The organism is Phascolarctobacterium succinatutens CAG:287, from assembly GCF_000434895.1.
GTDB lineage: Bacteria > Bacillota > Negativicutes > Acidaminococcales > Acidaminococcaceae > Phascolarctobacterium_A > Phascolarctobacterium_A succinatutens_A.
Window position 1 is genome coordinate 1 of sequence record NZ_FR892812.1, and the last position, 57,624, is coordinate 57,624.

A 57,624-nucleotide genomic window follows, 5' to 3' on the forward strand; every position below is an offset into this window, starting at 1 on the left:
CAATGGCAACCTCGTTTTTTTCAGCACTGCCATTTTTATCATTATCAGCATAACCACCATATACATTGTTCTTGATGGTACTGTCGCTAATCTTTACATCGTTTTCCTTGCTACGTGTGACACCTTTACCACCATATACTATACCGTTTACTTCGCTTTTATCTTTAATGATAACGTAGTTTTTTATAGCGTCTGCAGCACCGGTGCCACCACCACACACAACATTACCCAAAGTATTACCGCTAATCGTTACAGTATTCTCTCTGACATTGCCATACCAAGAATATGCACCACATATGCTACTAGTTGCAGCAGTACCGGTAATAGTAACATTGTTCTTAAAGACTTCCGGCGGAGACACCTTTGTATCATTATAGCCACCGTAAACATAATCATAAGTACCAGAATTAAGTGTAACATTAGCACCGATTGACATATGAGTCTTGCCATCATTACCATAATAATTATCTGCCCAAGCACTCGGCATTACCAATACACCGGTGCACAGCAAACCGCACAAAATACCGCCAAGTTTTCTTTGCATTTGTTTTTCTTTCATCTTTGCCAAAAACTTCATAGTAAAAGCCTCCTTTTAATTAAGATGGAACCTCTTTATTAACGTCAGTATAGCACTTAAAAGAATTTTTCACCCCACCCCAACCCCCAAATTCGGGTAGGCTAGGCAAAAAAATTTGACTGTTTTGATGGAAAAGACGAAAATTCAACTGAAATCCCGGCTACAACACTAATTGACGAGTGCGATGACTTACTTGTATAAGGGCATCGTTTACTTTCGTGCTAATTTCGTATATAACATTAAACATATTTATAGCTAATATTTTATTTCCAAAGTGTTATTTGCGCAAGTTTCAGCTAATATATTACCTATTGTCACTAACCGCTAAATATTTTTACATATAGTAGTACTATATAACGCTTCATTCTTTGACGCTTTTTGTTTTGGAAAAGCCAAATTCCCTGCTTTTTTCAACCAGCCTTATCCAAAGCATTGATATTATGATATAATCTAAGTAATAAATCTGTTGTATGAGAGGAGCGATAATTTTGAACGGATTGAAATTTCCTGTTGGTATCTCCAATTTCGCCAAGATTCGCGATGAAGGATATTACTATATAGATAAAACAAACCTGATCACCGAAATACTTGAGTCCGGTATTGCTGAAGTAACGTTAATTACTCGCCCCAGACGTTTCGGCAAAACCCTCGGCATGAGTATGCTGGCAGATTTTTTCGATGTCCGCAAAGACAGCAGCAAGCATTTCGCCGGATTATCTGTCTCCAAGAACACTCATATTTGTAATCAATGGATGAATAAATACCCCACTATCTTTGTTTCATTAAAAGATGTTGACGGTATCTCCTTTAATGATGCCTACGCTCAGCTCTCTCTGCAGTTTGCTGATTTATACAAGGAATATGCTTTTTTGCTTGACAGCAAGAATATAGATAACGATGACCGTAACATTTTTCAAAGAATTAAGGCTGGCGAAGCAAGCCTGCCTGACCTGAGCCGCGCTCTGAGCACCCTGATGAAAATGTTGAACGCCTATTATGGCAAGCCGGTAATCCTGCTTTTGGATGAATACGATGTCCCCATCGCCAAAGCCAGCAGTCACGGTTATTACACTGAAATGATGAACATTATCAAGCCGTTGCTGAGCACCTCTCTGAAGGATAACCCCAATCTTTGCTTTGCCTTGATTACTGGCTGTCTGCGAATTGCTAAAGAGAGTGTTTTTACCGGTACCAATAATTTTATTTCCGACTCTATTGTACGCTCAAATCTCAAAGAATCCTTTGGTTTTACGCAAAATGAAGTAGATGAGCTGCTGGCAGATGCTAATGCGGAAGCTTATGCAGATACTATCCGCACCTGGTATGATGGCTATCATTTCGACACAGCCGACGTTTACTGCCCTTGGGATGTTATCAGCTACTTGTATGACCTGCAGCGTAATCCGCAAGCAAAGCCTGTAAGCTATTGGCGCAACACCAGCGATAACTCCATTATCCGCTCCTTTATTGACTGCGCAAGCAGTAATATCACGGAAAAGCTGGAAACCCTTTTATCCGGCAGTTTCATCGTACAAAAGGTTGATGACAGCCTGACCTATGATTATCTGCACTCCTCTGAAGATAATCTTTGGAGCATTTTATATCTGACAGGATATCTGACCAAAGTTCGCAATGATGCTCTGCCCGCTGCTATACCGGATGGTTATTCAGCTTTGATTATTCCTAATGAAGAGATTAAGGAAATCTATGAAACGACTGTTATGAAGTGGTTTGCCGATAGTGCGCAAGCTTCTAACCGCAATGCATTATTTACGGCTGTATGGAGCGGAGACAGTAAAGCACTTACTCAGGAAATGACGAAGCTTCTGCGTATGACCATCAGCTACCATGATTATCGCGAGGATTTTTACCATGCTTTCCTGGCAGGCATCTTCACCGGTGCAGGATATGTTGTTGAATCTAACCGTGAGCATGGTGAAGGACGCAGTGATGTAATTGTTAAGGATATCCGCAATGGCCGTATAGCGATTTTTGAAGCTAAATATGCAAAAACGCTGAATAACTTGCCGGACGCTTGCGATTTAGCAATCGACCAGATCAATAAGCGTATCTATGCAGATGATTTCCAAGATGATTACGATGATATTTTATGCTATGGCATTGCATTTTTCAAAAAGCGGTGCTTAGTAAAGATAAAATAAACGTTTCGCTAGAAGTGATTACTTTATTACAATTCGATATTTAGAACCTAAAGACCGCCACTGGCGGGGGTTTTTTTTTTTTTGTTTCGAAATATATAAAAATTTTTGGTCTTTTTACGTTTGATGTCACGAATTATATACATTATTCGTGACATTTTGCGCACTCTGCAAGCTGATTTAGTCGTTATGATAGATAAAAAAATAGCCTGGAAAAATCCAGGCAAATTGGAACGGAATGCATATGAACAAGGTATACATATTTAGGCATGCGCATTGGGGATGACCGCACGCTATGTACAATTTTATTATAGTGCATTTTTCACTACTATCAAGTTTATTTTATAAATTTGTAATATAAACAACCTATATTTTCACTTAATATTTTTAGTTAGTTTTTTCATTTGTAACATAATATGCGTTTTTTCAAGCAATGCTCATAATTATACTACAAACATTACAATCTGCGCATAACAAATCCTTGCGCAGCATCATCCCACAAAAGCTCCAGCTGTAAATCCGTGCAATATTTTCTCTGCATGCCAAAGGTTGCTTCCGGAGGCATATATTCATATTGGCTGAGCATAATAAAACGTCCGCTGCCATCCGTATTAATCTTGGTCACAATTTGCCGCCACTGGTCAATGGCATAGCCGTTTTTCGCTAAATCCTTCAAGGTTACATATGTCACCCATTGTCCGTTTTCCTTACCGATAAGCCAATAACCGCAGTTCTGCTCATGAGCACCGATAGTGGCATTTATTTCAAAAAATATATTTTTGGGATTGGCGGTAAAAACATCCCGCACCCTATAGCCAACCATTCCCTGCTCCGCAGGAACAAAGGTCTTATAAACATCTTGAGTATTCTTGTTCATAAGCTGCAGAGTACCGTCATCAGCAAGGAAAAATTGCACTCCCTCCTCCTCATCACTGATTGCCAGCTCTCTGCTGTTCATATAAAGAAATGTCCCGTCATCAGCAGTCAGAAATTCCGCTGCCCGAACCTTGGGCGCATCTGTAAGCAAGCACACGAGGCAAAGCAAAAACAAAGATAAGCAGGAAAATAATTTCTTAGCAATACGCATATTCATCGACCTCCTAAATTAGTTTCTGTCATTATAATTATAGCAACAAGAAGCTCTTTTTCCCCCACCCCAAAGCATGATTTCGGGTGGGACGGAAGAAATTTTCTTGTGCTAACAAGCAAATTTCCCAAAGCTCAAATTAAAAAGCTGCAGCCTGCTCCCGTACTCAGGAGCATAGCTACAGCTTTTGCTTTTATTCTATTGTTATAACAGAACTGATCTCTTGTGCTTTACACCAGTTCTTCTTTGGACTCATGAATCTTCTTCAAAAGCTCCTTACCGGCAATACCCGGTCTGGTCATTTCCGCAGGAGCAAGGATAACATCCAAATCCTCTTTACTCAGCACCTTGCGTTCAATGAGCAGGTCCTTAATGTTTCTGTTGGTTGCCAGCGCCTCCTTCGCCAAAACGGAGCAGGTTTCGTAACCGATATGCGGCAGCAGTGCGGTAACAATGCCCACGCTCTTATCCAGCCATTCCGCACATTGAGCACGGTTTGCCTTAATGCCGTCTACGCAGCGGGTGCGCAGCGTATTAACGGCATTGGTCAGAAAACGCAAGGAATTGAAAATATTGTAAGCCATAACGGGTTCCATAACATTAAGCTGGAACTGGCCGTTTTCTACGCCGAAGGCCACAGCCAAATCGTTGGCAATTACCTGATAGCAGGTCTGGTCCACTACTTCGGGGATAACGGGGTTAACCTTACCCGGCATGATAGAGGAGCCTGGCTGACGCGGCGGCAGTGTAATTTCGCAGAAGCCTGCCCTCGGACCGGAGGCCATCAGACGCAGGTCATTGGAAATTTTAATCAGCGAAAGTGCCGATGTCTTCAAGCTGGAGGACAAATCGGTAAAGATATCTGTATTACTGGTAGCATCAACAAGATTGTCCGCGGTAGTGAAGCTCTCGCCGGTAACCAGCGTAAGCTGCTCGCAAACCTCTTTGATATATTCGGGATCGGCATTCAGGCCGGTGCCGACTGCTGTTGCGCCCATATTCATGGTGTGCAGCAGCTCACAGCTGCGGCGGATGCAGCTACTGCGTCTGCGCATGGAGGAAGCAAAGGCTTTAAACTCCAGGCCTAAGGTAATAGGCACAGCGTCCTGCAGATGCGTACGGCCGATTTTCAGTACATCCTTGAATTCCTCGCCTTTCTTATCAAAGGAATACGCCAGGTTTTCCAAGGCAATAATAAGCTGTTCGGCGCGCATCAGAGCGCAGACACGGATGGATGTAGGAATAACATCGTTAGTGGACTGCGACATATTGGCATGGTTATTAGGGCTGATATAATTATAATCGCCGCGCGGACGACCGAGAATTTCCAAAGCGCGGTTACAGATTACTTCGTTCGTATTCATATTGAAGGATGTTCCGGCACCGCCCTGAATCGGATCGGTCGGGAACTGGTCGTTCAGCTTGCCGCTGATAATATCATCGCAGGCCTGAACCATAGCATTGCCGATTTTTTCATCCAAAAGACCGATTTTCATATTAGCCAGCGCTGCAGCCTTTTTTACCATACCCAAGGCTTTGATAAAAAGCGGATCGGCAGTATAGCCTGTAATCTGAAAGTTTTCCATGGCACGCATGGTCTGTACACCATAATAAGCATTATCGGGAATTTCTAATTCACCTAAAAAGTCGTGTTCTTTACGCATAATACATTTGCCTCCTTCTCCAAAAGCGTGTAAAAGCTGCTTTTAATCGAAATCTGTATTATGTATACATAATACATTCAAGCCACAATTCTGTCAAGCGCATTATTATGAATTTTGAGAAATTAACTTACAAAAAAGAAGTGCCTCAAGACGCTAAGCTCAAGGCAGCTCAAAATAATCTGCTTTAGATAAAATCTACCAGACCATTCTCCAGATGGTACATAGCACCGACAATGCGCAAGCCCTCCTGATGCTCAACCTTTTGAATCTCCAGGCTTCGATTTCCGCTTCACAGCTTTTGACATTCAGGCAGGCAGCCTTATACGGGTCGCACTCGTCGCCAATCGCTGCTTTGATTTTATCCGTAATAAATTTGATATAGCCCTCCGGATCATGATTGATTGCAGCATGCACCGCACCGCAATGCGTATGCCCCATAACAACAATCAACGGTGCGCCCAGATGACTGGCAGCGTATTCAATACTGCCCAGCTGATGCTCATCAATCACATTACCGGCAATACGGATAACAAACAGCTCGCCGATGCCTGTCATAAAAATATTCTCCGGAATTACGCGAGAATCAGAGCAGGTAATAATAATCGCATAAGGCTTCTGACCGTTAACCAAGGTATCTGTTCTCTTTGCCTGCGAAATATCCTCGCTGTTGACCTTGGCATCAATATATCTGGCGTTGCCTGCTTTTAATTTTTCTAAGGCCTTTGCCGGTGTTGTTGTTATATGCTTAATCATAATAAAATCGCCCCTCTTAGAACATACTTTGCAAAAAAATCATTCGGTAATCGCTATCTTGATAACTCTGTCTAATCTGTTTTCAAAAATGCGATAAATCCCGGCACGGCACGCGGTACCGAACCATGCTTAATATGCAAATCACTGGTGCAGATGCTTCCCAGCGTTACGCGCAGAAACAAGCTGCGGCTTGGCCTTTTCCTGCAGCGCAAACTTACCGTGTTCAATATAAGTTAATGCTTTCATAAATTTGCAGACCTTCTTTCTCTATTTTTTGCTTCACTGAAGCTCATATCGCTTCCCTCATTATATCATAATATTGGCGCTGTGGATAATGACATAAGCAACATGTCACGCAATACTATCTTCGCTGTTAAATTCAATAAGCTTTCTGAATAAAGAAATCACAACTTTTTCGCTGATAAAAACACCGGAATGTGTTAAAATATTAGTTAGATTTTTTAGGAGGCCTTATTCATAATGCATCAATATCTCTTTTTTATCGGCGATTTTCCCATACGCATGTATGGTCTGATGCTCTGTACAGCAATTTTTCTGGCCACCGGCACTGCCTACTTTTTAGCTAAGCAGGACGGCCGCTGGCACGAGCACATTTTAGACATCGGCATCTACGGCGGCTTTGCCGGTCTCATCGGCGGCAGGCTGTGGGATGTTTTCTTCTTCGACTGGGATTACTACAGCCATCATCTGCTGGAAATCCCCTTCGTCTGGCAGGGTGGCATGGCCGTGCAGGGCGGTATGCTGGCAGGCATTGCGGCAGGCATTGTTTACTGCAAGCTGCATGACATCGACTGGGTAGCTCTGGCGGATATCATTTCGCCTTCTCTGCTTATCGGTCAGTCCATCGGACGCATGGCGAACCTGCTCAACGGTGATGCCTTCGGCACACCTACCGGCGGCAGCTTCGGTATTCTGTACCCGGAAGGCACGCTGGCCTACAAAACCTACGGCCCTGTTCCCCTGTGGCCGGCAGAGGTTTGGGAAGGTCAGCTGGACATCGTCATTTTTGCCCTGCTGCTTTTATTCCGTACTACAAAGCATGCACGCGGTCAGGCTTTATGTATGTACGCCATGCTTTATTCCGTAGTCCGCTTCTTTTTGGAAATGCTGCGCGGTGACTACGCCGAGCCCTGGATGTTCGGACTGAAATCCGCTCAGGCAACCAGCTTAGGCTTCTTCCTCATTGCCTTAGGCTTCTTCATTTACTGCGGTTGGCTGGAAAAACATCAGCCTGCTGCCAAAGAAAAAGCTGTCGGCAAAAAATCTAAAAAATAATTGCAAAAAAGTGTTGACAAGAAGCGTACTTTTCGCTATAATATCATTGTTGCTTGAAACAACAGCAACGCTGATGTGACTCTGTAGCTCAGTTGGATAGAGCGTTTGACTACGAATCAAAAGGTCGCAGGTTCGAATCCTGCCAGGGCCACCACTTGAAACTAAACTCTGTAACTTCGGTTACAGAGTTTTTTGTTTTTGCGTACAAAATATATTCTTCCGCTAACCCGCACTCCCCCGCTTGTTAGCGCCATCAATCAGTCTTATAATAATGATATATAATCAAAACCGTGAGGTAACTTTATGAACGTAAAATATTCTAAAATAGCCTGCATCATTCTGGCATCCGGCGTAGCCCGCCGCTTCGGTGCCAACAAGCTGCTGACAGCCATTGACGGAGCGCCCATGCTGCAGCACATCCTTGATATCAGCAAAGGACTTTTCGCCAAGCGTATCGTTGTTACACGCCACAAGGAGATTGCAGAAATCTGCGCACAGCAGCAAATCCCCTGCCTGCTCCACGACAAGCCCTATCTGAGCGATACCGTGCGCTTAGGCACCGCTTATATAAAGCAGCTGCTGCCTCAGGCCGAGGGCCTGCTTTTTGCCGTTGCCGACCAGCCGTTATTGCAGAAGGCTTCGCTCATCCGCCTTGCCGAAAGCTTTTTAGCGCAGCCGCAAAAAATTCATCGCCTGTATTACGAAGAAACTCCCGGCAATCCCATTATCTTCCCTGTAAAATTTGCCAACGTGCTGCGGCAGCTGCCACAGGACAAGGGTGGTTCCGTACTGACAAAAAAATATCCTGAACTGGTAGTAAAAGTACCGGTTCAGGATATCAACGAGCTGCTGGATATAGATACACAGCAGGATAAAACTAAGCTTGAGCGTCTTCGCCCCTATTCAGAATAATATTCAGCAGAATTGCTACAAAGGCTGCCGGAACGATACCGGATTCACCGAACATCATGCGCATAGCCTCCGGGCAGTGTGCCAGGATGCCGGGTGTAGCGCCCATGCCGTAGCCAACGCCTAAAGCAACGGAAATAATCGTCAGGCTGCGCGGATTGAGCTTCTCTTTAGTAACCAGCTGAATACCGCTGACAACAATCGAGGAGAACATCATTACAGCAGCGCCGCCCAGAACGGATTGCGGCATAATGGAAACCAACGCCCCCAGCTTGGGAATCAGGCCGCAGATAATCAAAAATACAGCACCGGTTGCCAAAGCAAAACGGTTAACAATCTTCGTCATAGCAACCAGACCTACATTCTGAGAGAAGGAAGTATTGGGCAGTACGCCGAAAACAGCAGCGATAGCAGAGCCAATACCGTCACAAATAACGCCGCCGGACAATTCCTTGTCCGTAGCTTCACGGTTCAGACCGCTTTCGACAACGGCAGAAATATCACCAACAGTTTCTACTGCGGTAACAACAAACATGATCAATACAGGCATAATAGCACGCATATCAAATACGATATCAACCGGCATAAGCTGAGGCACAGCGAACCAGGAGGCGTTCGCTACCTTGTCCCAATGCAGTACCCAGGATTTGGTGTATTCCACACCGTCAGGAGTAACTGCGGTTGTAGGCAGCACAAAACCCATGAAAATCGCAGCGATATAGCCGGCAATAATACCAAGCAGAATGGAAGAAGAACTTAAAAAACCCTTAGTGCCATGCTTGAAGAAAAGGATAACACAAAGTACAAACAGACCAAGCAGCAGGTTTTCGATAGAACCGAAGTCCTTAGTCTTGAAGCCGCCGCCAAAGGAATTGATACCTACAGAAATCAGCGACAGACCGATGGACAGTACAACAGTGCCGCAGACAACAGGCGGGAAGAAGCGACGGATGTGCTTGAGCACGAGGCCGAGCACTGCTTCAAAAACGCCGCCGATAATCGAAGCACCCATAATAGCACCATAGGCGACAACACCGCTGCCCAAGGTTGCAACGATACCGGCAAATACACCGATAAAGCCGGAGCTTGTACCCATGATAATAGGCACCTTGCCACCGCAGGGACCAACGGAATATAACTGCAGCAGAGTTACCAGGCCTGCAACAATCATCGCATTCTGAATTAAAACAACCTGCAGCTGTTCAAAACCGGCACCGCCGACAATACCGCAGGCACCGCCAATAATCAGAACCGGTGTCAGATTGCCGACAAACATTGCCAAAACATGCTGCAGACCTAAAGGAATAGCCGAGCTCAAAGACAGCTTGCCTTCAAACTTGTAGGCTTCCTCAGACAGTTTAACAAACTTAGACATATAAGCACCCCTTCATTTTTTCATGCATATATTTTATCGCATATCACGTCTTATTGTAAAGAAAATTACAGAGAAAATCCGTATAAATTTTATCAGATAGCCTTTTTCGTTCGCAATTCAAGCGAGAAATTTAAAAATGAACACCGACAGCGTACTTTTGCTACGTTGAAGTGCCCATTTTTATGTAGATAAAGTATGTGGTGCATTACCTTTCACTCATCAGCAGAACACGGAGAAAGTATCAGAGCTATTTACTCTTTAACCAGAACGCGGAGAAGGTATCAGAGGCGAAGAAGGAGCACCGACGGCGTACTACTGCTACGTCGAGGTGCTCCTGATGAAGTATATGATGCCTTATACGCGTTCTTAAGCTACGTCGAGGTGCTCTTGATGAAAGTATATGATGCCTTATACTTTATAATCAGCAGAACGCAGAGAAGGTATCAGAGACGAAGAGAGAGGGCCGACGGCGTACTACTGCTACGTCAAGGCCCTCTCGATGAAGTATATGATGCCTTATATGCGTTCTGCCCTAGTTTGGATTAACTGTGCTGCTATACTCACCGCAATCTCCGCCGGCGTCTCACTGCCTATGTCGATTCCGATGGGCGTAATAACACGCGCAAGCTGCTGCTCACTGTAGCCATCCGCCAGCAAAGCGGCTCTGGCCATGGCTGCTTTATTTTTACTGCCCATAATGCCGATATAACCGACAGGCGTAGTCAACAGATAGCGCTCCACATTGGCGTCATGCACATGACCGCGCGTCATAACTACCGCATAATCCTTTGCCGTCAGGCTGCAAACCTCCTGCAGCTTAGTAAAATCAACCTGCTGTACGCGCTCCGCCTGCGGAAAGGCTGCCGCATCCGCAAACTCCGCCCTGTCATCCAGCACGATGCATTTAAAGCCGAGATGGCTCAAAAGCGGCACCAGCTCACGCGCAACATGACCGGCGCCGAAAACATAAACCGCACCGTCATAATCAAACTGCTCTGCATAATAGGCGCAGCCGTCTATATCAACTACACCTCTGTGACCCGCAAGCTGCAGGTCCTTTTTTATTTGCGGCAGTGCGTTGCCTTCACCCAAAGGCAGTAAAAACCACCAGGGAGCATGCTGCTTCATTGCACTAAGAGCTTCCTCTGCCAAGTCCCCCGTTTCTTCCCCCACAGGCAGGTAGCAGAACTGCACCTGACAGCTGCCGCCGCAGGCCATACCTGCTGCCGGAGAAAGGTCAAACGTTTTGACAAAGCTGCCGCCACCATTCTGCAGACGCTGCTGTGCCAGCTGCTGTGCCGCATATTCCATACCGCCGCCGCCGATGGTTCCGTAAAGCAAACCCTTTTCTCCGACCAGCATATAAGCGCCGCTGGTGCGCGGAGTAGAGCCTTCACTCTCAATCAATACAACAAGATAGCAAGGCTGCGAATCCAAAGCCTGCGCCTGTATTTTTTTCATTAAATCCTTCATTTTTGTTTCTCCTGTGCATAACGGCAGACTAATTCCAGAACGCTGCCGGCAATGCAGCGTGCCTTATCCGAAATCGTAAAGCAGTTGGCCAGTTCTTCTTTACGTGGGTCGATATCGGCAATTTTAAAGCCTTCGCTAACAGCAAAGCCATCGCGAATCATACCGCGAATCAGACCGGACAGTGTTGCCGTTACAGCAACCTGATTACTGCCATCGGTAATAGTTGCAATAGTTTCGCCCTTTTCCACAATGCTGCCTATATCATGAACAACGTGCAGAACGCCTGCGCAGGGTGCGTGCAGCACACGCTCCTTGCTATAGCCTGCGATATTACCGGGCACGCCGCTGTTAGGCGCAGCACTGCCGCTGCGGATAATACGTCCCAGGTTATGACCGCGCTTCGTTTCTACAATTACATCGGCATCAGCGCCCACGCTGAAGCCAGGGCCTAAAGCAATAACAAGCGGTGCCATTGTACTGCTTGTAGCAAGATTGCGCTTGGCGATAATCGCATCAATAACAATATCAGGCGCAAAAGCATGCACACTATCCGCTGCTTCATCAACCAGCACTGGTACTTCATCATGCTCCCAGACAACATCTGCCTCCGCAAGAGAGTTTATCAGCTTTGCAGTGAGTCCTTCTACCTGAGCGCTGCCCTGATACACCGCCTCGCACAGCGCTACCTGCCTACGAATTGCCGCAGGCTTAGCACATTCCAGCACTAAAACCTTAAAGCCAGCACCCCACAAGCGATGGATAACACCTGTTGCCAGGTCACCGCCACCGCGTACAATAATCTTCAGCATTTGTTATTCTCCCCTTTCACGAAGCCATATTCTATGCTCGTCCATGCCTGCACCCACTAACAGCCGCAGCATTTCCTCCTGCTGCGCTGCTTTTATCAGGTCGCATTTATTCAAAACAATATAATAAGCGCGTGCACCGACATTTTTGCGTGCTCCCTGCTCTGAAAGCAGCAGCGAAGCAAGCATTTGCGCATCAATGATTTTTTCTGCGCTGCAGCTTAAAAGCTCTGCCGCCAGCTGCGGACGCTGGCAAGCCTGCTGCAGCGAATTGCCCAAAGCATCCATCCCCGCAACAGCCAGCACTATGTCACTGTCAGGCAAAAGCACAGGCTCATGCGCTGCAGGCACCTTGCAGGGATGATGTCTGGAGCCGTCAGCCTCACACAAAATTACGTCAGCCTGCAACTGCAGCGCTTCATATAAATCTTGCGGCGGCGCTGTCAGCTTACCCGTTGCAGGCTCCGGTGTACCGATAACAGCATAGCGTCCCTGCTGCCACAAATTTTGTACAGCTGTTGCGTCCGCAGCAAAGCTGCCATCTACGGGACGCAGAATATGCGTACTCGTCAGCACCAGTACCCTGCGTCCGCAGGCTGCCCACGCCGCTGCCAGCTCGTACATAACCGTCGTTTTACCGCCGCCGCCGACCAGACATATAGTATGTTTTTTCCCGTCACTGAAAAAATCAAAGGGACAGTGCACCATATGCTCCACCTCGCCAAAAATGTACTTATATTATAACACACTCATAAAAAAAGGCTGTCGCTTGCCTGCGACAGCCTTCAATAACATTAGCCTTTATTTGCCTTGAGCAACAGCAGCGATGACTTCTTCAGTCAGATCCTTGCCGCCGAATACAACAGCACTGGCATCAACTACATTAGCAATGCCATGAGCTTTTGCTACCTGGCCGATAGTTTTGCGGATTTTTTCGCGGATAGGATTCAGCAGGGAAGCTTCCTTCTTATCTACCTGAGCGGATAATTTTTCGCCCAGCTCACGTCTGCCCTTGTCGTCAAGTTTCGGAGCCTTTTCGTTGAATTCATTTTCAGCCTTTTGGCGCTCCAGATTGATAACGCTCATAGTAGTCTGAATATCAGGATAGCTGCGGAAAACACGTTCAACATTTACATATCCCAATTCTTCGGCAGCAAACGCGCTGGTTGTGCAAGCCAAAGCCATAACCAAAGCCATAATCAAAGTCAATAAGCTCTTTTTCATTAAAACAGTAACCTCTCTTCTTAAGATTTTGATACTAATATTATCTTACACTATTTCCTATAGAAAAGCAAGCTGTTTATAATTGGCCGCTCTGCCACGTCCGTTTGCGCAGCGGCGGTGCAGGATAAGCCTTGCGGCTTGTTTTGAGCCCCTGCCGTACAAGGCATTCCGCCAGCGCCACCGGTGCCACCGCCGGGTCAACAACCGGAACACCCAAACGCTCACTGAGCGGGTGCGCCAAACCTAAAAAGGATAAGCAACCCAAAAGCAGTACCTGCACTCTGCCTACCGCCAGCAAATTTTTGCCGGCTTCCGTAAGCAGGTCCAGAACACGCTCACGCTCTGCCCACAAATCGACACCGCGGGCCTCAATACCACCAATTGCAGCAATACGCGCAGGATCAACACCGCATTGAGCAACAAAAAGCTGCTTTTCCGCATAGCGCGCAGTATCTGCCAGCAAAAGCCCGGCCTGCCTGCCTACCAGCGGAGCCAGAAGGCAGCTCGCCTGACCGCCGCCTACCACAGGTATGCTTACAATTTCACGACAGGCATCCACCGCAGGATCACTGAAGCAGTATAGCACGACTGCATCATAGCCTTCGCTTTCCGCACGCACAGCCATTTTGATAATCTCGGGCGCAGCAAGCGCAGCATCCAGAGCAGAATCAATTTCGATATGATTTTCCACAAGGCACTCCATGTGCAGCTCCACATCAGGACCTACATGCGCACTGAGCAGATGACAGCGTACTGCCATCTGCTCAGGAGTAACCCCAAAGTCAGGATTAATTATAAATATTTTCATTCGTATTTCCTTATACCAAAACAGAATTAAGGAATTTCTTCGCGCGTTCCGTTTTCGGATGGTTGAATACTTCATCCGGCGTACCGCTTTCAATCAGATAACCGCCGTCCATGAAATAAACGGTATCTGAAACGTCCTTAGCGAAGCCCATTTCATGGGTAACCAGAACCATGGTAATACCGGTATTGGCAAGCTGCTTGATAACGTCCAGTACCTCCTTGACCATTTCCGGATCAAGTGCGGAGGTAGGCTCGTCCAAAAGCAGCACCTTCGGCTCCATCGCCAAAGCACGCGCAATCGCTACACGTTGCTTCTGGCCGCCGCTCAGACGGCTGGGATATTCATTGGCTTTGTCGGAAAGATTAACCTTTGCCAACAGCTTCATAGCCTTTTCCTTGGCCTCCTGCTTGGACAGACCGTTTACTACACGGGGAGCGTAGGTCATATTCTCCAGAACAGTCATATTAGCAAAAAGATTAAAATGCTGGAACACCATGCAGGCATTCTTGCGGATATCTTCAATTTTAATTTTGGAATTTACGATGTCCTTACCTTCGAACAAAATTGCTCCGCCAGTAGGCTGCTCCAGCAGATTGATACAACGCAGCAGCGTAGATTTTCCTGAACCGGAAGAACCGATAATGGTCACAACCTCACCTTTTTTTATTGTCAGGGAAACATCCTTAAGAACCTCTAAATTGCCAAAGCTTTTAGACAGGTGTTGAATCTCAATCACTGATGCGCACCTTCTTTTCTAACAAACCGCCCAAAAAGTTCAGGGCCATAACCAAAACATAATAAACAGCAGCTGCTACGATAAAGGCTTCAAACGCACGGAAGGTTTTAGCCTGAATCAAATCTGCCCAACGCAACGTGTCTGCAACGCCGATAACGGAAACAAGGCTGGAATCCTTCAGCAGCATAATGCTTTCGTTTACCAGTGAAGGCAATGCATTCTTAATAGCCTGCGGCAGAATAATATCCAGCAGGAAACGATGCTTAGGCACGCCCAAGGACATTGCGCCCTCCCACTGGCCTTTGTCGACAGCAAGAATACCGCCGCGCAGTGCTTCGGAAATATATGCGGCACTGTTCAGGCCGAAGGAAAGCACGCCTGCCTCCAGGGCAGAAATAGTATAGCTTGTCAATTGCGGTGTCGCAAAGTAAATCAGCATCAGCTGTACCAAAAGCGGCGTACCGCGGAAGACAGAAATATAAACCTTCGCCAGGAAGGAAAGCACTCTGTTTTTGGACAATGTTATCAGCGCCAGGATAAAGCCGCCGAAAAAGCCCATAATTGTAGAAAAGAAAGTAAATTTAAGCGTAATCCAGACAGCGGTTGCCAAAAGCGGTATATAAGGTTCCAGAACGGAAAAATCTAACATCTGCTCAATTCACCTCTTACAGCTTTGCAATATCCAGGTTTGCAATTGCAGCTTCGTATTCTTTAGTGCCTTCTTCACCCAGATGAGCTACGAGAATTTTGTGCAGCTCGCCATTGGTGCGCATTTCCTTCAGGATTTCGTTGATTTTTTCAACATCCTTGGAATCCTTCGGCAGCGCAATAGCAAAGGTATCGTCTTTTACTACAGTTCCCTGCAGAACGTGCAGCTCCAGATCAGGATTTTGTTTTACGAAAACAGCAGCTTGGGAAGAATCAAACAGACCTGCAGCCAGACGACCGTTTTTAATATCCTGAACAACCAGCGGAGTGGTATCCATTTCAACAACTTCGATACCGCCGACAGCCTTCAGCTCTTTAGCATAGGTAGTACCCATAGAAGCACCGGCTTTTTTACCCTTCAGTTTATCCATAGCGTCATAGCCTGCACCCTTTTTGCAGAGAATAGCCTTCATCGGGAAATAATACGGCTTGGAGAAGGATACAACCTTTTCACGCTCGGAAGTCGGAGAAATTGCAGAGATAATAACATCAGCACGACCGCTTTGCAGAGTAGGTACCAAAGAAGCGAATTTCATATCGGTGAATTCGATTTTCTTGTTCATCTTCTTGGCGATGTAGTGAGCGATATCAATATCAACACCTTGGTAATCCTTGATGCCTTCCTTTACGGATTCAAACGGCGGGAAGGTGGAGTTGATAGCAACAACCCATTTGTCACCCTTGTCTGCATCAGCTGCAGCATCTTTTTTCTCGCCACCGCAGCCTACCAGCATCATAGCCAGCATTGCTGTTGCCAAGAAAGCAAAAATACTTTTCATTGTAAACTTTTTCATTAGAAAAACCCCTCTCATTTTTTAATATCTGTTTACTCCGTACATTTAATGAGTAAACTTGCTCATATAATGAATTATTATACCATAGAATCAACGACACTGCCAACAGATTTTTTTAATCAGTACTTAACCTCAATGTCATAGCCCTTCTGCTTTAAAACATGTTTAGCGCAGGCTTCGTCAGTAGTAATCCAGGCTCCATTTTCTTTTGCATAATGAATAAATGAACGCAATGCACGAACATATCCCGGACGACCTATAAACTGCGGATGCATAACAAAGTTAATGATGCGGCCCTCGTCTGCCAGGCCGTCAAACTCATCCTGCCAAATCTGCACCATTTCGCGTCCGCTGCGCAGGTAATAATGCTCCGGATGCTGCAGAGTATACATATCATAGGAGGTATCATCAACAATGCCGTCCTTCGGCAGCTCAACGATAGGTATTTCCTTGCCATCTATTTGCAGCAGGAAAGGCCCGTCATTATTACGCCAGTTGGAGGAATAGATGCAACCGCGGTCCAGCCAGAGCTGCTTATGAAAATCATGCAAGATACCATCAGGCATACGCACACCTACGGGACGTTTGCCGGTAAGGCTGCGGAAGATAGCATCAACCTTATCCATCAGCGCATTTTCTTCTTCATAGGTATCCTTTACTTCATGCAGATAACCGTGATAGCCGATTTCATGTCCCTGTGCTGCAATGTATTGAATGATTTCCGGATGAATTTCCGCTGTATAGGCAGTAGTGAAAAAGGTTGCCTTAAGACCTTCCTCCTCCAGCATTTTCAGGATGCGCGGCAAGCCCTGCTTCGTAGCATAAAGACCGCGGGACATGTGCACCAGATGACGTTCATTGATATCGTTGCGTGTAAGCCACAGAGTTTCCGCATCGATATCAAAGGAAAGCAGTAAAGCAATACGCTTATTATCAGGCCAGTTCCAGTTCATCATGCTTCGCCTCCTTCCGCACGTTTAGCATAAAACTCCTTTACGTAACGCGCTACCTCTTCGCAGCTTGCAAGCCATGCGCCGTTCGCCTTCATATAGGCAATAAAGCGTTCCAGCATGCGCACGCGGCTGCTGCGGCCGATAAGCTGCGGATGCAGCTTGAGCACAAAAATTTTGTCGCCCTCATTGGCAAGCTCGTCAAAATTATCCTTCCAGATATCGTAAACATAGTCCACCGGATAACTACAGGTAATTGTAGCTTCATCAGCATAAGAAAAGTAGAACCAGGAGAAATCATCCAGCGTCGGCTCAGTAGGAAGCTCCACAAGCGGGTAGTCCTCATGCACATACGCCCAGTCGCAATCCTTAAGTGTAGAACCGTATAAATATCCACGTTCAGCCATCAGCTGCATTGCACAGTTAGGCAATAAATCCAGTGGACCGCGATAGCCGACAACCTTGTGGCCGCTTATTTTTTCCAGCAGCGCCTCACTCTTGGCCATATTCTCTCTTTCCTCATCAGCAGGCATATCTACAGAGGCTTCGTGCAGATAGCCGTGATAGGCAAGTTCATGTCCTGCATCCGCTATTTGCTGAACTTTATCTGCATAAAGCTCCGCAATGCGGCCTGGAACAAAAAAGGTTGTTTTGAGCTGTTGCCGTTCAAGCATATCCAAACAACGCTTTAAACCCTCATCAGGACCATATTGACCTCTGCTTGTATCGGAAAAGCCGATTGTTCGCTTGCCGATTACAGATTTACGCAGCAGCTCCGCATCAAAATCAAAGGTAACCATCACGGCGATACGCTTGCCGTCAGGCCAAACCATACCGTCACCATTTTTTAAAGTAAACATTCTTGCCTCCTTGGTAATTATTCAAACTTATTCAGTGAAATGAATCTGTATTCTTGATAACTATTTAATTATGTCACTATAAGCAGATAAATGTCAAATAACAGAAAATTAAAAACGCAGGTCTTATGACCTGCGTTCACTTCGTTTTGCTGATGTAAGGTATTGGTGGGCCCAGTAGGGTTCGAACCTACGACCAGCCGGTTATGAGCCGGCGGCTCTACCACTGAGCTATAGGCCCATGCAATCTACCAAACAGTATTATTTTATAATAGTTATAGCTGTTTGTCAACTATTATTCTAAGAAGTCCTTCAGCTTTTTGCTACGGCTGGGGTGACGCAGCTTGCGCAATGCCTTAGCTTCAATCTGACGTATACGCTCACGGGTTACTCCAAAGTGCTGGCCAACCTCTTCCAGAGTACGGCTGCGGCCATCCTCCAAGCCAAAGCGCAGCTCCAGCACACGTTTTTCACGAACGGTAAGCGTTTCAAGTACTTCACCTAATTGCTCACGCAGCAGAGTAAAGGAAGCAGCATCAGCAGGTGCCGGTGCATCATGATCCTCAATGAAATCGCCCAGATGCGAATCCTCTTCTTCGCCGATAGGAGTTTCCAGAGAAACAGGCTCCTGCGCAATTTTCATAATCTCGCGTACTCTGTCTACGGAAGTATCCATCTCCTTGGCAATTTCTTCCGGCAACGGCTCGCGACCGAGCTCCTGCAGCAGCTGACGGGAAACGCGGATAAGCTTGTTAATGGTTTCCACCATATGTACAGGAATACGGATTGTACGTGCCTGATCGGCAATCGCACGGGTAATAGCCTGACGAATCCACCATGTAGCGTAGGTACTGAACTTAAAGCCCTTGTTGTAGTCAAATTTATCTACGGCTTTAATCAGGCCCAGGTTGCCCTCCTGAATCAAATCCAGGAACAGCATGCCACGACCAACATACCGCTTAGCAATGCTTACTACCAGACGCAGGTTAGCTTCAGACAGACACTTTTTAGCATCATTGCCCTGGGTTACAACTGCCTTCAAAAGCTTTTCAAAATCTTCATCTATGTTGCAGTAGGCTTCAACAACCTTGGTATCCTTTTCTCTGCCATCACTCAGGCGTTCCTTGATTTCTTCAAGCATTGCCTTAATATGGTAAAGCTTATGGTCATCCTTATCGCTTGTCTCACGTGCAACAACAAACTGCTCGCAATCAGGAATCATCGTTTTCTGTTCTGCCATCAGACGCTGCAGATGCAGGCGTTCGTCCTTAGTGAATTCAAAAATCAGATTCTCGTAATCAGCGATAGTATAAGGATTACCTGCTTTATGACGCTCCTTAATCATTTGAGCTACGCGGAAAACAGAACGCATTCTGGTAATCTGCCATTCCTCTTTCATGTTTTCACGCAGCTTTTCAATCAAGGTGCTGCCGCTGTCCTCAGCAGTAAACGCAGGCTCCTCCAGTTCAATCATCTTGCCGCGCTGAATACGCTCTGCCTGACGGCCCTTATCCATGCGCTTAGCCAGCTTAACCTCATCCTCGCCTACAAGCAGAGGCACTCTGCCGATTTCCTTCAGATACATACGTACAGGATCATCAATGCTGATGCCTTCCGGCACAGACAGATTAGCCAGCTCAGATTCGCTGACCTCCTGATCGTCACTATCGTCATCATGGCCTACCAGAGGCAGGACATCCTCATCAGCTGAATTGTCATCAACTAAATCTAACCCCTTGCGTGCAATCACCTCATAGAGGTACTCAACATCCTCGGTAGTAATATCTTCAATAGTATTAGTGAGGCTCATTACATCACTATAGGTGAGAACACCCTTATTAGCCTTTCCCTTGCGGATAAGCTCTTCGATTTGTTCCGGAGTTATTTTGCTCGTTGTAGCCATGGTGTCCCCTCCTTCCATAGTTTTTTTAGTTTCCATAGAGTTTTTTGATTTCATTCTTTATCCTTTGACTTTCCATTAATTCCCCAAGAAAACGCTCATCTGCCGACCTTTCATATTCATCTGCCAACAGACGATGTTTTTCATATTCCTTTTCCAAACGCAGCCGTCGCATCTGTCTGAGGCAGTCCTGCAAAAGCTTATCCGTATCGCCTTCCGGCAGCTGATGTGCCAGAATGCGTGCCAATGCTGTCTGCGCTGCATCATCCAGAATATTATTCAGCTTATCCGTCGTATACCCAATGCCAAGCTCGCACAACCGCTCAAAAAGCTGTGCCAGCACAGCATTCTCAAAGCCGATTTCCTGCACATCCATGCTGCATTCATCACACAGCTGCGGCTGCTCCAAAAGCAGCCTTAGGAGCAGCTCCTCGGCCTGCTGGCCAACGCCGGCGCTTTTTTCTTCGGGCATAACCTGCAACTGTCCAGCCTGCTGTCTGCCACCCTTGCGTGCTGCCTTGCGGTATTCCTCCGCTATCAGGCCTTCATCGATAGTCAGCCGCTGCGCCAATCTTCGGATATGCTCCGATGCTTCAATTTCATTTTTACATTCTAGTAGGAATGGTAGTATATTCGACACAGCTTCAACTTTTCCTGCTAAATTTGCTACATTATTTTGCAGGATTGTTTCATCTATTTGAAAATCTATACCATTCTGCGCTGCCGCCAGCACCTTCTCAAAAGCATCCTTACCATGCTGGCGAACATATTCATCAGGATCCTTACCATCAGGCACACCGGCAATGCGCACCTTCAGCCCCGCTTCCCGAGCAATGCTCACTGCTCGCACCGAGGCCTTACGTCCGGCACTATCGCTGTCATAGCAGAAGATTACTTCATCCGCCAGACGCTGCAGCAGCTTAGCCTGCTCCTGCGAAAAGGCCGTACCCATAGACGCTACCACATTATCAAAGCCGGCAGCATGCAGGCTGATGGCGTCCATGTAGCCTTCAACAACTACAGCCTTACCGCTTTTGCGGATAGCCTTCAGCGCAATATCCAAACCGAACAGCAGGCGCCGCTTATTAAACCACTGCGTTTCCGCTGTATTCAGATACTTAGGCGTACTGTTGTCCAGCACGCGCCCGCCAAAGCCTACTATACGACCACGGGCGTCACGGATTGGAATAATCACCCTGTTGCGAAACTTGTCATAATAGCCGCTGCGTCCTTGTGCTGCCAAGCCGGCAGCCTCCAAAACCTGCGGCTGACAGCCACGCTTGCCCAGCGAGGTGACGAGTGCTGTAAAGTTATTCAGCGCATAGCCTATGCCAAAGCTGGCAATAATCTCTCTGCTGATGCCACGCCCGGCAAGATATGCCAGCGCCGGTTCACCATGAGCAGTTTTTGTCAGACAGGCCTGAAAGAATTTTGACGCCAGCTCGTTAGCACTGTAAATGCTTTCTCTTTGTTTCTCGCGTGCAATTTCTGCGGCCGTTTTCTGCTTTTCCGGTATCGGAATACCGTATCTGCCAGCCAGCAGCTTTAATGCTTCCATAAAGCTGCAGTTTTCGATTTTCATAATAAACTTAAAAATATCTCCGCCCTCATGGCAGCCAAAGCAATAAAACATGCTCTTGCCGGGGTTCACCGAAAAGGACGGTGTTTTCTCTCCGTGAAACGGGCAGCAGCCCCAATAGTTCTGGCCTTTCCTTTTCAACGGCACGTAACCGGAGATTATCTCTACCATATCGGCTGTGCTGCGCACCTGCTCTTTAAAGTTTTCAAAATCTCCGTTCATTACCCTCTCCGCCTCCAACTACATTTCACACATAATCTATATTCAATGTATAAAGGGAAAATCCTCTTTTTTTCTAAAAAAATCTTTTTTAACGCTTGCACCGACTCTCTAAAAATACTATAATAAAGAGTACACTAAAAATTTCTCCTGTTTTTCATGCTACAAGAGGTGATTTATTCATGAAGAAATTTCTTTTAATATTAACTATGCTTGTTATGATGCTGCCTTCTATGTGCTTTGCCGATCCGGTAATCACCAGCGACAGCCGCACATTCAATCCGCTCACTGGCGTATATGACCTGCAGGGACACGTCTTTGTACAGTTTCCGGCACATGACACAACCTTAACCATTACCGGCGATGCCACTAAGGTATATCTTTATGCTATGGAGGTTCACGGACAGGGTAACATTCATCTAAGCTTCGGCGATATGAGCTTCGCCTGCGATAAGGTAGATGTATATCATTCTGACAGAACTGCTTATGTAGATGGCAATCTGCAGTTTAACGACAATACTAATAACATCACCGCAGATAGCGGCAGCTACTGCTGGAAGACGAAAATCGCAGCCTTTCATGGCAATGTTAAAGTCAACGGCCAACCGCATGACGGTGATATCGCTTATAACGTTATGGAAAAGAGAATAACAGCACAATAAATTCTGTACAGACAAAAATCAGCCCATGCTTTACGTTAAGTAAGGCATGGGTTTTTCTGTTGAAAAACAGGCTGTCGTTTTCTTCCGACAGCCTGCATAGCTTTAAAAATATTCGTTATTGTACGTGCGACATTTTGGGAAAAGCTCGTCGAGCAGCTGCAGCTTCTGCACATCATTGCACTTGATGCGCCCTGCCTCCCACAGTTCACTGGCACTGAAGGCACCGAAGTAAAGCTGGGTAAAGGTGCCCATATCCATGGTAACCTCTTCCTGCTCCAGCGTGCTGACTGCCTCCAGCTTGCCCGGTGACGTGCGCAGCTGCAGCAGATGATTATTGCGCTCAATTATCTTATCCGTAAGCAACACAACAACACTGCCGCTGCTCATATCTTCTGCTACCGGCAGCTTGGCGAGCGCCGCGCGCGCATCAAGACAGCGCGCCATCATAAACGGCTGCAGCCTGCCTGTAAGCGCTTGGTCCGCAAAGTCCAGATATGTTTTATCCCACGGCTCCGCCAGCCAGCAAAGCTCCTGCGCTTCACTCCTGTGTCCTGCGGCATATTGCAGCAGACGGTTCTTCGCCGCAGCGTTCTGCGTAAGCAGCTCCTGCACGTTGAATTTGCCGTCATTCAGCGAGTAAAGCATATAGCCCACTGCTGCCCCCGCACGATAGACAACAGCGCACAAAACATTTTCCTGCGTAATTACAGACAATAGCTTGCGCCATTGGAACGCAGTGCGCTGCGGTACGCCGTTCCATGCCGCAGTAACGCTTGCGTAAACGTCGGTCAAAGGATTGCAAGACTGCATTTCTGCATCTTCCTCCTTTAAAGATTGCAGCAAGGAAACTAAGTCCAGACGTTCTACCGACAGGTCATCACCTATTGCAGCAGGCTGAAGCTTTGCCAAAGGCATTTTATATTCATGACGATAATAGCAATAAGCAAATTCGTACGGCAGATAAATTCCGGCGCTTATAGGCATCAGCGTCACAAAAGGAAACCCCTGTGAACGCAGCACCTCAAAGGCAGTTTCCAAAAGCGGACGCAAAAGGTGCTGCCCGCGTGCTTCCGGAGCGGTGGCAATTCCTACAAGATACGGCACCAGCATCTCCTGCCCGCGCAAGCGCAGCATATAGGGATTTACATGCAGCATCGTGCGCAGCTTTTCTTCCTCGCCGACTTTATCAAAGCCACCGATAACCATATTATCCTTACCGCAGTACTGCTCAAAATAGTACTGAAAGAAAGGCTCTGTCTTTTTTTCAAAGCAATAGTCCCAAAGCTCCTCTGCCTGGTACATACGCTCCTTGCTCAAAACACGGTAAATCATAAGCTACCTCACCCAATAATTACATTATATTTTTTCACCATAAATTCCGGATGCAGCGCCATTTTTGCCTCACGCAGACCGGGATGTCCCATATCCTCCTCGCGGTTGAGATATTTTACATCCGTCCAGGCATGAGCGGCGAACTCCTTGGTAATAGCAGTATACAGGCCGCGTACATCATGACGCGCCTTTTCTACATGCAGCACCGCTGTATCCTCGTTAATCTTCTTGCCAAAGCTGAAGGCCTGAATTTTACCGTTGAAACGGATTGCACCGCCGCGCAGCTCCAGCTGCTCGAAGCTCAGGAAGGCCTCCTGGATAGCATATTTTTCGCACAGCAGCGAAGGATCCTCTGCCATATGCTCATCACACCAGCGCTCGCCGAAGTTCAGGCATTCCATCATATTATCCATGGTAATCGGCTCATAAACAAAATCCGGATGCGCCTTGACGAAGGCATTATAGTGATTTTTCTGCCCGTGCAGCTTACGGCCGGAAAGTGTTGCCAGCTTTTCCTGCAGATATACATAATCCCAGTTGTCGCGGTCTTCTTCATATGTCAGACCCGGCATCACGCGCTCAAAGCGCTCCTTGGTAAAATCATAGATACCATGCATTTCAAACGGTTTGCCCTGATGCTCCTCCTTCAGCTCCTGCATCAGACGCGGCAAATCCTCATCGCGTCCGCCAAAAGGCTGAATGTAGAAATCAACGTTGTTGCGTTTAACCTTCAGCAAAAGGAAATCGTGCGCTACGCACCAATAAATATGATAGCAGTCACGCCAGATAAAAAGATTGGAAAAGGCACATTCGCTGCCATTTTGATGTGATTTTGATATATAGCTTTCAAACAAAGGCTTTTGTGCCAATGTTACAGGTTTAAATTCTAAAATACTGATAACCCCCTAAAAAACTCATTACTGCTTGTATATTATAGCATATGAAATATAGCTTGCGTCATTGTAATTGCATTTTTAACATTAACTTCACAAAATAGATAACTACTATCCATTACCTATATTATAATATGCTGTTTCAGCTTTTCTGTAAAGTATGCACAAAAAAGTGCTTCAGTTACCAAAAGGTTACTGAACATTCTTAAGCATAAGCACAAAATAACCGCTCAGCTTTTATACTGGCGGTTATCTTAGCTATCGAACAATTCGACACGCATAAACTCGTTATATTATTACAAAGTCTTGCTTAATTAAACTGACACAGGCGCTTTTTGACCTGCTCTGCCAGCAAAATACCGGCAACAGCCGTCAGCAGCTGCGGTACGCTCATCGCAAACATAACAGTCTTGCGCAGCGCAGGATTCGGCAGCGCCAAAAAGCTGACTACCACCCAGGCTGCCAGCAACATAACGATTGCCTTCGCCAACGGCGGTACACATAAAGACAGCTTGCGACTGCCCTTAAACTGACGCACAAGCAGCACAAAGATAAAATTGCCCAGCCAGATTACGGGAATCAGAAACGGCAGCAGCACCTGCCCCTGCACGTAAGCAGTCAGCGGCAGCAGAAACGCCAGCAGCAGCGCTGTCTTCAGGCCGCTCAGCTGCAGCGTCAGCACCAGCATCATATGCACCAAAGTACCGATGATAAACGTAGAAAGCAGCTGCGGCATCGGCAGCACCAGACGCAGCGATTGCAGCGCCAACGCCAAGGCCACCAGCAGCGCGCCCCGCACCAGCTTGCTGTTATTCATGCTTAGCAGGGCATTCCTTAGCTACAAATGCCATGTATGCGTCCTGCAGCTTTTGTGTCAGCTCGCCAACCTTGCCGTCAGCAACGAAGCTGCGGTCAATTTTGGTAACAGGCATAAATTCGCACCGCGGTCCGCAGAGGAAGGCTTCGTCTGCTTTGAGTGCGAAATCCTTGTCAAAGGCTCTTTCGATAATCTGCAGATCCAGGTCTTTGGACAGGCGTTCCATCAGCAGACGGCGGGTAATGTTTTTATGAATAAAGTTGTTTTCGGGATGAGTCCACAGAATGCCGTCTTTATAAATGAAGAAGCTTGCTTCCGTGCTTTCGGTAATTTTGCCGTCGCGAACAAACAGGGAATCAAAAGCATTGCCGATAACAGCCTTCTGTTTAGCCATTACCTCCGGCAGACGGTTCAGAGTATTGATATCGCAGCGCGCCCAACGTACGTCCTCAACAGTGATAACATTTACGCCCTTAGCGCGTTTTTGTGCCAGTGCCTCGCGGTCAACCGGTACAGCATACATAGTCAGATGCGGAATGCTCTGCTCCGGATAGGACAGGGCATAAGCACCGCTGCCACGGGTTACCTGAGTATAGATTTCGCAGTCCTGCAGACCGGTTGCGGCCAGCAGGCTTTCATGGAACTCTACCAGCTCTTCAATCATGTAAACGCCGGGGATTTTTACTGCGATTACGGAATCAAATAAATTGTTCATATGCGGCAGCAAAGCAAAGCAACGGCCGTTATAAACCGGTACAATTTCAAAAACACCATCGCCGAAATTATGGCCACGGTCGTTGACGTCAATAAACGCTTCAGCTTCCGGCATAATCTCGCCATCTACCAAAACTAATTTTTCTTGTTGATTTTCGTTCATCTTTATTCCTCCAAATGCGATTGTCACAATAAATTAACATAATAAAGCATTATTTATGCAATAATTCCAGTCAAAAATATTGTATAATATATATTGAGATTATTTGTTTTGCAGTCTGCAGGGCTTGTAAAAAGCTAATGACTACATTGCAATTATTATACACCATTTAAAGCCACTTTGGCAAAAAATATCGCAAAGGAGATTCCCATGACTCATCTGCCTACTATTATTAATGATTTAGCAATGATTTTGCTTGTAGCCGGCGTCACGACTATTCTTTTCAAAAAAATCAATCAGCCGTTGGTGCTTGGTTACATTGTTGCCGGCTTCATCACCGGTCCGCACTTCAACTTCTTCCCGACGATTACCGATAAAGCCAACGTCCACGCCTGGTCCGAAATCGGCGTTATCTTCCTGCTGTTCGCGCTGGGACTGGAGTTCAGCTTTTACAAGCTGAAAAGCGTAGGCAGTACAGCCTTCATCGCCACTGCGGTAGAAATAGGAGGCATGCTGGCCGTTGGCTACTTCGCCGGTACGCTGCTGGGCTGGAATCATATGGACAGTCTCTTTTTAGGCGGTATGCTTTCTATGTCCTCCACTACAATTATCATCAAGGCCTTTGATGACTTAAAGCTCAGAGCGCAGCGCTTTACGGAAATCGTTTTCGGCGTACTGATTATTGAAGATATCGCCGGTATCGTGATGATGGTGCTGCTTGCAACCATGGCTGTAGCCAGCGCAGATGTTTCCACGATGGAGCTGCTGCTCAGCATCGGACGCTTGATTTTCTTCCTCGTTTTATGGTTTGTTCTGGGTATGTACCTTGTCCCCAGCTTCTTTAAATGGGCTAAACAGCTGATGAACGAAGAAACTCTGGTTGTTGTTTCCATCGGCCTGTGCCTTGGTATGGTAGTGCTGGCAACTCAGCTCGGCTTCTCCTCCGCTTTGGGTGCATTCATCATGGGCTCCTTGATTGCCGAAGCGCCTAACGCAGAAAAAATCGAGCACCTTGTTGCTCCTATCAAGGATTTGTTCGGCGCCGTCTTTTTCGTATCCGTCGGCATGATGGTAGATCCCGCTATCCTGCTGGAGCAGGCACTGCCTATTTTCGTGCTGGTAGTAGCAACAATTATCGGCAAGCTGATTTTCTCCACCGGCGGCGTGCTGGCCTCCGGCCAGAGCCTCAACACCTCTGTACACTGCGGCTTCAGCCTGGCACAGATCGGTGAATTCTCCTTTATTATCGCTTCCCTCGGCATGAGCCTCGGCGTAATCAGCAGCTTTTTATATCCGATTATCGTAGCGGTATCCGTAATCACTACCTTTACCACACCCTTCTGCATCATGGCAGCCGAGCCCTTTTACCAGCTGGTGCTGAAGCTACTGCCGCCTCAGGCTAAAAGCTGGCTTGACCGTTACACCGGCACCAATACTGACGATGACAAGGATCAGGACTGGAAGAATCTGCTGACAGGTTACACCATGCGTATGCTGATTTTCATCACCCTGCTGGCAGCCATTGCCTTGGGTGCGGAATATTATCTGCTGCCTTATTTGAGCAACACCTTAAAACTGCCGTACAGCAGACTGCTGACCGCCGCTGCCACCTTTATCATCATGTCACCGATTTTGCGTGCTGTGCTCGTCAACCGCGCCGGTAATGGTGATTTATTCTCCAAGCTCTGGTTTAAAAAGCGTGCTAACCATCTGCCGCTGATGTTCCTGGTATTCGGCAAGCTGCTTGTAGCATCTGCTTCGCTGTACTTCATCTTCCACACTCTGTTGAATCTGCACGGCTTCCTGGCCTGCGTTTCTGTCCTGCTGGCAGCGTACTTCATCTCCTCCTCCGACTGGCTGATGAGCGAATATCTGCGCATCGAATCACGCTTTTTGGTAAACCTAAACGAAAAGCACATGCGCAAGCATCGTGAAAGTGCTCCCGATGACAGCCGTACCTGGTTCGACGAGGATTTGCAGCTAGTTTATTACGATTTGCAAAACGACTCCTCTATAATCGGCAAAACTCTGCGCAGTCTTGGTTTCCGTGAAAGCTATGGCTGCAACGTTCTGCAGCTTTTGGGCAGCAACCGCACTGTTGATATGCCCGGCGGTGAGCAGGTAGTCGAGCAGGGAGATAAGCTGCTGCTCATCGGCACCGCCAGCCAGCTGCAGGTTTTTGATGCTGCTGTAAGGCAGCGCAGCTTAGGCCTGGAACGCTGCGATTTGCCGCAAAGCCTGCGTGAATTCATGCTGGATAACCACCAAAATAAACCGGAACAGCAATTCCTCTCACTGGCGATTACTATCGACAAGCATTCGCCTATTTTGGGAACCTCACTGAAGGCTGCGGATTTGCGCAACAAGTGGAGCTGTCTTGTTGTCGGTCTGGAGCGTGGCGCCTTTACGATTACCAACCCCCACGTTTCACTTGTTTTCGAAGAAAACGACCTGCTCTGGGTATTGGGCAAGCAAAAGATGATGAACACTTTAATCAGAGAAGAAATTCTGTAATACCGTTTTACAGTATATCTGTATATATTAAGCCGCTGCTTTTCGCAGCGGCTTTTTTATGCGATTATTCCACGCAGCTGCAAGGCCTTCACTGCGTCCTCCATCGTCTGCATGCCGTAGCGCGCGCCGGTCTGCAAATAGGACTGCAGCTGGTGCGTACGCCCCTCACGAATAAGATTGCGCATGGCAGGCGTTGCAACGAGCACCTCAAAGGCTGCTGCTCTGCCTGCTCTGTCGCAACGGGGCAAAAGCCTCTGGCAGCAAATTCCCAGCAGGCAGTCTGCCAGCTGCGTACACACATGCTGTCTGTCCGGCAGCACGTCAAGAATGCGGTTCACCGTACCGGCAGCATCCTGCGTGTGCAGCGTTGCCAAAACAAGATGACCTGTTTCCGCCGCCGTCAGCGCTATACCGATTGTTTCTGCATCTCTGAGCTCACCTACTAAAATAACATCCGGGTCCTGCCTGAGCGCGCTGCGCAGACCGCTGGCAAAGCTCCTTGTGTCGCGCCCTACCTCGCGCTGGTTAATCAGCGCCAGGCCAGCAGGATAAACATATTCTATCGGGTCCTCCAGCGTCATGATATGCACAGCGCGCGTTTGATTTATCTGCTGTACCAGCGAAGCAAGCGTTGTGCTTTTGCCGCTTCCTGTGGCACCTGTAACGAGCAGCAGACCGCTGCTGCTGCCCGCAAGCTGGCTGACAATTTGCGGCAGGCCCAGGCTGCGGCAGTCAGGAATTTCGTGCGGCAGCAGGCGAATTGCCGCTGCATAGCCATTGCCAAGACGATATACATTAAGGCGGCAGCGCTTCTGCGTACTGTCGCTAAAAGCTGTATCCACCTCGCCATTTTGCAATAGCTGTCGCTTTTCCTGCTCCGGCAGTAAGGCAAGTAATGCTACCTCCAGCTTTTCCCGTGAAATCACTGTGTTTGCTAAAGACTGCAGACTTCCGTCCAAGCGCACCATCGGCACACTCGCAGGCGTAAGATGTAAGTCACTGGCTCCCATTCTGCGTGCCTGCACAACAAGCTCATCAAGCATAAGCTGCCTCCCCGGTGATACCGACGCGCCACAATTCTTCAACAGTTGTTGCCCCCTGCAGTACCTTCGCTACTCCGTCTGCATATAGACTGCGCCACCCCTGCCTGCGCGCCTCCTGCAAAAGCTCTGCTTCATCAGCGCCGTTCAGCAAAAGCTGCTGCATGCGTTTATCCACCGTAACCAGCTCATGCAGCGCTAAACGCCCCTGATAGCCTGTACCATGACAATGCTCGCAACCATGGGCCTGCACCACCTCCAGCCTTTCATCCGCCCTGCGCCCCAGGTACTGCAGCTCCGCTGCAGTTGCGAAGCGCCGCTCGCCGCAAAAGCGGCAGGGGCGGCGCAGCAAACGCTGTGCCAGCACTCCGCGCAGTGCAGCCGCCAGCAGATAATCGGCAATCCCCATATCCAGCAGACGATAAACTGCCCCGATAGCATCATTCGTATGCAGCGTACTCAGTACTAAATGTCCGGTCAGCGCCGCATGTACCGCCATCGCCGCCGTTTCCTCATCCCTGATTTCGCCAAGCATAATCACATCCGGGTCCTGACGTACAATAGAACGCAAGCCTGCGGCAAAGGTAAGTCCGCTTCTGCGATTTACGGCCACCTGATTAATCCCCGCCAGCTTATATTCCACCGGATCCTCCAAGGTGATAATATTATTGGCCGCCGCATCAAGCTCCTGCAGCGTCGCATAAAGCGTTGTCGTTTTGCCGCTGCCCGTAGGCCCGGTCAAAAGCACCAAGCCATTTGGCTGATGAAAAAGCTGGCGGTAGCGTTGTAAATTGCTATCGCTGAACTGCAGCTGCTCCAGCGATAGAAGATTATCCTGTCGCTGCAAAAAGCGTATTGCCAGCTTTTCGCCGTTGACGGTCGGCAGGCTGGACAGACGCAAATCAACCTCAGTGTCGATATATTTAAGGAGCATGCGTCCGTCCTGCGGCACTCTTTTTTCAGCAATATCCATGCCGCTCCACACCTTTAGCTGCGTCAGCAGCGTGCTTTGCTGGGCGCGTGGCAGCACGCACAGCTGCTGCAGCAGGCCATCTACACGAATGCGCACGCGCACTCCCTGTTCATCAGGCTCGATATGCATATCACTCGCCCCCTGCGCCAGGGCCAGGTGCAGTAAATCCTCTGCCAGTTTATTATTACGTAAGCCTTCCATTGCATCACCTCATTTTTCTTATGTTGAATTTTATTGTAGCACAAAAAAAGCGAAATGCAATATGACAATTTTAAATTTTCTCTATTTTCACAATTTTCTCTTGAAATTATTTCCTGCCTGCGTTACAATGAAACATGAATTTTATTAAACGCAATCGTTATCTTTTTCTTAACAGATAACACCGAAAGGAGCTCATTATGCTAAAACGCTTTTTCCCGTTAATACTCAGCAGTCTGCTGCTCACTTTAACTATTCCCTGCAACGCCCAAAGCACTCTCATCAATCCCTTTGTGCCCTCTCCCGCCGCCACAATAAGCAAACCACCTGCAGCAAACATTCCCGCAGCACCACCGCCAGTCTGCGAACGACTGGCCTGCTATCCCCTGAGCTATGCCAGAGCCAAGGACGTGCAGGAAGCGTTGACGCCACACTTCGGCACCAAGCTAGGGCTGGATACTATCACCAACAGCCTCATCCTTTTGGGAGATGAGCAAAACCACGCACGCTTAAGGCAGCTGCTGCCCAAGCTGGATATAGCAACAAGACAGGTAACGCTGGAAGCCAAAATCATTGCCGTCAGCCGCGAGGACAGTAAAAACCTGGGCGTGCGCTGGGACTGGGATACTATTCCCCAGCGCGCGCAGGAAACGAACAATGGTGACAGCGACAGCAGCAATTATGACGGCAGCTTCAAATTTTGGCGTGGCTTTTCCTTCCGCTTCAACGCTACGCTAAACGCTCTCATCAATAGCGGTAAGGCGCGCATTTTAGCAACGCCGCGCATCATCACCATCCCCGGCAAGGAGGCCAGCATTTTTATCGGTGACCATATCCCTGTGCAGACCGAAAAGCACGACAGCAGCGGCAGCTACACGGCAACAGAATACCTGGACGCGGGCATCAAGCTGCAATACGCGCCTATCATCAGCGAAGACGGCAAAATGGTGACCGCCAGCGTCCACACCGAGGTGAGCACGCCTGTGCTTATCAGCGAGCTGAAAAATTACCGCATCACCAGTCGTACTGCTGACACCAACGTGCGCATGTACAGCGGCGAAACGCTGGTTATCGGCGGATTGATCAGCGAGGAACAGCAGCGTACTATGCAGAAGGTGCCCTTTTTGAGCAAGATTCCTCTGTTGGGCGAGCTGTTTAAAAACCGTTCACGTTCGCACAGCAAGACGGAGGTTCTGCTGCTTTTAACGCCGCACATTACGGAAGCAGGCGCTTCGCCGGCGATTTATAACGAGGGGCTGAAGAAGGAGGAAGGGAACAACTAACTAATATAGATAAAACTATACTGCTGTATATTTTAAAGGTGATTATGATAAAATTACAACAGAGGAGGGTATTGCAATGACAAAATAAAATTGATATTAGACCGCCGTTGGCGGTCTTTTTTGTATAAGCGTGTTTTAAATGTTGCTTGTTTGACACTTCCTGTGCAAAAAAACTGTAAGCTTAGCCTTATGACGAAAAATAGCCAATGCTGTTGTGTAATCTAATCAACTGCTTTCCTATTAATAATCATTTTTATCTTTTTTTGTTTAAAAAAAAAGTCTTTATATAATGCATAGGTTAATAAACTATGATATTGCCCATTGTAATATCTATGTTTCTTCAGTTCTCCCTCCAAGCTGAAACCTGTATTTTCAACAATATGTCGTGATTTTAAATTAAATCCATATACTTCAGCATATATTTTTCTCAAACTATATCTAGAAAAGAGATAATTTATAAATAATATGCCTGCTTCCGCTATAGCATAAAGTGAATTATTATTCTCGTCACTTGAAATACTCATATAAATATATCCATTTGATGGATTATAATTATATGTATAAAGATAACCTATAACTTCTCCAGTACTACGCTTCTTAACCATAAAAAATATATGGTAATGATTCTTTAACTGCTTATCAAAATAATCAATGTATTTTTCAAAAGAAATCAATTTCATATTTTCGCTAAAATAAGTAAGTCTATTTAAGTCTATTTCTATATTATAAATATCTCTTATATACTGACTTGAAAATGGTAATAGTTCACAAAATTTACCAGTAATTTTATTCATCATTATCCTCTTTGAAAACATCTTTTAAGTTATCATTTAATATATCTTCTACGATTAGCATATATAATTTCTTATTTATCCTGCATCCAATTTCATCTACGCCACTAGTCGTTTTAGCATACCTAATGGCAGATGTACACCCCCCTTTACAATAATACCACCACGGACAATCATCACATTTTATATTATATTTTCTTTGGAAATATTTTTTTTCATGAGTTGATTCAAGTAACATATCAATCAAATCTCTGCCACTATAGATACTTCCTATCTTTTCTTCTTCATAATCAACCATTTCACAAGGATATATATCGCCGTTACTTGAAAACGAGATCATTCTATACCCACCTTGACATCCGCTTGACAAGCAAATATTACTATTATTTCTATATAGCAAATTCTTTATTCTTTGCTGTATATTAGATTCAATAATTTTCTGATTCTTAATTCTGTATTTTTTTATGGTGTTATATAGTCGATAGACAAATTCTTCAATTTCTGCATCACTAAATTGGGCATAGGAATCTTTAAAATCAGAATTATGTACTAAGTTTAATTTTAAATTATTTATTTTAAATACTTCAGCTATGGTTTCAACTGTAGAATCTATACATTCAATCCCTTTTTGAGTTACAACGCTAATAGAAGAAATATCCTTAATATTGTTTTTGTGTAAGATTTGTATATTTTTTAAAATTAAGTTAAAATCACATGTTTTGCTTTGTCTCTGCTTATTATGTAAATATTCATTTCCATCTATACTAATTCCAATTTGCACGTTATTGTTTTTTATAAATTTGATTATTTCTTCATTTAATATACTACCGTTTGTTTCAATTGTCATATTAACATTAATTCCAAATTTGGTAATTCGATTGTAACAATAAATTATTTTTTTATATGCCAGTAATGGTTCTCCTCCCCATGGTTGAACAGTAATTCTACTTATTCTATATTTCTTGCAATAATCTACAATAAAATCGCAAATATCGTCAAGATGGTCTACCGTTATCTCCCTATTATTTTTTAAATCACGAAAGCAATATATACAATTGAAATTGCACATATTAGTAAAATCTATCAAGAAAAATGTAGGTAAACAGTTCAATTTTACCTTTGTCGATTTCTTATCTTTAACAATAAAGTTTCTTTGAATAAATTTTGAAAACAAATTTTCATCTATTCTAGTAAGCCAGTCATTTACAAAATCATCGATTAACGATTTGTCCAATAATATTGTGGTCCCCTGATTTTGGTTTACTAAAAATACCTTATTTTTAGAGATCATCGCAAAACTTTTTGTAAAAACATATCCATCAGACAAAATTTTATTATCAATAACTTTTATTTCCATAATTAAACCTCTATTATTCAATAATTCCTGCCTGATATGCTATTGAAATCCAATCATCTGGATACTTTTCTAACAAAATTTCTCTTACATATTCCCGTAGTTCATTATAAGAATGACCTTGTTTTAGGTATCTAATTATCTTTGGGTTTTTCAACTCTATTCTTACAGCAACGTTTTTTATATAATTATATATTAATATATCAGAATCCCTATAATATATATTTATATATGGTGACAAATAATACTTTTTTATATTGTTTTGATTAAACACTAACATAAACTTTACTTCCCATCTTTAGACCATCCACCATTTATCCAACTGCCACAATTTTTAGACCAACCACCATTAGTCCAAGAACCTCCGTCTTTACCTCCATTTGTCCAACCACCATTAGTCCAAGAACCTCCATCTTTACCTCCCTTCGTCCAACCACCATTAGTCCAAGAACCTCCATCTTTACCTCCATTTGTCCAGCCACCATTTATCCAAGAATAATATTCACCTGAACGACCATCAGCAATAAGCACACTATCAGATACGATACTTATAGTTACTGCTTTATTCATTTTTCTTGAAAATACACGCATTTTTTCCATTTTAAAACCTCCTCATATAATATGCTCATAAGTCAAAATCTCCACGCCAAAACGTAATAAAATATTGATTTCAACTAAGCATTTCATATCGATACAATATCCTTGTCTAATAAAGACGAAGAAAACTACGTCTGTCTACTAAGAACCACCTTTCGCGTACTACTGCTTTTTAAGCTTATAAAACTTTTATTGGTTTAATTAATTTATCACCATACAAATCAAATGCAGATTTATATGTTCCCATGCAATATTTTGACACATCGCAGTTTAGGCATAATTCACTAAAACACCCTATATCAGTTTTACTCTCCGAATAGTTATCATTAACAAACTTCGGTGATACGTAAATATTATATATGTTACTATTTGATAAATGGCAATATTTCCAATTAATAGGATCCAAATTACACAAAGGGATATTTATACAAGAAACTTTTCTTCTATGATTTATGTACTTCATATCGATATATTCTAAAGCGTCATCTAAAAAGGCATACATATTTCCTATTCTTAAAGCCTTGTTCCTTGAAACCTTATCCATTCCTAAAAAATCTATACCACTTATTTGGATATCAAAGGTTTCTGGAAAATTATCGTATACGAATTCAAAAAATCCCTTAATTCTATTATAGTTTTCTGGTGTAATGCAATGTTTTATAGTCACTTTAATTCCATAATCATTCAGGTACCTAATTCCAGAAATAGATCGCTTAAAACTTCCCTTACTATTGTTAACTCTTTCATGACGATATTCCTCATAATCGTGCAGGGTAGTTGTTAGTGATACATTACGAATATTAATTTTAGACAAGAATTGGTCACTAAAATCTATATCAGAAAATCTATCTCCATTGCTTAAAACCTTAACAAAATTATTTTTACTAAGAAAACTTATAATTTCTACAAAATGTGAATATAAAGTAGGCTCTCCACCTGAAATAACAAAGAGACAACTAGTTGTATCACAAAACTTTTTCATTATATCATTATAAGCAAGTTCCTCTTTCAATTTATCATCAGATAAGCAAGGACAACTAGTACACCTATGATTACATTTATACCCTAAAGCTAAATAAATTGTTTTCATATTTTTTCTCACTTATTACCATAATTTTACCAATAAGACTTTACCTTATGCGTTGCACTAACATACCAATAAGGATTACCTTCCATTCTAGCATTTCTTAGCCTAGCATATTTTAGCCAGGTTCCATTTCCATCATATGAAACTTCGATATAATAACGCTTATCAGGCTTTAAATTAATTTTAACTGTTTTACTGCTCATGATACGAGAAAATCTCTGCTTGCCATCTGCACTTTTAATCTTAATATTAAACTTTGGATAAATAGTTTTACTTTTTTCTTTTCCAAAAAGATTTAAATACTTTATTGTAACAGCATTATTTACTAAAGTAATAGATTCTGCGCCAGTTCGTTTCCAATCTGCTTGCGTCTGCACATTAATAGTAGCTGTATTCTTTCCACCGCTTGTAGCAGCTTCTGCAAATCCATTAATCCCTATTGCAAGAATTGTTGCTACCATAATTGACATTAATTTTCTCATCATAGTTTTTCATCTCCTTGATTGTCTACTCTTCAATAACCACTTTCATACCAACTTTAGCAAAAGCTTTAATCTTCTGAACATCATCATTCTTTAATCTTATACAACCTTCAGAAACTTTTTTACCAATCGAATCAGGATCATGAGTTCCGTGGATGCCTATACCTCCCCACTTACCTTTACTCAGCTCATTAGTATCTAAACTAATAAACCAAGGTCCATAAGCTCCTGTAATTTCTCCTTTACCATCCTTAAAATCATGAGTCCAACTAGAGGCATCAATTATTTCATCAATAGGAAAAATGCCTGACGGAGTCTTCATATCTCCTTCTTTTTCCTTTTGTCCACTATTTTTTCCTAAAGCACACGGATAAACTGCTACTACCTTTCCCATATCATCAATAGCATAAACCTCAAATTTGCTTTTAACGATCAAAATGAACCTATTATCCATTTTATACTTCTTTAATAAATTTTCATTAGTTTCATTTTTATCTTTCACTATCTCTGCCTTATTATCAGTATTGCCTCGTTGCGTATCAGCATCTCGCCCATCCCCATGATCAGCTGAACACCCGCCAATAAAAATAATTGAAAACACCAGTATCAATATATAAAGGACATACTTTTTCACGATCAACACTACTCCTAGTAAAATTTCAAATTCAAATCACTCAATCCTTGTTTTAATTTACCCATAAAAGCAGGACCAGGATCAATTTTTTCCGCATAATAATCTGGTACCTTCTCTATAAACAATCCGCTACTTTCTGCTTCATGTTGTTGATAATGTCCCCACACATACTTAATCTTAGAATACTTTGCCTGTAAATAGCGGATAATAGCAATGTTAGCCTTTACCTGTGCCTCTGTCAAATCTTCTTTTCCATCAACGCCGCCAACATTTTCAATACCAATAGCACACCAATTATAACCAATTGCATGCCTATTTAACGCTCTCTCCGGCGTCAACTGATAAATAGTGCCATCTCTATCAACCAAATAATGCGACGCAACATTTAAACGTCCGCCGCCATCATCTGGCATTGTCTCACTATAAAAATACTGATAAACAGATTCAGCATCATTAGATACAGTCCAGTGGGTAATTACAACTTGCGGAACAATACTAGTTATATCCTTTCCATAATGCATTTGCGCATATTCTTTGATAAGCTGCTCTCGTTGTTCCGTCCATTTTATAGGTTTATGTACAACTTCCAACTTAGGTAATTCCCGCATTACTTGCTCTTGAACAGCAGTCTTTGGAGCAACTTCTTTTTCAGTATTTTCTTCTGCTCCCAAACAACCTAAATTAGTCCAGCAAAGCAAAAGTAACAAAGATAATGTTAAATATTTACTCATCTACTAAGCCTCCAGCAATGTTACATATCTCTTTTTAGTTGAATAAAATCCTTATACACCCAACCTTCCGTACCACCTGACAAACGTACCTTATACCAAGTCTCGCCATAAAGCTTTTTCATATTAACTTTATCAACATATATTGTTCCACTGCCATTTTCTAAATTCAGCTGACACTGATAAGTACCGCCATTTTCACCAGTTATTGTCACAGGCTGTCCTTTTGCAAGTCTTATATTCTGACCATTGAAGCCCACAACCACATTATCAGTATTAATCATACCAGCTCGCTCATCATCGCATGTCTGTACAGCAATAGCATCTAGTCCGCTATTACGCTTCAATGTTTTTATTACAGAACTGTTAGTAGACGGCGCACTTCTCAAAAAAACATCATCGCCCTTAACATAGGCCATTTGAGGTTTAAAATCACCTGTTTCAAAGTGCATATACTCGCTGTTTAATCTTTCATATTCATAATAACCTTCGCTACCAATTTTAAATGCGGCTTGATAATCCAATCCATTAACACCTGCTCTAAGACCATCTACCAAACCGCTTATTCTTTTTTGTTCTGCTTGAAGAATTCTGATAAGCATTCTTCCCTTACGCGTATTTGCTTCACTGCTATTACGCAGCTCTGTTAAAGTATCTAATACTTCTTGCTCAACACGCATTGCACTGTTAAGAAGTTCTGTTTCACCTTTTAAATTACCCTTTTTGTTTACAGTATCATTAATCAATTTAGCTATGCTAGCTATGTTGCCATTATGTCTTTCTTTAGCATCTTCCATTTTAGGTATAATTGAAGCAGGTGTACCAATCGGCGGCGGTATTGGAATATTTTTAGGCTTATTTGGTTGTATAAACACAAAATATACAGCAAATCCTAATACTAAAATACCTAAAATCATACCAAAAATTATCATCATATTTTTGTTTATTACAGTCCCACTAGGATTAACTTTAATAGGTGTTACAGGCTTAGGTGTTACAGGCTTAGGTGGTTGCTGTATAGGATCAGAAATTATAATACCACCACTCTCAGTTTTTACAGAATTACTCGTTTTATTAGCATCAGTAATGTTCTCAACAATAGCTTTATAAGCACTTGTCAATTCTCCCAGTTCTTTTACAGCTGCAGCTCGTTCTTCAGAATCCCGAGACAGCATTTTTCCCTGCACTTCTTTTTTCTTAGACATAAAGGCATTTTTTGCTTCATCTTTTGTACAGTTTTCATTTAATCCAAGCAAATCATAATAATCTTGCATGTACACTCCACTCCTCTACCTAGCAAATTAACCGGAAATCTCTTCCTCATAATCCGGTTCTTCATACGAGCTATTGCCCCACGATGGTTCATAATAGCCGCCATCTGCTGGTGCTTCTTTTCTTACAATTTTTTCCTTATACTCTTGTGGTTTCACTTCTTTATCCCATTCAATTATAAATGCCGTAGTATTACTATTTTCTAACAAAGGCGAAAACGAACCAGCTTTCCAAGTAGCATTTTTATATTTGCGATATAACATCGCATACCTTTCATTACTTTCTTCCTTTGTCGGTTGCCCAGAATGCCAATTGGTAAATTTTGGCTTCTGCCCATTAGGCAATACCCAATTGCCATTAAGATCTTCATCAGTCAAACCAAAATACGCACTATCGTATCCTTGTGAAACCATGAAATCATACAACATTCTGCTCTTTTCTTTAGAATCAATTATTGCCAAATGACCACCTACACGATCTGCATATAATTCAGCTTTTTTATACCCAGAACGCAAATCAACAATTTGGTACATGCGATTATTTGCCAATATCGTCGGTTTAGATTCGCTAGGCTTAGTTTTATCTTTCTTTGCTATTTTGGGTTTAGATGAATGCCCTCCATTGGAAATGCCAACAGACCTTAATATTTTATTACCAAAATTTCCCCAATCAAATGCGTCAGCAGGTGTTGCATAAAAACTGCTAGTTGTTAATGTCAAAACTAATAAAATACCACATATCTTTTTCATAATTAGCTCCTTCAATGCGTTCTTAATCTGAAAGTATCGATAGCAACAGGTACCACTTTATCATTTTCTAATTTGAAAACTACACCAAGCTCACCCTCACCATTGCCAACTCTACTCTCTTGAATACCATTTCTATTCTTTCTTGTATAATTAAATTTAAAATTGATTTTATAAATTCTATCTTTGAACGGATTATATAATCTATTATTATACTGTTCATTACTTGTAATTTCAGTAATATCCATAGAGTATATACCGCTTCCATCAGCTCTGTTGAAGAAACGCTTATATTGATCATACATGTTGCTCAACTTTGCTTCCGAAAAACCTAATTGCAGATTCTCAAGGCTTTCATTTTTGAGTGCCCCTTCTACAATTTTTCGCTGAATATCTTCAGATTGCTTCTCCATGTCCTTTAAAACATCTTTTTTCAAATGCGATTTCCAATAATATAAGACTGAAGATTTCGTATTAGGTGTTAAAATCAGCTTTGTTTCATAAGGATCGCAAAATGGTGCTTCTACCTTAATATTATGCTCGCCATAAAAAAGACTTACGTTATAATTATGGGTTCCGCGCTCAGTAGCAGTCGGATTTTTCATCAAAACTCCATCAATATAAAATTTCGCATTAGTTTCAACTTCAATATCTTGCACACTGACTAAATCATTATTGAGGATTTTATATTTATTGAGAATTTTATCCCATGAGCTAATAGGCTCAACTACTTCCAGCTTACCTTTAATTTCACTATTGTCTTTTAGCCTTAAGGTATACTGATATGCAGTCAATCCTTCAATTTTCGATTGGTCTACCATGGGTACAACATTTATATCAATTACTCCTTTAGAAAGTCGTACAACTAGCTTATCCTTGTAGGCACTAGGATTTTTCTTCACAAATTCAGCACTTTTTATGTAATTGTCTTTATTTATAAAATCATCCTCAGTTACAAACAAATATCCATAAGCTGCAGCATAATCCTGTTTGCTGAGAGCAGTCAAATACTTCTCTACTGCTTTTTCCGGCGTATTAACATAATTTTTAAAAACACCAATGCCACACACTAGAATAAGCAATATCGCCAAAACGCTGAAAATATAGTTTTTATATTTGACAATTGCTGTCACTACGCCATTTTCACCACTATTGCCACCACCATATTCAGCATTGTTTCTTAAAGGTTGTCCACAGTTTCCACAAAATTTCAAAGTAGCGTTATTGGCAAACTGACACTTCGGACAAATTAAAACATTATCAGCGATACGAGTTACATCATCTAGCTTAGGCGAAACGATAACTGTTCCACTATTACTATTCGTACCAATATTACTATCTTTATTTTTTTGCCCAACTTTTTCATCCACAGAAGCAACTGCCCCTTTATCACCATGCGTTATCTTGCTTGTATCTTCTATATCCTGCTTATCTTGCTTTGTATTATTGGTATTATCTTTGACCTGTATATCATGCGTTGCGCTACCGTTTTCCTGCTCTTTAACTTCCGCTTTTTTATTGTTGAGAGAAGTTATAATTTCTTTGTAAGCTTGCGTTAATTCCTGCAATTTGCGCATAGCATCCTGTCGCTCGTAGGAATCCTTAGACAATAATTTACTTTGCAAAGAAGCTTTCTTGCTTAAAAATGCTTTTTTCACTTCATCTTTACTGAGAGTCTCATCTATTTCTAATAAATCATAATACTGTTTCATGCTCATCACCATTCCTTGCTTAATAATGTTTTAACATGGCTTCTCGTTCTTCTAACAAGTTGTGTATTCCAATATATTTATCATTAACTTCTGCATAATCATAATTTGCATCAGACAACAATTTTTCTAATTCAACCAGCTTATTACAGATATGATTTTCTAATTCAGTAATATCATAACTGCCATACCCAAACTCTCCACATGCTAAAAAACGCGATTCTAAAATCACCGCTTTTTTATAAATCAACTTGCTATCATCATTACTCTTATTCAATCTATAATACTTTTCTGCTTGATTAACTATTCTAACCAACATTGCTTTTTTTCCATCTTCGCCAATAAGCAAATTACCGCTTTTCTCTTTAGAATTTTGAACAGTATATCCACACCAAAACAAAGAAAATAGAAAACCTATCGTCCATACCCATACTAAGATTTTAGTAAATAAAATCCTATAGAATTGTCCTAATACAATGTCAGCAGAGCGTAAAGTTGCAATTATATTATCTGTCCCACTAAAAAGCCAATCCATCAAAGATATAACCTTATTATAGCGAGCAGGTAATATAACACTGTATAAGAATATACCTATTATAATCATTATTACAGGAGCAAAATATGCCAAATACTTATTTTTGCTTTGCAACTTTATCACCCTTCCTGATTGTTATGCTAACTCTTCTTTTTTACTACGAATTAAAGCCTGAACTGCCGGAACCTGATTGCTCAAAATTTCACTATTCCCGGAAATCGAAGCTGCTATACGATTATTAGAAGCAACATTTAAGCTCAGCCAGTTGATTTTAACCCTAGACCAATTTTGTTTATTCACACTCCATACATGAAGCAGCTCATCACCATATTTAACAGCATCAATGTCTCTGTATGCCACTTCAACTGTATACTCTTCCAATATTTTTCCATAAGCAATGTCATAATAGCACTTATAGGCTACAGCCTGTTGCTCTGTAAAAGCAATATAGGTAAATGTCACTAGAGAGCAAATTATCTTGCCATCTCCACAATCCAAAAATACGTGCTCAGAAATTCTTTCTGGTTTACGCCAAAAACAGATTTTTTTCAAAATCCAAAGCCAAATCACTCTAATGAAAGAAACCTTTTCAATCTTTTCACCTATGTGAATACAACTGGAATCACTTGCATAACCACTGGCAATAATCGGATCAATCAAGCTAAATTCTTCTTCAATCAATCCCATGACATTGATAGCTCTGTCTTTCAAAAACTCAGCATCTTTTTGTACACAAGAATGGTACTGATCATAAACGCCAAAAAAAGCACTAAAATAGTATACCAACTTAGCAACTATCCATGCTAAAAACAAAACAAATTCTAAAGCCATAGCTAATGTATCTGATTTGAACATATAGGACAGTATTCCAATAAATATAAAGCCAAGAAACAACCACCCAACAAATCTTGGTTCTTCACGATAAAACGCTTTTACCAATACTGTTCTTACACTATCCTGTCTCATTTCCAACATAACGACAACTCCTTGCTTTTTTACTTAATAGCTAAATTTTCTTCCAGTTCTAGGATTTCTTCATCGGTAACAGCATTCTCCATAGATAAATTTTGCAATTCTAACGCTTTGTATTTTGTACGGAGATGTTTTTTATCAAAAAAATCCTTTTGAATTAAATACAAAAAGTAATATAGCCTCCCTTCATCTTGTATACTAATAGCAGCTTCAAGCATCGCAACCGCTTTTTTTATTTTTGGCAACGTCTGAAGATATGGTCGCTTGCCATTCATCAAGCTTAACGCTGCATAATAATAGGCATTCACGTTTTCCGGATCAACTTCAATAGCTTTTTCAAATGATTTCATTGACAAATCGTACATGCAGTTTTTATAATGGCATATCCCTAAAGAAATCAATGTACTACTGTCATCAACAAGACCATTAGCTATATTTTTCTTGTACACAGCTATATGCTTAGCTATGCCTCCTTTCGACAAATTATCGCTATCTTTTATTCTTTGTAAATACACTGCCGAGAAGCAATGACCACAAACCTTATCAGCAATCTTAATTGGTGCTCCGCAATTAGGACATTCATAGGTACAAACCTTTACATCACTCATAATAGAATTAACCTCTGCTATTTATTTACTTTACAACCACATTTAGAGCAAAATTGCGCATTGGGAACTAATTCATTACCGCAATTCATGCAATACATTTTTTCTTGAGTATTTTGTTTTGTTCCACAATATGAACAAAACAATGCATCAATAGGTAGCTCTCTACCACAATGTATACAATGTTTATTATTGCCTGTATCGTTTGCTTGTATACGTATATTAGAGGCTATTTGTTCCATAGCTTGATTAGTAACAGAGCCGACCATCATTCCGGCCCCCAATCCCATGCCAATTCCTGCGTAATCACCAATTTGTGAATCAGCCATTTTCTCTAATACATCAAATGACCTGCGTTTAGTATAAAAAGCATCTCCTAAAGCTAATTCTTCTTTGTATTTTTGTAATTTAGCAATTTCTTCTTTTAAGGGAGATATTGATTCTATATAAAAATCTAATAACCTAATCCCATAGTCAGAAAAGTCTTCTTCTATGATTTGGAATAACTCATTTGCTATTTCGGTATAATAGCCTGTAATATCAAGGAAAGAGATTTTCTTTTGGTTTACAAACCTAGCTACAATCTCTTTAATGTGCATATTTACAATTCCAGAAAAGCATTTATTTACGGTTATATGATTAAACCCTGAATCTAAATTAAGACTACCAATCAATTTATTTAAGAAGACTCTGCTGTCATTTATACTTATTACATACGATCCAAAGGCTCTTAGCGACAAAAAAATGTTGTACTTAGGATCTTCAATGATGAAAGGCGTACTAGTTCCCCAAGTCATATTTCTGTTTTCAGTCTTATTAATAAAATAAACCTCCGCGGCAAATGGTGTTTGTGAACCGAACGGAAACTTTATCAATTTACCTAAAAACGGTAAGTTTCCACTGCTAAGCGTATAAGTACCTGGAAGAAAAACGTCTTGCGCCTGACCATTTTTTACAAATATAGCTTCTTGACCAGGGCCAACTATTAACTGAGAGCCTAATATAATATCTTCCTTTTCCCATTTATAAATTAACCACGGCTCGTTATTATGAGTACCGTCAAATTTTATTCTATTCAATATTGGCATTAATATCATCCTCTCTACTAAATTGATATAAGAATTGTATCGTAATACTAATAGTGGTCACGTTTCAAGCTAAAACCATTACCCATACTATTCATATTAATATTTTTAAGATGCATCCCCATCATCACCCAATAGCTTTCTATCCTCTTATTTTCCTAATATAGTACTCACAAAAACACCTTCATCTGCTATGTATTCAGTCTATTCTTTAATAGGTGTCAAATACTTTCCTTCTACAACCATATTGTTAAAATTACTGTTATCAGAAGAAACAATGTAAGAATAAGCTTGTTGCTCAGGAGAAATCTTAAAATAGTCTTGTTTTAACACCATGCCATAGCTTTTACCATCTTTTTTTAACGAGCAAAAATAATCATCAGTTATACCTTCAGTACGCGACAAACTTCTATGATTTACTATAATTTCGTCGCCAACAGCAAACTTTATTTCTACATCCTTACCATCTTGCTCATCTATACCTTTAACAGTCTTTACTAAAGTAGCCTTCGCATTAAAAGGATATTCATTTACTAATTTTATAGTAAATATGGTAGCTAACCTCTCATTGTCACTAGCATTAAAAGTTCTATGAATATTATTTGTAATATTATTAAAAGTAACGTTGTTTGCATTAAGAATACACTTCGTTCCTACTTCCAGCTTTCTATCTGCACCCGTATAATCTGCATATTGCGTTTTTTTCGCTATTACTTCATTTTTAGTTTCTCTATTTAATTTGTTCAACATACCTTGTTCAAAACTAACTTTGCTTTTAGAAACATCTGTCAGATGTAGTTTAGTACCAATATGCTGGTAAATAACATCAACAGGACTTCCCTTAGGAATATTTTTCGTTTTATAATAGTCTTCCTCTACCTTTTCTCCTTCCATATTTATATCAACATAAGCGAATTGATTAACAGAAACAGGATACTGAAAATCAAACAAATAATATCCTTTTTTATCTTTACTATCAACTCTTTTTATTACAACATTAACTATATTTGTGTTATTATCAAGCGCCAATGCGTTTTTATCAAGATAATATTCCGTTTTTCCATCAACTGTGCAAATATATTCCCAATCTGCATTATTATCAATATTATCAAAATTATGCAATTGAGTTAAAAATGCTTTGTTCTCTGCAGCATTAATAACTCTCATAGTATTAAATAAATTTATACAACCTATAATAAAAAAGATAGAAAAAATTATTCCTACAATTGCATGTATCCATTTTTTGTATTTTTCTTCTAATGCTATTAATGTATCAATCCCATTACCATCGCTCGGAAAAAATACGGGTATCTCTACTTTATCCTGTGGTTCCAGCAATCCATTAAAATTAGTTTGTATATGCAAAGCGTCACTAACAACATCAACAGCTATAATTTCAGCAACTGCTCTCCCTATCCCCCAATTACCGTTTCTTGTATTTTTATTTATGTTACTGACTGCCTTATACGTAAGGAAAACAGGTATAATCTTATTAATAATCCAAACATTTAAATTCCATGTCACCTTAAGCCAAAAAATAGGAGCTGCTAAAAACATAATACACATAGGTATCAAAAATAAATTTAATTTATAGCCAGCATAATTTACGATTAAATAAATCCCTATATTTATAGCAAAGAAAACAGTTGCATAAAAGAACGACTTATAAAAAACTATATTGGTTTCATATATGTCATCCCAAATTTTAATTTTTATATCACGGTAATTATCGCAATAAGCCCAAAGTCCAAAAGTTAGTACAATCCATACGATAATATCAAAAAAATTATTCACTAATGCTCCAAATGGACTATGCCAAAAATCAAAACTGGTTAATCCTGAGATAAAGCTAATTCCCATAAAAAGTAAGAGCATGAAACCAACGGAAATTTTTCTATAATAAAAGAGTTCTTTAAGCATGATAATACCTCGCAATCATCACCATGAATATAAGCTTCAATTTATCAAACCTATTAATTTGATTTGCCTAATTACTTTAATTCGTAATCTTATAAAATTTAGGAGAAACAATAATACTTTTCAGAATGAGACTTTCACCTATGAATATTCCGCTTAGTATGCGAAGATGATGCTATGTCATTATAATGTGGGACACACAGCGATTAGCGTTCGAAAAGCCAATATCTATTTGATGAATTGCCAAATTTCATGACTCTTCCCTCCTAATCAACTTAAGCTCAGTACGGTCAATAGTCAAATTGCCTCCCCATTCATTTCGCCATGTTTTATGAAAAGAACCATTAAAGTATATCCTAGCTCTACAATCTGCGTTACATACAAAATCGAAACGCCCTCCGATGTATACCTCCAATACCCATTTTACCCCCCCCACTACACAATAGCGTTTCTACGAAGTACTTGTCTATCAGTTCGCAAAGCATCGTCATATAGGGGTATCTCTTATCAATGCTCTTATATATCATTATAAATTTTCTATTATACTTTTAATTTTAACCAAATTGCCATACATCTGACATATGTGACAACTTTTGTGACAGGCTTTTTACATATTCAAGACTTTATTATTGTCACAAATTCATCTATAATATAAATATTGACGATGAACTTTTTTAGGAAGGGTTTTGCTTATGACATTATTTGCAGATACGCTTAAAAAGTATCTAGAAACTAAAAATACAACAATTTACACTATCTCAAAAATTAGTGGTGTAGACAGAACAATGATACAGCACATGAAGGTTGGTAAGCGTATGCCTGCAAATGTTGCAGACGTAACTGCTATTGCCAAAGCCATGATGCTCAACCCCAGTGAAACAGCAGAATTACTGCGCGCCTATCATATATCACATATGGGAGAAGAAAACTTTTTCCGTCGTGAGCACGTCAGCAAAATAATCTCCAGTTTTTACGATATGAATTCTGCCGACGAGCTTGTGATTCCCACAGGTGTGCAGGATATGCTTGAAATGAATGAAGCTCTGAAAATAATCAACGGTCAGGGCAATATCAATCGCATTTTAAAAGCTGTTTTAGAGATTGAAGCCAATAAAAAATCAGGCCACATCAAATTAATGGTGCAGCCTGAATATCAATATATTTTTGATTGTCTTACTTCCATTGATTTTAACCGCAACAATACGCTTGTGGAAGCAATTATCGTTTTTGATAAAAATGAAGGACATAAAGGCACAACCTACAATCTGAATATCCTGCAAAAGCTTGTGCCGATTTTATTCCAATGTGAAGTTTTCCATCCTTACTATGTTTATGATAATGTTGATACACTGTTCAACAACACCAGCATGCTGCCGTTCAAGATTATCACCAGTGATTTCGTGCTGGCAGTGTCCTATGAACAGGATAAGGCTGTGCTTTGCAATTCACAGGATATGGTAGCACTCACCGGTGACACCTTTCAAAAAAGCCTCAGTGTTGCCAATCCTATCTGCCACACCTTCCATCCTACGCCGGAGGAATATTTGCAGTCCACCTTCCTTAGCGACGAAGAAATAAACGCTGAAGAAGTGCATGAGCTTTTTTACCAGCCTTGCTTCCCCAGCTTCTGCCCGGAAAGTATCCTCATGGATAGATTGAACACTGACATTATCCCGCCAGAAATGCAGGGAGTTATTGCCGATTACTTTGCTAAAATCCGCTCAAAATATAGCTCTCACAGCATTTCCTTTACGCTTGAAGGCTTAAACCTCTTTATGGAAACAGGACGTGTAACAGAAATCCCTGATTTCATGTACACCTACCTGACGCCGCCGCAACGCCTGGCGCTTTTAAAGAATATTATCAACAGCGTAGAGGACGGCAGCTTCACGCCAAGGATTGTGCGCAGCGAAAAGCTCTCCGTGCCTTCGCCTATTTGCATTTGCGCACCGAGCGAGCAAAAGGTTGTTATTTATTACTTCAGTCCCAATAAAGGACAGTATATCTTCCATCTGCAGGAATTAAGCCTGGTACATGCATTCCATGATTTTCTGGTTTACCTGCCGGAAAGCAGTATGGTTTATTCTGAAGAGGAAAGTAAGGAGCTTCTGCATTCTGTCTACGAGAAATACAAAAATCTTTATAATTGATAAGTAACATCAACGAGGTTGAGGCAAACCAACTTCACAAATTAAAGAATCGCTAGAGTTAAGTTTTTTTTAATTTTTGCACTAAAAAACCAGTGGAAATTTACCTGACGGTAAACCTCCACTGGTTTTTCTGTTCAAGGCTGGTTTTATCCCAGCCTCGTTTGTTATATCCTATGCAATTTTACATTTCCGAGAATTGGTCCTTGCCTACGCCGCAAAGAGGGCAAACCCACTCTTCCGGTACATCTTCCCAGGCAGTGCCTGCTGCAACGCCGTTATCGGGGTCGCCAACCTCAGGATCATACACATAACCACAAACATCACATACCCATTTTGCCATTAGCTTCGTCCTCCTCTTGCCATAGCCTGCGCTTTTAAGAAAGCTAAGCGCGAGCTACATAATAATTATTATTTTTGACCTATAATTATTATAGCATGTTCTACGAGGATATTCTGCAAAATAGCTGTGAACCTTTTACTGCAGCGCCTGCTGCTTTTCCGGTAAATCCAGACGGAAAAAGTCGTACAAAGTCTGCGCCGCCGCATGGTTCATGCCTTCTACCGCAGCAAGCTCTTCAACGCTGGCTGCCCGCATAGCGTCCAGCGTTTTGAACGCCTTCCACAGCTCCTGACGTCGCTTAGGCCCGATTCCCTCCACATGGTCGAGCACGGAAACAAGATTGCGCTTACCGCGCAGCTTGCGGTGGTAGGTAATAGCAAAGCGGTGCGCCTCGTCGCGAATGCGCTGGATGAGGTGCAGCGCAGCGCCTTCACGGTCCAGCATGATGCTTTCGCTTTGGTGCGGCTTAAAGATTTCCTCCTCGCGCTTGGCAAGGCCTACTACCGGCAAATCGTCAAGGCCAAGGCCGCGGATAACCTCCAGCGCCGAGCTCAGCTGGCCCTTGCCGCCGTCAATAACCACCAGGCTGGGCAAATCATCATAATCCCGGTAACGGCGGTAGACAACCTCCTGCATGGATTTAAAATCATCAGGCTTGCCTTCTGCCGAAACGATTTTATACCTGCGGTAATCCTTCTTGCTGCTGGTGCCGTTGCGGAACACAACCATGGAAGCAACGGTTTCGCTGCCCTGCGTATGGCTGATATCGAAGCAGTCCATGCGCTCCAGGGGATGCTCCAAGCCCAAGGCCTGCTGCAGCTCTTCGGCTGCCTGCAGGTCATTTTTGAGCGACAGGCTGCCCTTACGCAGGCGTTCATTAAGCAGCTTGACGGCATTTTCATTCGCCAGCTTCAGCAAATCCTTTTTCACGCCACGCTGCGGCAGCAGCAGCTCTACCCGTCGCTGTGCCTTGTCTGCCAGCCAGGTTTCAATAAGCTGCTTTTCGTCCTCCTCCGGCAGGTACGGCAGCACTACTTCCTTGGGAATAAAGGTTGCTTCGTTATAATACTGCTTGACGAAGGCTGTCATAACCTCCTGCGGCGTATCGCCGCCGTCAGGCATAAAGAAGTTATCTCTGCCGATGAGCTTGCCCTTGCGCACGAAGAACAACTGCACGCACAGGCCCGTCATATCCTGCCCCAAGCCAAAGATATCCATATCACCGCCATTATTGGTGACAGCCTTCTGCGCCTCGTTCAGACGTGCCACAGCCTGCAGCTGGTCGCGTAGTCTGGCAGCCTCCTCAAAGGCGTAGTTATCCGCTGCCTCCTGCATCTGCTGCTTCAAATCACGCTCCAGCTCCGTGGTGCGTCCGTCCAAAACCATGCAGACGGATTTAATCATCTTGTGATAATCCGCCTTGCTGATGTAACCGGCGCAGGGCGCAAGGCAACGCTTGATGTGGTAGTTAAGGCATGGTCTGTCCGGATTCATTTTGCGGCAGGTGCGTAGCGGGAACATGCTGCGCAGCAGCTTTACCGTGGCATGCATAGCGCCGGCGTCAGCATACGGTCCGTAATAACGTGCGCCGTCGCGCAGCTGTCTGCGCGTCACATATAAACGCGGGAAATCCTCCTGCAGCGTAACCTTAAGATAAGGATAGGTTTTATCATCCTTCAGACTGATGTTGTAACGCGGACGATATTTTTTAATCAGGTTGCATTCCAAAATCAGCGCTTCTACCTCGCTGGAGGTAACAATCGTTTCAATCTCCGCTATTTTCGCCACCATCGCCTTCACCTTCGGCGTATGGCTGGCCAGATTACGGAAGTAGCTGCGCACGCGGTTTTTCAGCACAACGGCCTTGCCGACATAGATAACCTTGCCGGAGGCATCATGCATCAGGTAAACGCCGGGCTTTTCCGGCAGTACGGCCAAGGCATTTTTTATATTGTCGCTAAAGCCTGCGGCTAATTCTGTCATACGTACCACCCGTTCTTTTTCGCCTTCGCCAGCTCCTGCTTGATGTACTGCCCGGTGTAGGATTTTTTGACCTTCGCTACCTCCTCCGGCGTACCGCTTGCCACCAAAGTACCGCCCTTGTCGCCGCCCTCGGGACCGAGGTCGATAATGTAATCCGCCACCTTGATAACGTCCAGATTATGCTCGATGACGATAACGCTGTCACCGCCTTCTACAAGACGCTGCAGCACATCCAGCAGCTTGTGCACGTCCGCAATATGCAGGCCTGTCGTAGGCTCGTCCAGGATATACACCGTGCGTCCCGTACTGCGGCGCGAAAGCTCCGTTGCCAGCTTCACGCGCTGCGCTTCGCCGCCGCTCAGCGTCGTCGCTGCCTGTCCCAGATGAATGTAGCCAAGACCTACATCCTCCAGCACTGCCAGCTTGCGGTAAATGCGTGGCTGGTTCTTAAAGAACTCGCAGGCCTCGCTCACCGTCATATCAAGAACCTCCGCGATGGATTTGCCCTTGTAATGCACCTCCAGCGTATCTCGGTTATAGCGTGCACCGTGACAAACCTCGCAAGGAACGTAAACGTCCGGCAGGAAGTTCATTTCTATCTTATTCATACCATCGCCCTTGCAGGCCTCGCAGCGTCCTCCCTTCACGTTAAAGCTGAAGCGTCCTGCCTTATAGCCTCGCAGCTTGGCCTCGTTGGTCTGGCTGAAGAGCTCGCGGATAAAATCAAAGACGCCGGTATAGGTTGCGGGATTGGAGCGCGGTGTGCGTCCGATTGGGGACTGGTCGATGTTGATAACCTTATCCGTATATTCTATGCCCTCGATGCTGTCATGCTCGGAAGCACGCAGACGCGCACCGTTGAGCTTGGCAGCCAGGGAGTTATAGAGAATATCGTTTATCAAGGTGGATTTGCCGCTGCCGCTCACGCCTGTTACTACAGTAAAGACGCCAAGCGGAATGCTGACATCAATATTTTTGAGATTGTTGGCGCGGGCACCGTGAATCGTCAGCATCCTGCCATCGCACTCGCGGCGATGCTTGGGAACCGGGATGAATTTGCGGCCGCTAAGATAGGTGCCGGTAACGGATGCAGGCACCTGCTTAATTTCTTCTACCGTGCCTTGAGCCACTACCTCACCGCCATGCTCGCCCGCTCCCGGACCGATGTCGATAATCTGGTCGGCAGCATACATCGTTTCCTCATCATGCTCGACAACAATCAGCGTATTGCCCAAATCACGCAAATGCTTGAGTGTTTCCAGCAGCTTGCCGTTATCGCGCTGGTGCAGACCAATGCTAGGTTCGTCCAGAATATACAGTACGCCTGTCAGGCCGCTGCCTATCTGCGTTGCCAGACGGATGCGCTGCGCTTCGCCGCCGCTGAGCGTACCGGCGCTTCTGTCCAGCGTCAGGTAATCAAGGCCTACGTCATTGAGGAACTGCAGACGCGCCATAATCTCTTTCAGCACCTGATGCGCAATTATTTGCTGCTTCGGCGTCAGCACAAGCTTTTTAAAGAACTGCAGGCAGTCGCGCACTGTCAGCGCCGTCACTTCGCAGATATTTTTGCCGCCGATAAGAATTGCCAGTGCCTCTGGCTTCAAGCGGCTGCCATGGCAGGAAGCGCAGGGAGTGCTCGTCATAAACTCCTCCAAGTCTTGACGCATAGCATCGCTGAAGGCTTCACGGTAACGACGGCGCAGCACGTTCAAAATACCGTCATAGGTTGTGTTGTGCTCCTTGACCTCGCCCTGCAGATTTTCGTACAGGAACTTGAACTTGCTCTCGCCGGCACCGTCCCACAAAAGCTGCTGCATCTCGGGCGAAAGCTCATTCCATTTGGTGTCGTAGCTATAGCCATAGGCCGCAAGAACTGCGCCCAGCTGCTTCATAAAATAGGAATTCAGATTGTTGCTGAAGCAGGCAATGCATCTGTCAGCAAAGCTTTTGTCGGCGTCAGGAACTATCAAAGCCTTGTCAAACTCCATATGCATACCAAGACCGGTGCAGTCCGGGCAGGCACCGAAGGGATTGTTAAAGGAAAACAGGCGCGGTTCAATCGCAGGCAGGCTGATGCCGCAGTCATTGCAGGCAAAATGCTCGCTGAAAAGCTGTGTTTCCGTTGCTTCTCCCAGCGTTGCCACCTCCGCAAAGCCGTCTGCCAGCTTCAGCGCCGTTTCCACGGAATCCGTCAAACGCTGCCTGATGCCTTCACGCACTGCCAAACGGTCGATGCCTACAGAAAGGCTGTGCTTCTTATTTTTCTCCAGACGGATATCCTCATCCAGCGTGCGCACCTCGCCGTCGATAAACATACGCACATAGCCTGCACGCCGCATATCGTCGAGCACACGCATATGCTCACCCTTGCGCCCCCGCACCAGCGGCGCCATCACCATAAAGCGGCTTCCCTGCGGCAGCTCCAGCACCTTGTCGACTATCTGCTGCACGCTCTGCTGCTCGATGAGCTTGCCGCATTTAGGGCAGTGCGGTTCACCTGCGCGTGCGAACAAAAGACGTAGGTAATCGTATATTTCCGTGACCGTACCTACGGTAGAACGCGGATTGCGACTTGTTGTCTTCTGGTCGATGGAAATTGCCGGGCTCAGGCCTTCGATGTAGTCCACATCAGGCTTGTCCATCTGTCCCAAAAACTGGCGGGCGTAGGCCGAAAGTGATTCCACATAGCGGCGCTGGCCTTCAGCGTAAATTGTATCAAAGGCCAGGCTGCTTTTGCCGCTGCCGCTGAGACCTGTGATAACTACCATTTTATTGCGCGGTATTTTTACCGTTATATTTTTCAGGTTGTGCTGTCGCGCACCCTTTACAATTAAAAATTCTTGCATATGTTTTACCTCTGTTAAATCATGAACGACGCTTCTAAAGCTGTCGATATCGATAGTATGTTTATATTATAGCACACTACTAGGATAAACGCAGTAAAATAAAAACCACCTCAGCCTCAAGCCAAGGTGGTTGCAGTACGCAGATATTATTTTACTTCTTCATACAGCGCACGCACGCAGGCATCTGCCAACGCACCGATGCTGGAAACGCTGCGCTCCTGCGGCAGTCCGGATGCATCATAGCCAAGCGGCAGCTCGGTGCAGGCGGTCATTACAGGAATATCACGCTCAGCCCACAGCTCCTCTACCAGCTCTTTCATAATAGCGCCGGCCTTTGCCAGCTGGTTAGCCTTAACGCAGTTGATAACCTCCTGAGATTTATCGCTCTGCTCCTCATTCGGAATGTACAAAGTCAGGCCGCGCTTTTCGGCATATTTCTGGTACAGTCCGCAAGCACGTGTGCCTTTGGTGGACAGCATCCAGGCACCCTTTTCCGGAGAAAGCTCTTTAGCAGCCTTAACGGTTTCGTCAACGATATGCAGCAGCGGTACCGGCAATTCATCAGCAAACTGGTCGATAAAGAAGTGTGCGGTATTGCAGGGAACAGCAAGCACATCTGCGCCCATAGCGCACAGCTGCAGCAAATCAGCCTTCAGCTTCGGCAGCGGAGATTCACCCTTACCGAAAATTGCTGTGCCGCGGTCCGGGATATCGCAGTCACCGATCATATATACAACAGGATGCTCCTGGTCGCAGCTTGCCGGGCATCTCATAGTGAACTGACGCAGAAACTCTGCAGCAGCGGCAGGGCCAAGGCCACCGACAACACCTAATTTTTTACCATTCTTCTTCATTTTCATTTCGCTCATATATACCTCTTCTTTCCTGTTCAGCATTACTTGTGGAATTAATAAATTTCTTATAATTTTAGCACACCAGCCTATTATTTGCAAATATTGCCAGGCTATAGCCATATGCAAAAAACCGTTGCCGGCCACCCCGCAAGGCGACAAGCAACGGCTAACTTTTTAATTTTTATTTACTAAGCCAGGAACGTACACTGGAAGAAGCTCTTGTCTCTTCCTTATTAACCTGTACCTGTTCAGGTGCATAAAGCAGCAAATCATCGTTAATTTTTTTCACATCGGCATTTACTATGTAGCTTACGCCGTTCAGATAATCAAAAATGCGATATCTGAGCGCTTCGTCAACTGCATCAAAGCATACCATAATGGCACTGCCGTTCATCAGAGAATCTGCATACTCACGCACATCCGCAAAGGATTTAGGCGTACGCACCATAATATTCAAATGACCGGATTTCAGCAGACGCGGACGGGTATATACCTCCTGCTGCTCTTCCTGTCCATCTGACCAAAAGAATTTCATTGCTGTATTTTTTAAACCCATGGCCATCAGCCTCCAAACCAAAACAGTTATTTAGACTATTATTCGCTGCCTATAGGCAAAAGTCCTGCTTAGTAATATTAATTGTAGCAGATTTTTAACAAATTGTCAAAAATTATGCCTGAACATTCTTCATACGGCCACGCATCTTACCGCGCTCCAGACGGTCCAGAACCTTCTTACGCATACGGATGCTCTTCGGAGTAACCTCAACCAGCTCATCGTCATTGATGTGCTCCAGAGCCTGCTCCAGAGAGAAGGTCTGAGGCGGAATCAGACGGATAGCGTCGTCACTGCCGGAAGCACGCATGTTGCTGACATGTTTCTTCTTGCAGGGGTTAACATCCATGTCATCTTCACGGCTGGGTTTGCCAACCAGCTGGCCTTCGTAAATCTTTTCAGCAGNNNCCAGCTGGCCTTCGTAAATCTTTCCAGCAGGAACAACGAACATGGTGCCGCGCTCCTGAGCGTTGCCGATACCGTAGGAAGTGGTTTCGCCGGTTTCAAAAGCAACCAGGCTGCCACGGGTACGGCCGGGGATTTCACCCTTATATTCTTCGTAACCGGCAAATACGTGGTTCATAACGCCGTTACCTTTGGTATCAGTGAGGAACTGGTTACGGAAACCGATCAGGCCACGAGCAGGAATCTTGAATTCCATACGCAGATAGCCTGCCATTTCGGTCATGTTCTGCAGCTCAGCCTTACGCAGGCCCAGGCCTTCCATAACAGCGCCCATGAAGTCCTGCGGTACATCGATAGTCAATGCTTCCATAGGCTCCATCAGCTTGCCGTTTTCATCGCGGTGCATAATAACCTTCGGTTTACCAACCTGCAGCTCAAAGCCTTCACGACGCATGGTTTCAATCAAAATGGACAGATGCAGCTCGCCACGGCCGGCAACCTCATAAGCATCCGGGCTTTCGGTCTCGGTAACACGCATGGAAACGTTGGTCTTAACCTCTTTGAACAGACGGTCACGCAGATGACGGCTGGTAACAAATTCACCTTCACGGCCGGCAAACGGACTGTTGTTAACGTAGAAAATCATAGACAAGGTAGGTTCGTCAATCTTGATGCCCTTAAGAGCTTCCGGATTTTCGCTGTCAGCGATGGTGTCGCCGATGTTAGCGTCCTGCAGACCGATCAGAGCAACGATATCACCTGCTTCAACCTCAGGCACTTCTACACGCTTCAGGCCCTGGTAGGTGTACAGACGGCCGATTTTGCCGTTACGGTTGCCTGCTTCGTCCATCAGAATGATGTTTTCGCCGTTGTGGATGGTGCCGCGAACTACACGGCCTACAACGATACGGCCTACATAATCATCATAGTCCAGGGTGTTAACCAGCATCTGCAGCGGTGCATTAACGTCAACGTCCGGAGCAGGAATGTTTTCCAGAATTACTTTGAACAAAGGCTCCAGAGAATTGCTTTCCTCGTCCATGGACAGCTTGGCAATACCGTTACGGGCGGAAGCCAGAACAACCGGGAACTCCAGCTGATCTTCATCTGCATCCAGCTCAATGAACAGGTCCAGAACCTCGTCAATAACTTCATCAACACGTTGGTCGGGGCGGTCAATCTTGTTGATTACAACAATCGGCTTCAGGTGCTGCTCCAATGCTTTACGCAGTACGTATTTGGTCTGCGGCATCGGGCCTTCATAAGCATCAACCAGCAGCAGTACGCCGTCAACCATGGTCAGCACGCGTTCAACCTCGCCGCCGAAGTCAGCATGGCCCGGGGTGTCCAGAATGTTGATTTTTACGCCGTTGTGCATTACAGCGGTGTTTTTAGACAGAATGGTGATACCACGTTCACGCTCCAGAGCATTGGAGTCCATAACGCGCTCTTCAACGCGCTCGTTAGCACGGAAAACGCCGCTTTGCTTCAGCATAGCATCAACCAGGGTAGTTTTGCC

Annotated in this window: 52 protein-coding genes, 2 tRNA genes and 1 pseudogene; 8 read left to right on the forward strand and 47 right to left on the reverse strand. The window is 44.0% G+C overall.

Translation table 11 applies throughout. The annotated features are described in order from the left end of the window. The coding region (locus BN587_RS08540; RefSeq protein WP_044484667.1) for a hypothetical protein at window positions 1-577 on the reverse strand (577 nt) is incomplete at its 3' end. Between the two features lie 488 nt (window positions 578-1,065). Between BN587_RS08540 and BN587_RS08545 the strand changes: the two genes are divergently transcribed. After that, window positions 1,066-2,739, forward strand: a complete 1,674-nt coding sequence (locus tag BN587_RS08545; protein WP_021720706.1) for an AAA family ATPase — start codon at window positions 1,066-1,068, stop codon at window positions 2,737-2,739. 454 nt (window positions 2,740-3,193) lie between these two features. On the opposite strand, the gene BN587_RS08550 is transcribed toward BN587_RS08545, so the two are convergent. The 4 genes and pseudogenes from BN587_RS08550 to BN587_RS12225 all read right to left on the reverse strand — a co-directional run. Beyond that, window positions 3,194-3,823: a hypothetical protein gene (locus tag BN587_RS08550; protein ID WP_021720707.1), complete on the reverse strand. Its 630-nt coding sequence runs from the start codon at window positions 3,821-3,823 to the stop codon at window positions 3,194-3,196. Window positions 3,824-4,053: 230 nt separating this feature from the next. Continuing rightward, on the reverse strand, window positions 4,054-5,487 hold the full coding sequence (locus tag BN587_RS08555) for an aspartate ammonia-lyase (protein WP_021720708.1): 1,434 nt from the start codon (window positions 5,485-5,487) through the stop codon (window positions 4,054-4,056). A 195-nt stretch (window positions 5,488-5,682) separates the two neighbouring features. Further along, window positions 5,683-6,240, reverse strand: a complete 558-nt coding sequence (locus tag BN587_RS08560) for a carbonic anhydrase (protein ID WP_021720709.1) — start codon at window positions 6,238-6,240, stop codon at window positions 5,683-5,685. A gap of 98 nt (window positions 6,241-6,338) precedes the next feature. After that, window positions 6,339-6,486: pseudogene (locus BN587_RS12225) on the reverse strand (alcohol dehydrogenase); the annotation flags it as partial. A 234-nt stretch (window positions 6,487-6,720) separates the two neighbouring features. On the opposite strand from BN587_RS12225, the gene lgt reads away from it, so the two are divergent. From lgt to BN587_RS08575, 3 genes are all read left to right on the forward strand, one after another. Next, the gene (lgt, locus tag BN587_RS08565) at window positions 6,721-7,536 is read left to right on the forward strand and encodes a prolipoprotein diacylglyceryl transferase (protein ID WP_021720711.1); all 816 of its coding nucleotides are present in this window, start codon (window positions 6,721-6,723) and stop codon (window positions 7,534-7,536) included. Window positions 7,537-7,613: 77 nt separating this feature from the next. Next, window positions 7,614-7,690 (forward strand) — tRNA-Arg (locus BN587_RS08570). Between the two features lie 149 nt (window positions 7,691-7,839). Continuing rightward, a complete protein-coding gene (locus BN587_RS08575; protein WP_021720712.1) occupies window positions 7,840-8,448 on the forward strand; it encodes a nucleotidyltransferase family protein in 609 nt (202 codons plus the stop codon). Here the strand turns inward: BN587_RS08575 and BN587_RS08580 are convergent. The 14 genes from BN587_RS08580 to dnaG all read right to left on the reverse strand — a co-directional run bounded on the left by BN587_RS08580 (window position 8,414) and on the right by dnaG (window position 21,877). Then, entirely contained in the window at window positions 8,414-9,820 is a 1,407-nt protein-coding gene (locus BN587_RS08580; protein ID WP_021720713.1) for a uracil-xanthine permease family protein, read from the reverse strand. The two genes, BN587_RS08575 and BN587_RS08580, sit on opposite strands and share 35 nt — an antisense overlap. A 516-nt stretch (window positions 9,821-10,336) precedes the next feature. Then, a complete protein-coding gene (locus BN587_RS08585; RefSeq protein WP_021720714.1) occupies window positions 10,337-11,293 on the reverse strand; it encodes an XdhC family protein in 957 nt (318 codons plus the stop codon). Further along, window positions 11,290-12,102 carry a selenium-dependent molybdenum cofactor biosynthesis protein YqeB gene (gene yqeB, locus BN587_RS08590; protein ID WP_021720715.1) on the reverse strand — a complete coding sequence of 271 codons (813 nt, stop codon included), beginning with the start codon at window positions 12,100-12,102 and terminating at the stop codon, window positions 11,290-11,292. Before yqeB ends, BN587_RS08585 begins: the two co-directional genes overlap by 4 nt. A gap of 3 nt (window positions 12,103-12,105) precedes the next feature. Beyond that, window positions 12,106-12,807, reverse strand: a complete 702-nt coding sequence (gene yqeC / locus BN587_RS08595) for a selenium cofactor biosynthesis protein YqeC (RefSeq protein WP_021720716.1) — start codon at window positions 12,805-12,807, stop codon at window positions 12,106-12,108. 93 nt (window positions 12,808-12,900) lie between these two features. Further along, window positions 12,901-13,323 carry an OmpH family outer membrane protein gene (locus tag BN587_RS08600; RefSeq protein WP_021720717.1) on the reverse strand — a complete coding sequence of 141 codons (423 nt, stop codon included), beginning with the start codon at window positions 13,321-13,323 and terminating at the stop codon, window positions 12,901-12,903. A 76-nt stretch (window positions 13,324-13,399) separates the two neighbouring features. Next, window positions 13,400-14,131, reverse strand: a complete 732-nt coding sequence (locus tag BN587_RS08605; protein WP_021720718.1) for an aspartate/glutamate racemase family protein — start codon at window positions 14,129-14,131, stop codon at window positions 13,400-13,402. A 10-nt stretch (window positions 14,132-14,141) separates the two neighbouring features. Beyond that, complete coding sequence (locus BN587_RS08610) at window positions 14,142-14,867, reverse strand: amino acid ABC transporter ATP-binding protein (RefSeq protein WP_021720719.1); 726 nt, start codon at window positions 14,865-14,867, stop codon at window positions 14,142-14,144. Next, the gene (locus BN587_RS08615) at window positions 14,860-15,516 is read right to left on the reverse strand and encodes an amino acid ABC transporter permease (RefSeq protein ID WP_021720720.1); all 657 of its coding nucleotides are present in this window, start codon (window positions 15,514-15,516) and stop codon (window positions 14,860-14,862) included. Before BN587_RS08615 ends, BN587_RS08610 begins: the two co-directional genes overlap by 8 nt. A gap of 16 nt (window positions 15,517-15,532) precedes the next feature. Continuing rightward, window positions 15,533-16,369 carry a substrate-binding periplasmic protein gene (locus BN587_RS08620; protein ID WP_021720721.1) on the reverse strand — a complete coding sequence of 279 codons (837 nt, stop codon included), beginning with the start codon at window positions 16,367-16,369 and terminating at the stop codon, window positions 15,533-15,535. Window positions 16,370-16,488: 119 nt separating this feature from the next. Next, on the reverse strand, window positions 16,489-17,325 hold the full coding sequence (locus BN587_RS08625; protein ID WP_044484669.1) for a polysaccharide deacetylase family protein: 837 nt from the start codon (window positions 17,323-17,325) through the stop codon (window positions 16,489-16,491). Beyond that, window positions 17,322-18,179 carry a polysaccharide deacetylase family protein gene (locus tag BN587_RS08630; RefSeq protein ID WP_021720723.1) on the reverse strand — a complete coding sequence of 286 codons (858 nt, stop codon included), beginning with the start codon at window positions 18,177-18,179 and terminating at the stop codon, window positions 17,322-17,324. Before BN587_RS08630 ends, BN587_RS08625 begins: the two co-directional genes overlap by 4 nt. Before the next feature lie 163 nt (window positions 18,180-18,342). Then, a tRNA-Ile gene (locus BN587_RS08635) sits at window positions 18,343-18,417 on the reverse strand. 54 nt (window positions 18,418-18,471) lie between these two features. Continuing rightward, window positions 18,472-20,079, reverse strand: coding sequence for an RNA polymerase sigma factor RpoD (rpoD, locus tag BN587_RS12260; protein ID WP_021720724.1), 1,608 nt, complete (start codon window positions 20,077-20,079; stop codon window positions 18,472-18,474). Window positions 20,080-20,104: 25 nt separating this feature from the next. Continuing rightward, window positions 20,105-21,877, reverse strand: a complete 1,773-nt coding sequence (dnaG, locus tag BN587_RS08645; protein ID WP_021720725.1) for a DNA primase — start codon at window positions 21,875-21,877, stop codon at window positions 20,105-20,107. Between the two features lie 179 nt (window positions 21,878-22,056). Between dnaG and BN587_RS11460 the strand changes: the two genes are divergently transcribed. Continuing rightward, window positions 22,057-22,536: an OstA-like protein gene (locus tag BN587_RS11460; protein ID WP_021720726.1), complete on the forward strand. Its 480-nt coding sequence runs from the start codon at window positions 22,057-22,059 to the stop codon at window positions 22,534-22,536. Window positions 22,537-22,638: 102 nt separating this feature from the next. Here the strand turns inward: BN587_RS11460 and BN587_RS08655 are convergent, their stop codons facing one another. The 4 genes from BN587_RS08655 to BN587_RS08670 all read right to left on the reverse strand — a co-directional run bounded on the left by BN587_RS08655 (window position 22,639) and on the right by BN587_RS08670 (window position 26,455). After that, window positions 22,639-23,868 carry a GNAT family N-acetyltransferase gene (locus BN587_RS08655; RefSeq protein ID WP_021720727.1) on the reverse strand — a complete coding sequence of 410 codons (1,230 nt, stop codon included), beginning with the start codon at window positions 23,866-23,868 and terminating at the stop codon, window positions 22,639-22,641. An 8-nt stretch (window positions 23,869-23,876) separates the two neighbouring features. Next, complete coding sequence (locus tag BN587_RS08660; RefSeq protein WP_303684944.1) at window positions 23,877-24,722, reverse strand: DUF2156 domain-containing protein; 846 nt, start codon at window positions 24,720-24,722, stop codon at window positions 23,877-23,879. 349 nt (window positions 24,723-25,071) lie between these two features. Next, window positions 25,072-25,578 carry a hypothetical protein gene (locus tag BN587_RS08665; protein ID WP_021720729.1) on the reverse strand — a complete coding sequence of 169 codons (507 nt, stop codon included), beginning with the start codon at window positions 25,576-25,578 and terminating at the stop codon, window positions 25,072-25,074. Continuing rightward, complete coding sequence (locus tag BN587_RS08670) at window positions 25,571-26,455, reverse strand: aminotransferase class IV (protein ID WP_021720730.1); 885 nt, start codon at window positions 26,453-26,455, stop codon at window positions 25,571-25,573. The genes BN587_RS08665 and BN587_RS08670 overlap by 8 nt, the downstream gene beginning before the upstream one ends. 207 nt (window positions 26,456-26,662) lie before the next feature. On the opposite strand from BN587_RS08670, the gene BN587_RS08675 reads away from it, so the two are divergent. Further along, on the forward strand, window positions 26,663-28,966 hold the full coding sequence (locus tag BN587_RS08675) for a cation:proton antiporter (RefSeq protein ID WP_021720731.1): 2,304 nt from the start codon (window positions 26,663-26,665) through the stop codon (window positions 28,964-28,966). Window positions 28,967-29,022: 56 nt separating this feature from the next. On the opposite strand, the gene BN587_RS08680 is transcribed toward BN587_RS08675, so the two are convergent. Further along, the gene (locus BN587_RS08680; RefSeq protein ID WP_021720732.1) at window positions 29,023-30,009 is read right to left on the reverse strand and encodes a type IV pilus twitching motility protein PilT; all 987 of its coding nucleotides are present in this window, start codon (window positions 30,007-30,009) and stop codon (window positions 29,023-29,025) included. After that, window positions 30,002-31,180 carry a GspE/PulE family protein gene (locus BN587_RS08685; RefSeq protein WP_021720733.1) on the reverse strand — a complete coding sequence of 393 codons (1,179 nt, stop codon included), beginning with the start codon at window positions 31,178-31,180 and terminating at the stop codon, window positions 30,002-30,004. Before BN587_RS08685 ends, BN587_RS08680 begins: the two co-directional genes overlap by 8 nt. Window positions 31,181-31,377: 197 nt before the next feature. On the opposite strand from BN587_RS08685, the gene BN587_RS08690 reads away from it, so the two are divergent. Then, window positions 31,378-32,460 (forward strand): type II secretion system protein GspD, encoded by a 1,083-nt coding sequence (locus BN587_RS08690; protein WP_021720734.1) that lies wholly within the window; start codon window positions 31,378-31,380, stop codon window positions 32,458-32,460. A gap of 221 nt (window positions 32,461-32,681) precedes the next feature. On the opposite strand, the gene BN587_RS11465 is transcribed toward BN587_RS08690, so the two are convergent. From BN587_RS11465 to BN587_RS08770, 16 genes are all read right to left on the reverse strand, one after another. After that, window positions 32,682-33,254, reverse strand: coding sequence for a GNAT family N-acetyltransferase (locus BN587_RS11465; RefSeq protein ID WP_021720735.1), 573 nt, complete (start codon window positions 33,252-33,254; stop codon window positions 32,682-32,684). Then, window positions 33,247-34,608, reverse strand: coding sequence for a radical SAM/SPASM domain-containing protein (locus BN587_RS08700; protein ID WP_021720736.1), 1,362 nt, complete (start codon window positions 34,606-34,608; stop codon window positions 33,247-33,249). The genes BN587_RS11465 and BN587_RS08700 overlap by 8 nt, the downstream gene beginning before the upstream one ends. A gap of 13 nt (window positions 34,609-34,621) precedes the next feature. Further along, window positions 34,622-34,885, reverse strand: coding sequence for a hypothetical protein (locus BN587_RS08705; RefSeq protein WP_044484671.1), 264 nt, complete (start codon window positions 34,883-34,885; stop codon window positions 34,622-34,624). 5 nt (window positions 34,886-34,890) lie between these two features. Continuing rightward, window positions 34,891-35,205, reverse strand: a complete 315-nt coding sequence (locus BN587_RS11470; RefSeq protein ID WP_021720737.1) for a hypothetical protein — start codon at window positions 35,203-35,205, stop codon at window positions 34,891-34,893. Between the two features lie 175 nt (window positions 35,206-35,380). After that, entirely contained in the window at window positions 35,381-36,292 is a 912-nt protein-coding gene (locus tag BN587_RS08715) for a radical SAM protein (RefSeq protein ID WP_021720738.1), read from the reverse strand. Between the two features lie 26 nt (window positions 36,293-36,318). Next, window positions 36,319-36,774, reverse strand: coding sequence for a hypothetical protein (locus BN587_RS08720; RefSeq protein WP_021720739.1), 456 nt, complete (start codon window positions 36,772-36,774; stop codon window positions 36,319-36,321). A 22-nt stretch (window positions 36,775-36,796) separates the two neighbouring features. Next, entirely contained in the window at window positions 36,797-37,405 is a 609-nt protein-coding gene (locus tag BN587_RS08725) for a L,D-transpeptidase (RefSeq protein WP_049897209.1), read from the reverse strand. A gap of 14 nt (window positions 37,406-37,419) precedes the next feature. Next, on the reverse strand, window positions 37,420-38,136 hold the full coding sequence (locus BN587_RS08730) for an N-acetylmuramoyl-L-alanine amidase (RefSeq protein ID WP_021720741.1): 717 nt from the start codon (window positions 38,134-38,136) through the stop codon (window positions 37,420-37,422). 20 nt (window positions 38,137-38,156) lie between these two features. Then, complete coding sequence (locus BN587_RS08735) at window positions 38,157-39,407, reverse strand: SH3 domain-containing protein (RefSeq protein WP_021720742.1); 1,251 nt, start codon at window positions 39,405-39,407, stop codon at window positions 38,157-38,159. Window positions 39,408-39,434: 27 nt separating this feature from the next. Further along, entirely contained in the window at window positions 39,435-40,154 is a 720-nt protein-coding gene (locus tag BN587_RS08740; RefSeq protein ID WP_021720743.1) for a VWA domain-containing protein, read from the reverse strand. A gap of 11 nt (window positions 40,155-40,165) precedes the next feature. Next, window positions 40,166-41,869 (reverse strand): zinc ribbon domain-containing protein, encoded by a 1,704-nt coding sequence (locus BN587_RS08745; RefSeq protein WP_021720744.1) that lies wholly within the window; start codon window positions 41,867-41,869, stop codon window positions 40,166-40,168. A 13-nt stretch (window positions 41,870-41,882) separates the two neighbouring features. Beyond that, on the reverse strand, window positions 41,883-42,509 hold the full coding sequence (locus BN587_RS08750) for a hypothetical protein (RefSeq protein WP_044484675.1): 627 nt from the start codon (window positions 42,507-42,509) through the stop codon (window positions 41,883-41,885). Between the two features lie 21 nt (window positions 42,510-42,530). Beyond that, on the reverse strand, window positions 42,531-43,370 hold the full coding sequence (locus tag BN587_RS08755) for a hypothetical protein (protein WP_021720746.1): 840 nt from the start codon (window positions 43,368-43,370) through the stop codon (window positions 42,531-42,533). Window positions 43,371-43,390: 20 nt separating this feature from the next. Next, window positions 43,391-43,975, reverse strand: a complete 585-nt coding sequence (locus tag BN587_RS08760) for a zinc ribbon domain-containing protein (RefSeq protein ID WP_021720747.1) — start codon at window positions 43,973-43,975, stop codon at window positions 43,391-43,393. A 17-nt stretch (window positions 43,976-43,992) separates the two neighbouring features. After that, a complete protein-coding gene (locus BN587_RS08765; RefSeq protein WP_021720748.1) occupies window positions 43,993-45,060 on the reverse strand; it encodes an SPFH domain-containing protein in 1,068 nt (355 codons plus the stop codon). A gap of 201 nt (window positions 45,061-45,261) precedes the next feature. Then, window positions 45,262-46,977, reverse strand: a complete 1,716-nt coding sequence (locus BN587_RS08770) for a hypothetical protein (protein WP_021720749.1) — start codon at window positions 46,975-46,977, stop codon at window positions 45,262-45,264. An 812-nt stretch (window positions 46,978-47,789) separates the two neighbouring features. On the opposite strand from BN587_RS08770, the gene BN587_RS08775 reads away from it, so the two are divergent. Then, a complete protein-coding gene (locus BN587_RS08775) occupies window positions 47,790-49,124 on the forward strand; it encodes a hypothetical protein (protein ID WP_303684945.1) in 1,335 nt (444 codons plus the stop codon). Window positions 49,125-49,305: 181 nt separating this feature from the next. Here the strand turns inward: BN587_RS08775 and rd are convergent, their stop codons facing one another. From rd to typA, 6 genes are all read right to left on the reverse strand, one after another. Further along, complete coding sequence (gene rd / locus BN587_RS08780) at window positions 49,306-49,464, reverse strand: rubredoxin (RefSeq protein ID WP_009146201.1); 159 nt, start codon at window positions 49,462-49,464, stop codon at window positions 49,306-49,308. A 135-nt stretch (window positions 49,465-49,599) separates the two neighbouring features. After that, window positions 49,600-51,447 carry an excinuclease ABC subunit UvrC gene (uvrC, locus tag BN587_RS08785; protein ID WP_021720751.1) on the reverse strand — a complete coding sequence of 616 codons (1,848 nt, stop codon included), beginning with the start codon at window positions 51,445-51,447 and terminating at the stop codon, window positions 49,600-49,602. Then, a complete protein-coding gene (uvrA, locus tag BN587_RS08790; protein ID WP_021720752.1) occupies window positions 51,444-54,293 on the reverse strand; it encodes an excinuclease ABC subunit UvrA in 2,850 nt (949 codons plus the stop codon). Before uvrA ends, uvrC begins: the two co-directional genes overlap by 4 nt. A gap of 146 nt (window positions 54,294-54,439) precedes the next feature. Beyond that, window positions 54,440-55,162 (reverse strand): aspartate/glutamate racemase family protein, encoded by a 723-nt coding sequence (locus BN587_RS08795; protein WP_021720753.1) that lies wholly within the window; start codon window positions 55,160-55,162, stop codon window positions 54,440-54,442. 166 nt (window positions 55,163-55,328) lie between these two features. Next, window positions 55,329-55,703, reverse strand: coding sequence for a cell division protein SepF (gene sepF, locus BN587_RS08800; RefSeq protein ID WP_021720754.1), 375 nt, complete (start codon window positions 55,701-55,703; stop codon window positions 55,329-55,331). Window positions 55,704-55,815: 112 nt separating this feature from the next. Further along, on the reverse strand, window positions 55,816-57,624 hold a 1,809-nt coding region (gene typA / locus BN587_RS08805; protein WP_044484678.1), incomplete at its 5' end, for a translational GTPase TypA.

Coding starts and splice junctions, on each gene's coding strand:
- BN587_RS08550 (WP_021720707.1), bottom strand. CDS start 3,823: ATGCGTATTGCTAAGAAATTATTTTCCTGCTTATCTTTGTTTTTGCTT.
- BN587_RS08555 (WP_021720708.1), bottom strand. CDS start 5,487: ATGCGTAAAGAACACGACTTTTTAGGTGAATTAGAAATTCCCGATAAT.
- BN587_RS08560 (WP_021720709.1), bottom strand. CDS start 6,240: ATGATTAAGCATATAACAACAACACCGGCAAAGGCCTTAGAAAAATTA.
- lgt (WP_021720711.1), top strand. CDS start 6,721: ATGCATCAATATCTCTTTTTTATCGGCGATTTTCCCATACGCATGTAT.
- BN587_RS08575 (WP_021720712.1), top strand. CDS start 7,840: ATGAACGTAAAATATTCTAAAATAGCCTGCATCATTCTGGCATCCGGC.
- BN587_RS08580 (WP_021720713.1), bottom strand. CDS start 9,820: ATGTCTAAGTTTGTTAAACTGTCTGAGGAAGCCTACAAGTTTGAAGGC.
- BN587_RS08585 (WP_021720714.1), bottom strand. CDS start 11,293: ATGAAGGATTTAATGAAAAAAATACAGGCGCAGGCTTTGGATTCGCAG.
- yqeB (WP_021720715.1), bottom strand. CDS start 12,102: ATGCTGAAGATTATTGTACGCGGTGGCGGTGACCTGGCAACAGGTGTT.
- yqeC (WP_021720716.1), bottom strand. CDS start 12,807: ATGGTGCACTGTCCCTTTGATTTTTTCAGTGACGGGAAAAAACATACT.
- BN587_RS08600 (WP_021720717.1), bottom strand. CDS start 13,323: ATGAAAAAGAGCTTATTGACTTTGATTATGGCTTTGGTTATGGCTTTG.
- BN587_RS08605 (WP_021720718.1), bottom strand. CDS start 14,131: ATGAAAATATTTATAATTAATCCTGACTTTGGGGTTACTCCTGAGCAG.
- BN587_RS08615 (WP_021720720.1), bottom strand. CDS start 15,516: ATGTTAGATTTTTCCGTTCTGGAACCTTATATACCGCTTTTGGCAACC.
- BN587_RS08620 (WP_021720721.1), bottom strand. CDS start 16,369: ATGAAAAAGTTTACAATGAAAAGTATTTTTGCTTTCTTGGCAACAGCA.
- BN587_RS08625 (WP_044484669.1), bottom strand. CDS start 17,325: ATGATGAACTGGAACTGGCCTGATAATAAGCGTATTGCTTTACTGCTT.
- BN587_RS08630 (WP_021720723.1), bottom strand. CDS start 18,179: ATGTTTACTTTAAAAAATGGTGACGGTATGGTTTGGCCTGACGGCAAG.
- rpoD (WP_021720724.1), bottom strand. CDS start 20,079: ATGGCTACAACGAGCAAAATAACTCCGGAACAAATCGAAGAGCTTATC.
- dnaG (WP_021720725.1), bottom strand. CDS start 21,877: ATGAACGGAGATTTTGAAAACTTTAAAGAGCAGGTGCGCAGCACAGCC.
- BN587_RS11460 (WP_021720726.1), top strand. CDS start 22,057: ATGAAGAAATTTCTTTTAATATTAACTATGCTTGTTATGATGCTGCCT.
- BN587_RS08655 (WP_021720727.1), bottom strand. CDS start 23,868: ATGATTTACCGTGTTTTGAGCAAGGAGCGTATGTACCAGGCAGAGGAG.
- BN587_RS08665 (WP_021720729.1), bottom strand. CDS start 25,578: ATGAATAACAGCAAGCTGGTGCGGGGCGCGCTGCTGGTGGCCTTGGCG.
- BN587_RS08670 (WP_021720730.1), bottom strand. CDS start 26,455: ATGAACGAAAATCAACAAGAAAAATTAGTTTTGGTAGATGGCGAGATT.
- BN587_RS08675 (WP_021720731.1), top strand. CDS start 26,663: ATGACTCATCTGCCTACTATTATTAATGATTTAGCAATGATTTTGCTT.
- BN587_RS08680 (WP_021720732.1), bottom strand. CDS start 30,009: ATGCTTGATGAGCTTGTTGTGCAGGCACGCAGAATGGGAGCCAGTGAC.
- BN587_RS08685 (WP_021720733.1), bottom strand. CDS start 31,180: ATGGAAGGCTTACGTAATAATAAACTGGCAGAGGATTTACTGCACCTG.
- BN587_RS08690 (WP_021720734.1), top strand. CDS start 31,378: ATGCTAAAACGCTTTTTCCCGTTAATACTCAGCAGTCTGCTGCTCACT.
- BN587_RS11465 (WP_021720735.1), bottom strand. CDS start 33,254: ATGAATAAAATTACTGGTAAATTTTGTGAACTATTACCATTTTCAAGT.
- BN587_RS08700 (WP_021720736.1), bottom strand. CDS start 34,608: ATGGAAATAAAAGTTATTGATAATAAAATTTTGTCTGATGGATATGTT.
- BN587_RS08705 (WP_044484671.1), bottom strand. CDS start 34,885: ATGTTAGTGTTTAATCAAAACAATATAAAAAAGTATTATTTGTCACCA.
- BN587_RS11470 (WP_021720737.1), bottom strand. CDS start 35,205: ATGGAAAAAATGCGTGTATTTTCAAGAAAAATGAATAAAGCAGTAACT.
- BN587_RS08715 (WP_021720738.1), bottom strand. CDS start 36,292: ATGAAAACAATTTATTTAGCTTTAGGGTATAAATGTAATCATAGGTGT.
- BN587_RS08720 (WP_021720739.1), bottom strand. CDS start 36,774: ATGATGAGAAAATTAATGTCAATTATGGTAGCAACAATTCTTGCAATA.
- BN587_RS08730 (WP_021720741.1), bottom strand. CDS start 38,136: ATGAGTAAATATTTAACATTATCTTTGTTACTTTTGCTTTGCTGGACT.
- BN587_RS08735 (WP_021720742.1), bottom strand. CDS start 39,407: ATGCAAGATTATTATGATTTGCTTGGATTAAATGAAAACTGTACAAAA.
- BN587_RS08740 (WP_021720743.1), bottom strand. CDS start 40,154: ATGAAAAAGATATGTGGTATTTTATTAGTTTTGACATTAACAACTAGC.
- BN587_RS08745 (WP_021720744.1), bottom strand. CDS start 41,869: ATGAGCATGAAACAGTATTATGATTTATTAGAAATAGATGAGACTCTC.
- BN587_RS08755 (WP_021720746.1), bottom strand. CDS start 43,370: ATGTTGGAAATGAGACAGGATAGTGTAAGAACAGTATTGGTAAAAGCG.
- BN587_RS08760 (WP_021720747.1), bottom strand. CDS start 43,975: ATGAGTGATGTAAAGGTTTGTACCTATGAATGTCCTAATTGCGGAGCA.
- BN587_RS08765 (WP_021720748.1), bottom strand. CDS start 45,060: ATGCCAATATTGAATAGAATAAAATTTGACGGTACTCATAATAACGAG.
- BN587_RS08770 (WP_021720749.1), bottom strand. CDS start 46,977: ATGCTTAAAGAACTCTTTTATTATAGAAAAATTTCCGTTGGTTTCATG.
- BN587_RS08775 (WP_303684945.1), top strand. CDS start 47,790: ATGCCTGCAAATGTTGCAGACGTAACTGCTATTGCCAAAGCCATGATG.
- rd (WP_009146201.1), bottom strand. CDS start 49,464: ATGGCAAAATGGGTATGTGATGTTTGTGGTTATGTGTATGATCCTGAG.
- uvrC (WP_021720751.1), bottom strand. CDS start 51,447: ATGACAGAATTAGCCGCAGGCTTTAGCGACAATATAAAAAATGCCTTG.
- uvrA (WP_021720752.1), bottom strand. CDS start 54,293: ATGCAAGAATTTTTAATTGTAAAGGGTGCGCGACAGCACAACCTGAAA.
- BN587_RS08795 (WP_021720753.1), bottom strand. CDS start 55,162: ATGAGCGAAATGAAAATGAAGAAGAATGGTAAAAAATTAGGTGTTGTC.
- sepF (WP_021720754.1), bottom strand. CDS start 55,703: ATGGGTTTAAAAAATACAGCAATGAAATTCTTTTGGTCAGATGGACAG.